A 41719-nucleotide genomic window follows, 5' to 3' on the forward strand; every position below is an offset into this window, starting at 1 on the left:
AAATAACAAAGGAGAATATAGTAAAAAATATAATGCGTCTGCCCTGTGCACTGGAGTGAACGGTTCTATCTACTCTAGTGAACAGACCTTTCCACTCTAGTGGAACGATTCAGATACCGGTAGGAAAACATGAGAATATCTACTCCATACACTTTCATAAACGCTTTATAATATATTATTAATCAATACATAACTGAATATGTAGCATTGAATCTATTACAATTAATTAGCCTCTTTGCCCTACGAAAGATTATGAGAAATGCCTTGAAAAGCTATGAGAAATACTTTGTTTTGTGGACAAAATGCTGGTAACACTATGAGAAATACCCTTTTGTGTTTTATTTCTCATAGTATTATATAACTGATTTGAAGATTGTTATCACATATATTATGAGAACATGAGAAATGAAAATGAAAAATCATTTGCAGGAGCTTTGATATAAATACAGGAAACTATCCACACCTATGTTTTTCGAGAAAATGATAAATCGGTTCAGTTCATATCATAGATTTATTTCGTACCTTTGCCATTCTATTTATATAAAAAGAAAAAATGAGTAAAGAATACACACTCGCAGATTTCACAGATATTTTTGATTACTCCACAGGATGGTTCAGCGACAGTAGCATTTGTAGTCTATTCTATCAGATATTCAAACGATTCCCTTCCATGAAAATGGTAAAATATAAAGTAAACCAGGATTTTCTGAAAGAAATCAAGGAACTTTATCAGCAAGATGACGCGTTCGATATATTCGAGCATGTGTACTGCAATCATTTTGAAAATGAAAAAGAAGAAGAGGAGGAAGAAGAAGATAATACATCTACAAAAGAGTTATACGACTGTATCGTTATCTGCAAAAAGAATTTGATGATCGGCTATTTTGATAATTGCGTAAAGATTGTCTATTCCAATATCGACAAGGAGGAAATCAATCAGATCAATCAGATTTGCGAAAACCACAAGAAGGAAAATGAGAAACTTAACAATCTATTTATAGTAACATACTCTCATAACTACTTCAGCCTGAAACAATCGCAAGTTAATGAACCTGCTATTCAGATTGATCGTCACTATAACGATGATTTTGTTCCCGTAGCTGCCGAGATCGAAAACTTTCTGCTGGAGGACAACAAAAGCGGATTAATCATTTTGCATGGAAAACAGGGTACAGGAAAAACGACTTATATCCGCCACCTTATCAATCTTGGAAAAAAGAGAATGATCTATATGAGTGGAGACCTGGTAGATAAACTTTCGGATCCGAGCTTTATCACTTTCATCCGCCAACAAAAGAATTCTATCTTCATCGTAGAGGATTGCGAAGAACTATTGTCAAGCCGCAACGGAGGCAACCGTATGAATGCCGGCTTAGTCAACATACTGAATATTAGCGACGGGCTATTGAGCGATGAATTGTGTATCAAATTTATCTGCACCTTTAATGCTCCATTAAAAGATATCGACGAAGCATTGCTTAGAAAAGGACGTCTGGCTGCCCGATACGAGTTTAAAGACCTGACTACTGATAAGGTTAATCAACTAATCAAGGAAGAAAGCCTGGATATTCCCGAACAGACACACCCCATGACACTGGCTGAAATCTATAATTACGAAGGAATGGATTTCTCCCAGGGAAGAAAACGGGTAGGATTCTAAAGATATTCTCCGGAATAGAATTGCCAGAGAAAAAACAGGCAATTATTATTGTGGAATACAAGTATATAAATTTTATCTACATCCGGACACGATTCGACATTTTTATACGTTTATTATACGTTAAAAGAGTTGCCCTATTATTGAGCAACTCTTTTAAATATAAAACTTCTTAAGTTCAAACTTAACTTGTGATACCTTATACGGACATATTCTTACTTATAAGTTAACGGAACTTCAAAGATATTCACTCACAAAACCTGCTATTATCCAAAGCTGAAGGGAAAAGCGCTTTCATCAGATAAAGCAATTAATCCATTTTTCCGTTGGATACAAATTTTGTTCTCTCGTGCCAACCAACCGGCGGCCAATGCTGTACTTTCTACGCTTAGGTTTAATCTTCTCGCCAATTCAGGTATTGAAATTTCACCAATTTCTTTCAGGGCATACCAGACCTTTCCGGCATTGTTCCCTACAATTGTTTTATCCATGGCTATTTTTATTAATAATTCGGTTACAATATAATCATTTTAATAATAGTTTATAACAAAACCGGCCTTTTTATTTTAGTTTTTGACATTATTTAAAACAAGAAAATCAATTTCGCAATTAACGGTTAAAAATTTGGTCATGGTTCACACCATAACACCACTGTAAGGTACATTATATATCAAAATAAATTCTCAAAACAGGTATAGGGCAACCATAGAAAGAAAATAGAAAGTTGACATTTCCGCAATATCGGACAAGTCATTTCGCTTTTTTACCAATACCTTTGCGAAGTGAAATACCAAAATTAGTTATGCAACAGAAAAAAACAACGAAAGAGGAATATCAAAAGTGCGTAAATGTTGTAGTGGAATACATCATCCAACATTTAGGAGAAGATATTGATTTAAAATCTCTGGCCAGAATTTCAAACTTTTCTCCTTTTTACTTTCACCGGATCATGAAAGCTTTTCTCGGTGAACCGATTGGTACGTTTATTGTCCGGACGCGGACAGAAGCTGCCGCACGCCTACTCCGCTACTCGGATATTCCGATTGCTGACATCGCCTACCGGATTGGTTACGCATCCCCTTCTTCATTATCGAAAGTGTTCAAGCAATTTTATGGCATTTCACCTTTAGAATATAGAAACAATAAAAACTTTGTAATTATGAAACCAGCGATTATCAGGCCAGACCTGGAACTAAAAAAAGAGATCAGAAATGTCTCCGAACGGAATGTGATTTATATCCGCCTTACAGGCGACTACAAACTGAATGATTACGGTGGCACTTGGGGCCGTTTATTCCAATTCATCAAAGAACAAAAACTGCCGATGGGAGATTTCAGCCCGCTTTGCATCTACCACGATGATCCGAAAGTGACGCCAACCGAGAAACTGCGTACAGACGTATGCATGGTAATGCCTGTAAAGGTTGCCCCCAAAAGTGATGTGGGATTCAAGGTTATCCCAGCCGGACGTTATGCTATTTTCCTTTATAAAGGCCCGTATGACAATCTGCAAGCTGTGTACGATACGATTTACGGAAAGTATCTGCCCGAAATGGAATGTACGATACGTGATGAAGCCAGTGCTGAACGCTATCTGAACAATCCATGTGACACTCCCCCCGAAGAGTTGTTGACGGAGATCTATATTCCGGTAGAATAATCCGGATAAGGGGACGAAGGAACAGCAGTCACTTCCAGACAGGCTGTTCCCTCTTCCCTACCTGTTATTTTTCAGCATAGACGCCAATCCTGTTTCCTTCACTATCCGTGAATACGGCAAACCATCCTTTATCGTCTGCCTCAATCTTTGTTTTGGGAATGACAACTTTCCCTCCTTTCAGAAGCACTTTTTCCAGCGTTTGTTCAATATCCTCACAGTTGAAATGGATAAGTACGCCATGCGTTGAAGGAAGAAAGTCGAAATTTGAAGCATAAGAAATAGCACCGACGGTTTCACCTTCTTCCGTGAAACAAGCCATTTTCTCTGTTTCACATTCAAAAGTCGGAAGTTGCACACCCAACACAGTTTCGTAAAAATCGACAGCCCGACGGAAATCGGTAGCAGGAATCTCAAAAAATGCAATTAATTTTTTCATCTCGTTTCTTTTTTATGGTTACTACTAAGCCTTTGCAAAGACATTGCAAAAGTAGGGTAACACGAGGAAGCCCGATAGAAAAAAAGAGACATCTTTAGAGTTCAGAGAAATAATCGGAATAAGGGGCGCATACAGAAAGATACTCCGCAGGGGTATAACCGGAAAAGAGTTTGAATTCCTTTATCATGTGAGACTGATCGGAAAAGCCACATTCATAAGCCACTTGTACAAAAGGAATCGTAGCATCCTGTTGCAGCATGGATAACGCCCGTTGCATACGGATAATACGAATAAATTCCTTGGGAGTAGTGCCGACATAATCGGCGAAGATACGCCCAAACTGCTTACTGCTCAAACAGGCTGTTTCCGACAAATGAGAAATATTGATTTGCGGCCGGAGGTTTATTTCATGAAAGACAGCAGACATCCGCTTGAGATTATACTCGGGAAGAGTGTATAAACGACGAAGAAAAAACTGCTCTATCAACCGAATACAAACTGCATTATCAGAAGTATCCGTGACCTGTTTCACTAAATCCGACAGTTCTACATCTTCCATCGCATCGGTATCTACAGTCTGCCCACGGAACAAATGACTGGGTATATGAAACAATGCTTTTACCGCATAAGGTTGAAAAACAACAGTAATCATCTCTATCCTGCCTGTAGACATCACATCCGAGAAACCGACCGATTGTCCGGAAATAAAGGATTGGGGTTGCAGCTCCGACTCGCCCAACAAAAGAAGTTGTTTCCCTTTATGGAATACCAGTTGCATGCAGCCAATAGGCAGAATCCGTTCGGAGACAGGAGCTATTGAGTCGTCTTGCAATATCCAGTAATGCCGTATATAGGGAGCCAGTGCAAAACAGGGTTTTATCAGTTGAAATGATTGCATATAACAAAGATATTATTTCTTAATCCAAATGCAAAAGTAAAACTCCTGTTTAAAAGGGGATAGTAAAAAAAGGACTTCTTTACTTAATTAAAAAAGCATCCCCTGCTTGAAGAAACATGATTGCAACTCATTCAAACAGAGGAAGAATTCTTTAGATAACGGAAAGTCCATATTCGTAGGCTTCCGACATCGCATTGTAATCTGCATCGGAATATGCGCCTTTATCTCTTGCTTTCTGCATATCTTTCATAAACGATTCCACAGAAGACAGGAAGCTATAATAATTCTTTTGCTCTTCATCATAGCCTGTGACAGCAGGAAGTTTCTTTGCAGCTTCGAGTTCTTTCTTCAATTCTGCCATCTTCACATCAATGCGAGCACCCTCCAGTACATGTTTGCGGGAATAAAGATTCATTATGCTTTGCACAGTGCCGGACATCTTACGCATAGCCATGATTTGATCTTTCAACGGTTCGTCGGCAAGAAGTTCTTTTTCAGCCTGTTCCGTGAGAGGGCTTAGAATATCAAAAATCACTTGTTTATATTCGGACATTTCTACACTTAGCCGATAGTTTTCATCCAAGAGCTTGCCAGCCTTGGCTGTCTCTTTGGCCTGCTTGTAAGAGAGAAACTTATTAAAATTATCATAGAATTGCGCCCGTGCACTGAAAAGTCCTCTATAACTCTGCTTCAGATTCTGACGGACTTGTATATTAAAGTAATCTCCCGGATCCATCAATTCCGCAGTGTCTCTGGCAGATACTTCAGGCGGTGCTATCGGAGATACTTCAGGAACTTTTCCTGTCTGTTCCATATATCCCAAGACCGCATTTACGTCTTTTGCATTAGCTACATGCCTCAACACGATGAGCGATGTATGATAATAGTTTATCACTTTACTGACATTATCCAATTCCTCTGGAGTGACGGAGGACGCAGCCTGTTTCTTGTTTCCTCCCGAACAGGAAACCAATAAGAAAGCACCTATCAGTGCTCCAAACAATAAGATATTCTTCTTCATAATAATGGTTAGTTTATTGAGTCTTTCGTACTATAACAATAAAAATCGTTTTTTGTTATAGACAAACAATGCATATTCGAAAAGTGTTCTCTATATGATATTAACTTAAAAATAAAACAAATATGGAACAATCATTTCAAAAAGGAGTTGTGCTCCATTTGGCTTCTCTCATTGAATATACTGAAGGAGGCGTTATCAGCAAACAGTTAATCAAAAGTCCGGCAGGAAATATCACTTTATTTTCTTTTGATAAAGGAGAAGGGTTAAGCGAACATCGTGCCCCGTTTGATGCGCTCGTGCAGGTATTGGAAGGGGTAGTGAATATTACTGTAAACGGAACTCTGTTCACCGTAAAAGCAGGAGAAAGTATCGTATTTCCGGCGAATGCGCCGCATGCCCTTACAGCAGTGGAGAGATCTAAGATGCTGTTGACTATGATTAAGGAATAAACAATCATAGTGTATAAAAACAAAAAATGGCTACTCATCACGAGCAACCAATCTTTTGTTAACCTTAAATCTAATACTTATGAAAAAAACACTGTACAAAGGTACCATATTTCAGGTAAATAGCAAATTTTAGAGCCTAAACAGCCCATATTATAACAGGGTTTAATACTCTGGGAAGCGCATTAACATTTCAGACTTCACACGTTAACATTTAACATATTCATTCACACAAGCTACTTCTTGGGTAAGTAAGAATACAAAAAAGAGGGAATCATTGAAACAACATCGTCTTTTTTTTGTAACTTTGAACTATGATAATCAGTGCCAGCCGCCGGACAGATATTCCGGCATTCTATTCCCAGTGGTTTTTCAACCGGATTAAAGAAGGATATGTATTAGTGCCCAATCCATATCATCCGAAAATGATTAGCAAGATCTCTCTATCTCCTGCTGTAGTAGATTGCTTTGTTTTCTGGACCAAGAACCCGGCACCTATGCTCAACCAACTGGAGAAATTGCAGGATTACAACTATTACTTCCAATTTACACTTAACCCCTACGGAGAAAAGCTGGAAAATCATTTGCCCTCCATCGATAAACGAATGGATACCTTTAAAAAGCTGGCTGATAAAATCGGCAGGGAAAGGGTGATCTGGAGATATGATCCGATACTGACGAACGAGGAATACAATGTTTCTTTCCACCAGGAAGCATTTGCCCGGATTGCCGACGAACTCAAAGACCACACTGCCAAATGTATGCTGGGATTCATAGATCATTACCAGCATATCCGGAACTCTGTACGGTTATTCAACATCCATCCGCTGACTCAAGAGGAAATAGAAGAAATGGCTGTCTCCTTTAAAAAAACAATCGACGTTTATCCCGACATACAGCTGGATACTTGTACTGTAAAAGTGGATTTAAGACATTTAGGTATTCCGAGCGGCCTGTGTATTGATAAGGATCTGATAGAAAAGATCATCGGTTATCCTATCCTCGCCCAAAAGGATAAAAACCAGCGTAACATCTGCAACTGCATTGAAAGCATTGATATCGGAACTTATGAAAGTTGCCTGAACGGATGTATTTATTGTTATGCCATCAAAGGCAATTATAACACGGCAGTATATAATAGGAGGAAACATGATAAAAACTCACCGCTACTCATCGGCCATTTATCCGAAGATGATATCGTAAAGGAACGGGAGATGAAAAGCCTGCGGGATAACCAATATTCGTTGTTTTAATCTCTTCGGTCTGCAGTTGACTTACAGGCATAAAAAAAGGCTATCTATCCCAGACAGCCAATCTTTTGTTAACCTTAAATCTAATACTATGAAAAACACAGTACAAAGATACGGACTTTTCGGTTATCTCCAAATTTTGAGGCCAAAGCAGCGTATCTTATAACATGGTTTAATAGAATCAGAGCTGTATTAACAAATGAGTGGCCATGCATTAACATTTAACAGTTTTCTTAAATAATCAGAGCGTAAAACTGGAATAGATGCAAAAGTTTTCGAATCGAACACCTTATCTTATTAAAGAGAGTTTATGAGGGCTAACAAATTCCTCTGCCAGCTGTTTCTAATAGAAGGTAACCATCAAATTCCCATTATATGAACAGATTCGAAAATAAAGTAGTTGTCATCACCGGTGCCGCCGGTGGTATCGGCGAAGCAACCACACGCCGCATTGTCTCCGAAGGAGGCAAAGTAGTCATCGCTGACCATTCCGAGAAAAGAGCGGAGCAGCTTGCCAACGAACTCACGCACGCAGGGGCTGACGTGCGTCATGTCTATTTCTCCGCCACCGAACTCCAGAGTTGCAAAGAGTTGATTGATTTTTCCATGAATGAATATCAAAGAATAGACGTACTGATTAATAATGTAGGAGGAACTGATCCCAAACGTGACCTTAGCATCGAAAAGCTGGACATCAACTACTTTGACGAAGCATTCCATCTGAATCTCTGCTGCACGATGTATCTTTCCCAACAGGTCATTCCTATCATGACTGCCAATGGTGGCGGGAACATTGTCAACGTAGCTTCCATAAGCGGACTTACGGCTGATGCCAACGGTACTTTATACGGCGCCAGCAAAGCGGGTGTCATCAACCTGACGAAATATATCGCTACTCAAATGGGAAAGAAAAACATCCGTTGCAACGCCGTAGCTCCGGGACTGGTACTTACTCCCGCTGCATTGGACAACCTGAATGAGGATGTACGTAATATCTTCCTCGGTCAATGTGCCACTCCTTATCTGGGAGAACCGGAGGATGTTGCAGCTACCATCGCTTTTCTGGCTTCGAACGATGCCAGATACATCACCGGACAAACGATTGTGGTGGATGGCGGACTGACCGTTCATAATCCGACAGTGGCGTTATCATAAAACGACCGGATAACGTATTATCGGTAAAGATGATAGGTTATTAACCGGCAACCATTACAAAAAATAATCTCTTTTTCCTTGATGTTACCGATAGGAAACATATCTTTGTGACCAGTCAGTAACAAAAGTATCAAAGTATGGAAAAAGAGATTACTAAAAACAGACAGGCTACGGAAATGACCCTGATTACAGCCGTCAACGACATCATTGAAGAAAGCGGTTTCGAGGGGTTGGGGATCAATGCGGTAGCAGCCAAGGCCAAAGTTTCAAAAATGCTTATCTACCGTTATTTCAATTCGCTGGATGGACTGATAGCAGCCTACATTCAGCAGAACGACTATTGGATTAATTTCGATGAAGAGTTACCGGATCAGGCTCATTTAGCCGCATTTATCAAGCAGATATTCAAAAGACAAATCATGCGGTTACGGGAGAATTATACATTGAAACGCCTGTATCGCTGGGAACTGACAACGGACAATAAGTTTGTGAAAGAGTTGCGCAACAAACGGGAAGAGAAAGGAATCTGGCTGGTAGAGGCAGTCAGCAAACTATCAAAACATCCGAAAAAAGAGATTGCTGCTATGGCTTCCATCATCACCGCAGCCATCAGTTATCTGGCATTGCTCGAAGAAAACTGCCCGGTCTACAACGGCCTCAAGATTCAGCAGGAAAGCGGCTGGGAGGAATTGGAAGAAGGCATCAATCTATTAGTAGACCTCTGGTTACAAAAACAACTCTAATCAAATGAATAAAATGACAATAATGGGAATATGGTTTCTTTCTCTATTGATAAATAGTGGATGCAACCGGGATTTAGTAGAATACGACAGTAACGATCTTAAAATATCTATTGAAAAAGGGGAAGAGTGGTTGCATAATTTTCCTTTGTTTCTAGGCATCAACATCAAAAATCCGCCCCAGATTGCAATCTGGACTGAAGACATGGAAGGGAATTATCTGTCCACCGTGTATGTGACACACAAAATAGCCACTCAATCCTGGCAAGCCTCCGGCGGTAACCGCCGAAAGGAAGCGCTGCCGCATTGGTGTTATCAACGGGGAATCCAATATGAAGACGGGTTATATCTCCCTAGCAAAAAGGAACCGTTGACGGACGGTATCAGCGGAGCTACTCCGAAAGGTAGTTTTAATGTGAAGATGTCGCCAACCGGGAAGTTGAAGAAGTTTATAGTCAAAATTGAAATCAATCATTCTACAGATTTCAATGATGCATATCCGAAATCGGCCAAAGAAGGAGACGCCAATTACTCCGGTGGAAAAGAAGGGAGCGGACAGCCTGCCCTTGTCTACGCAGCAGAAGTGGATTTGACTTCCGGCAAGAAAGAATTTACAGCCAAACTGATCGGACACAGTAGCCCGGATGGAAGTAATGGAGATCTTACCAAAGATACTTCTTCACTCACAACTGCATTGCATATCGTTAAAAGTATAACCGTGTATGTGCAATAGCAGTAGCTAACCATAATATTATCAAACTCTATCCTTGCATCATTATGAGGAAATTTATATTCATCTTTGCGCTGCTATCTTTCATCACTGTATGTGCCGACGGACAAACAGACAGCAGACGTCTCTCTTACACTACATATATCGGGACAGGTTTTTCTATGAATCAGCCTTCTTACACGCCTTTCAACTGGCAAATCGTCAGTCACTACCACATCAGTCAACGGTTTGCCATCGGTGCAGGCAGCGGACTTTCTGTTTATGAAAAACTACTCATTCCGCTTTATGCCAGTGCGCAATTTTATATAACGAAGCCCAGGAGACTGACTCCTTATCTGGAATGTCATATCGGTGGGTCTTTTGCCACAGACAGAGAAGCAAACGGAGGCTTTTACCTCTCTCCTTCCATCGGTGCACAATTTAAGGTCAACCGGAAATTTAAACTGAATTTGATGGCAGGTTATGAACTCCAGAAACTGGAACGGACAAAGAAACAGGAAGATCCGTATTTCCATACGACGTTTAAGGAAGAATTGTCACACCATTCCATTACGTTGAAAATCGGCTTGACTTATTGAGGTAACTATAATAAGAGATAAGGAATTTGCCATTGCAAACAGAATATATATTCAGATCCTGGCTTTATTCCCCTCGAATAAAAAAAGGCATAATTATTAATGATTAAGTCGTTATATTATTCAACAAATACTAACTTTACGACGTTATAAAATATAAAGAGCGAACGAAATGATTGTTAAGACATTACTAGATACCGATCTTTATAAGTTTACCACATCGTATGCTTATATCAAACTGTTTCCCTATGCAATGGGCACGTTTAGTTTCAACGACCGGAATGAAACTCAATATACCGAAGATTTCCTGAAGGCACTCAAGGCAGAGATCAAGAATCTTAGTCAGTTGAGGTTCACGGAAGAGGAATTGGAATACATGACGAAAAACTGCAGATTCCTTCCGAGAGTCTACTGGGAGTGGTTGTCTTCTTTTCGTTTCGATCCGAATAAGATTGATATTCATCTGGATGAAGCTTGTCATCTCCACATCGAAGTGACTGACTTGCTTTATAAAGTGACTTTATACGAAGTGCCTTTGCTCGCTATTGTCTCCGAAATCAAAAACCGTTTCTTTGGCAATGTAGCAGACATGAACGAGATTCTTTGCAAGCTGTCGGAGAAAATAGAATTGTCGAATCAACATCAGCTTCGCTTTTCAGAGTTCGGCACACGGAGAAGATTCTCCATTGATGTGCAGGAAACGGTTATCAAGAAGCTGAACGAAACAGCGCAATATTGCACCGGAACTTCCAACTGTAACTTTGCAATGAAATATGGAATGAAAATGATGGGAACTCATCCACATGAATGGTTTATGTTTCATGGAGCACAGTTCGGATATAAACATGCCAACTATATGGCACTCGAAAACTGGGTGAATGTTTATGATGGTGATTTAGGTATCGCACTTTCCGATACATATACTTCCGGCATCTTCCTTAGCAACCTTAGCCGTAAACAAGCCAAACTTTTCGATGGAGTGCGGTGTGATTCCGGCAATGAATTTGAGTTTATCGATAAGCTGGTTGCCCGCTACAAAGAGTTGGGAATCGACGCGACAACCAAAACCATCGTATTCAGCAATGCCCTAGACTTTACAAAAGCATTGGATATTCAAGAATACTGCAAAAACAAAATCCGCTGCTCTTTCGGGATCGGTACCAATCTCACCAACGATACCGGGTTCGAACCTTCGAACATCGTGATGAAACTGACACAATGTAAGATGAATGTCAATCAGGAATGGAGGGAATGTATCAAACTGTCTGATGATGAAGGAAAACATACCGGCAGCCTTGAAGAGGTACAGGCTTGCCTGTATGAGTTACGACTCAACAGAAAGCAATAAAAATAAAGAAAAGCAGGAAGTACCTCACCGGAGAATACTTTCTGCTTTTCTTTATGCATATTAGAAGTATGCCAGACAAAGACATACCAGCATAGAATCAGCTACGCATATCATTGTAACAAACTATGCAATAATCGTCAGGATTTGAATCCTTTCACTGCTCTTTCCAATCTTTCCAAAGGTAATTCGCCGGATTGTCTCCAGAGCTGTTGTCCTTTTCTAAAAAGAATAAAGGTAGGAGTCGACTCAACTGTATAGAAATCTGTAAGGGCAGGTTCCTGATCGATGTCTACCAATACCACTTCCAATGTTCCTTCCATCAGTTTCTTAAATTCTTCAACAACCGGTTTCATACGTTGGCAATGAGGACACCACGTTGCATAAAACTCTGCCATTACCCAATCACCGTTAGCCAGTTTCTCCTGATTTCTTTCTTCACGAGCTATTTTCTTTTCTTTCATACGAATATCTCCTTTTAATTAATTACTATCAACCTAACAATATCAGGAGAAATATAGTTTAGAAAAGTAGCAAGGTTATACACTAATTAAAGAATCCTTATTTAAAGACAAGCATTGCACAAAAATGAAACTTTCGTGCAAAAAAGGAACATCTTATTTAATATTTATTTATCTTTGCCCCCCGAAATGGTTCAGAATCCGTATCCAACGGACGACGATTAATAGGGAATCGGGTGTAAGTCCCGAACAGTCCCGCTGCTGTGAAGCTCTGTTCAATGTCTTATAATTGAACTAATTTAACGCCACTGATGTTAATCGGGAAGGCAAATAAGACAAGAGTCAGTCAGAAGACCTGCCATTTTGTGTAAGACGCTCCCCTCCTCGTGGGTTAGGAGAAAGAGCATCACTTGTTAAGCCCCAAATCAAAAAAATACTGTTTTTCGTCGGGTGGAGTATGTCCATTAGATGGGAAGACATTAATAAGTATGTACTTAATTGAAAAAAGTATGATAAAAAAAATCTTAGTAGCCAATCGCGGTGAAATTGCCGTAAGGGTGATGCGCTCCTGCCGGGAGATGGAGATAACGAGTATCGCTATCTTCTCCGAAGCAGATCGGACCGCGAAGCATGTGCTTTATGCAGACGAAGCTTATTGCGTAGGGCCGGCAGCATCCAAAGAGAGTTATCTGAATATAGAAAAAATCATCGAAGTGGCGAAAGCAGCTCATGCGGACGCCATCCATCCGGGTTACGGCTTCTTGTCCGAAAATGCTACCTTCGCCCGTCGATGCCAGGAAGAAGGAATCATCTTTATCGGACCTAATCCGGAAACAATGGAAGCCATGGGGGATAAAATTGCTGCCCGTATCAAAATGATCGAGGCGGGAGTACCCGTTGTTCCCGGCACACAAGACAATTTGAAAAGTGTGGAAGAAGCCATAGAACTTTGCAATAAGATCGGATACCCGGTGATGCTGAAAGCTTCTATGGGCGGTGGTGGAAAGGGTATGCGCCTCATCCACAGTGCCGAAGAAGTGGAAGAAGCTTATACTACTGCCAAGAGCGAATCGTTGTCTTCCTTTGGCGACGACACGGTTTATCTGGAGAAGTTCGTTGAAGAGCCTCATCATATCGAGTTCCAGATTCTTGGTGACAAGCATGGAAACGTCATTCATCTATGTGAACGCGAATGTTCCGTGCAACGCCGTAACCAGAAAATCGTAGAAGAGACTCCTTCGGTTTTCGTCACTCCCGAACTACGGAAAGACATGGGTGAAAAAGCGGTAGCCGCGGCTAAAGCAGTAAACTACATTGGTGCGGGTACTATCGAATTTCTTGTTGACAAACACCGCAACTATTATTTCCTTGAGATGAACACCCGTTTACAGGTGGAGCATCCGATTACGGAAGAAGTGATTGGGGTAGATTTGGTGAAAGAGCAGATTAAAGTTGCCGACGGACAGGTGCTTCAACTGAAACAAGAAAATATCCAGCAACGCGGACACGCTATTGAGTGTCGTATTTGTGCCGAAGATACAGAAATGAATTTCATGCCGAGCCCGGGTATCATCAAACAGATTACAGAGCCGAACAGTATCGGTGTACGTATCGACAGTTATGTGTACGAGGGATATGAAATTCCAATCTACTACGACCCGATGATCGGTAAACTGATTGTATGGGCTACCAACCGCGAATACGCTATCGAGCGGATGCGCCGCGTACTCCACGAATATAAGTTGACCGGTGTGAAAAACAACATCAGCTATCTGCGTGCCATCATGGACACTCCCGATTTCGTGGAAGGTCACTATGATACAGGATTCATCACCAAGAACGGCGAATATCTGCAACAACGTATCATGCGCACTAGCGAACATTCCGAAAATATTGCTTTGATTGCCGCCTATATGGACTACTTGATGAACCTCGAAGAGAACAACAGCGGTATGGCTACCGACAACCGTCCTATCAGCAAATGGAAAGAGTTCGGACTGCACAAGGGAGTGTTGAGAATCTAATTTTAACAAAGAGAATTCAATTATGGAAATTCATATAGGAAACCGTGTGGCCGAAGTAGAGTTGGTCAGCAAGGAAGATAACAAGGTGGTGCTTACCATTGATGGAAAACCGTTTGAAGCAGATGTAGTGATGGCGGAAAACGGCACTTGCAACATCTTGATGGACGGACGCAGTTCGAATGCACAGCTGATTCGCCGTGATAACGGGAAAAGCTATAAAGTGAATACGCATTATAGCAGTTTCAATGTAGAAATTGTGGACAGCCAGGCAAAATATCTACGGATGCGCAAGAAAGGGGAAGAGGAACAGAACGACTGCATCATTTCTCCGATGCCGGGCAAGGTAGTGAAAATACCTGTTGTAGTCGGTCAGGAAATGAAAGCGGGAGATACTGCCATCGTTATCGAAGCAATGAAAATGCAGAGCAACTACAAAGTGACTTCGGATTGCCGCATTAAAGAAATTCTGGTTCAAGAAGGTGATAGCATAACCGGCGAACAGACATTAATAACATTAGAACCGATTGCATAATAATAAGAACGGATTGCATTATGGAAGAAATAAATAAAGCATACGCCACGTTCGAGGAACGTGACCGCATCGCTTCTCTTGGTGGAGGCGTTGATAAAATAGAGAAGCAACATGAAAGCGGTAAAATGACTGCTCGCGAACGTATCGAGATGTTACTCGATAAGGGTACTTTCGTTGAACTGGATAAGTTGATGGTTCACCGTTGTACGAACTACGGTATGGATAAGAACAAAATTCCGGGAGATGGTATCGTATCCGGTTACGGAAAGGTGGACGGTCGCCAGGTGTTTGTTTACGCTTATGACTTTACGGTATATGGCGGCTCACTGTCAGCTTCCAATGCTAAAAAGATTGTGAAAGTACAACAACTTGCATTGAAGAACGGTGCCCCGATTATCGCTTTGAATGATTCGGGCGGTGCACGTATCCAGGAAGGGATCGAGAGCCTTTCCGGTTATGCTGATATTTTCTATCAGAATACAATGGCCAGCGGTGTGATTCCACAGATTTCGGCAATCCTGGGTCCTTGCGCCGGAGGTGCCTGCTACTCTCCTGCCCTGACCGATTTCATCTTTATGGTGAAAGAAAAAAGTCACATGTTTGTGACTGGTCCGGATGTAGTAAAAGCTGTGATTCATGAGGAAGTAAGTAAAGAAGAGCTGGGTGGCGCAATGACACATAGTAGCAAGAGCGGTGTGACTCACTTTATGTGCAATACCGAAGAAGAATTGCTGATGAGCATCCGTGAACTGCTTTCTTTCTTACCGCAGAATAATATGGATGAAGCTAAGAAAAAACCTTGCACTGACGAAACAAACCGCGAAGATACTTCTCTGGATACAATCGTTCCGGTAGACCCGAACGTACCGTATGACATGAAAGACATTATCGAACGTGTTATAGACAACGGCTATTTCTTCGAAGTGATGCCGAACTTTGCTAAGAATATTATCATTGGCTTTGCCCGTATGGCAGGTCGTTCGGTAGGTATCGTAGCGAATCAGCCAGCTTATCTTGCCGGTGTTCTCGATATTGATGCCAGCGACAAAGCAAGCCGTTTTATCCGTTTCTGCGATTGCTTCAATATTCCATTGATTACATTCGAAGATGTTCCGGGATTCCTTCCGGGATATACACAGGAAAACAATGGTATCATCCGTCACGGTGCAAAAATAGTTTATGCATTTGCAGAAGCCACTGTTCCCAAACTGACAGTGATTACCCGCAAAGCTTACGGTGGTGCTTATATCGTAATGAACTCCAAGCAGACCGGAGCTGACGTGAACTTCGCTTACCCAAGTGCAGAAATTGCTGTGATGGGTGCGGACGGCGCCATCAATATCCTGTTCCGCAAAGCTGACGAAGCAACAAAGGCCAAGGAACTGGAAGCCTACAAAGAAAAGTTTGCCACTCCGTATCAGGCTGCCGAGCTGGGATATATTGACGAAATCATTTATCCGAGACAGACTCGCAAACGTCTGATTCAGGCACTGGAAATGACGGAAAACAAGATGCAGACAAACCCGCCCAAGAAGCATGGTAATATGCCTTTATAACAACTAGATAAGGTGCGCAAAAGCACCACTCATAAAACGAGCTTGCAGAGATTCTATGATATACTTTAGGAGATTTGTAAGCTCGTTTCTTATTTGTAAGCCTGCCGTTTCTTTATATGTGACAAAAAAAACGGCACCTCGATTCACATCGCAGCACCGTCACAACACAAACACAAAATAAAACACGACAAAACTACTATGCAATCTTCCTGTCATGCCGGGGAGGCATACCTTGCTTGACTTATCTATATTCGCATACACACAAGAAGCTTTATCAGGCGATTTGCACAATAAATAACATAGATTTCCGGATTTTGTTCACAGGATTGATAAGATTTTATTCAATAATATGATAAGAAAATGAAATAACACGCCCTTTAAGGAATTCAAGAGAAACGAAAAAACGGTACCCCGATTCACATCGCAGCACCGTCACAACACAAACACAAAATAAAACACGACAAAACTACTATGCAATCTTCCTGTTATGCCGGGGAGGCATATTCACTAGCCTATATATATTCGCATACCTACAAGTAGCCATCAGGCGATTTGCATATATAAAACATTCAGATTTTTATTTTGTTCACGAAAGGAGAAGTAAAAATGTTATTTCTTCTCCTTATAGTCTTTCAGGAAGCCTTCCATCAGCCATTTGGCGAGTGCCTGACGATTGGAATTCATCACCAACCGACGCTGATCGAACGTATTCTGGATATTACCCAACTCCACAAAGACGGAAGCGGGAGTGGTATGGGAAAGTACGTATAAGTTACGCCCGCTTACTGTGCCGGAAAAGCCCCGGTTGGGTTGATGCTTATCATATTTTGACTCAAACGTATCTTTCATATTATTTGCCAATCGTTTGCTTTCTCCCTTTTTATTCGAATAATAGAAAAAGACATCTGTTTGTTTTCCCTTACTACGGCTATCAATATGAATAAAAATCGCCCTGCAATAAGAGTAGTTCTTACGGTCTTTCCGGTAAAGAGCGTTTATTTTATCACAGCGTTGCTGTAAGCGTTGCACCTGATTCAAAGGAATTGGATCACCCATACAAGTCTCCCGTTTACTGTTTGACAGGTACGAATCATCACGGATACCATCTTTAGCATCTTGAATGATAATACGGACTTCGGCCCCTTCCTGCATCAGGTTACGTGCCAGACGGAGAGCAATATCATAAGCGTATTCATCTTCGTGCAGTTCGTATTTACCAACTTTCCCGATAGCACCCGGATCAGGACCTCCATGTCCGCTGACCACATAGAAGCAAGCACCGGCAAGACGGTTGGAAGTGACTTTCACATCAGCCAGTTGTTTTCCAAACAGAGGCTGATTGAGGGTAGTTCCTATTTTTGTTGATTTAGCTTTCGGAGATTGTTGCTTTGTCCCGGTATTTCCGGAAGGTGATTTCTTGATGGGAGGAATAACATACGTCACGCCCACTTTAAGCACATTGTTCTTTCCCAGTTTCTGTTTATTCAGCTCAATAAAGTCGTCGTAATACTTCTTCGGAGAGCGGTTGTGCCTTAATAGAAAAGAAGAGATACCTTCACCCGCCTTCGGGGTTGCCTTCTGCTGTGCCCAAAGAGTTGTGCCCGAAAAAAGAAAAGCTAAGAATAAAAGAATATAGAGTTTATTTTTCATAACTACATTAACTATCTCCTTCGCAAGAGTATCATTTCACTCATAAACAGGGCAAAAATACAATTATTTTCCCTACTTTTGCAGCATTAAAACATTTTTTGAAATAAAACATTAAAACCCGATAACATTATGGCAAAACAATTCAAACCGGAAACCCTGTGTGTACAGGCAGGATGGACGCCTAAAAAAGGCGAACCACGCGTATTGCCCATCTATCAAAGTACAACTTTCAAATACGATACCAGCGAGCAGATGGCCCGCCTGTTCGACCTGGAAGACAGTGGTTACTTTTATACCCGCCTGCAAAATCCAACGAATGACGCTGTTGCCGCCAAAATCGCTACCCTTGAAGGTGGTGTAGCCGCTATGCTGACTTCCAGCGGCCAGGCTGCCAACTTCTATGCCATTTTTAATATCTGTCAGGCAGGAGATCACTTTGTTTGCTCTTCCGCTATTTACGGAGGTACGTTCAATCTGTTTGGCGTGACCATGAAGAAGCTAGGCATCGATGTGACTTTCGTTAATCCGGATGCCAGCGAAGAAGAAATTTCTGCAGCTTTCAAACCGAATACAAAAGCTTTATTCGGTGAAACGATTTCCAACCCTTCTCTTGAAGTACTGGATATTGAGAAATTTGCACGCATTGCACACAGTCACGGGGTTCCCTTGATTGTTGACAACACTTTCCCGACCCCGATCAACTGCCGCCCATTTGAATGGGGAGCTGACATCGTGGTTCATTCTACTACCAAATACATGGACGGACACGCTACAAGCGTAGGTGGCTGTATCGTAGACAGCGGTAATTTTGACTGGGATGCTCATGCTGAAAAATTCCCGGGACTTTGTACTCCGGACGAGTCATACCACGGACTGACTTATACCAAAGCATTCGGCAAAGGTGCTTATATCACCAAAGCAACTGCCCAACTGATGCGTGACCTCGGCAGCATCCAAAGCCCGCAAAATTCTTTCTTATTGAATCTGGGACTTGAAACGTTGCACCTGCGTATGCCTCAACACTGCCGCAACGCGCAGAAAGTAGCCGAATATCTTTCTAAAAATGAGAAAGTTGCCTGGGTAAACTATTGCGGACTGCCGGACAATAAATATTATAGCCTTGCACAGAAATATATGCCGAATGGTTCCTGCGGAGTCATCTCCTTCGGACTGAAAGGCGGACGTGACGTATCTATCAAGTTTATGGATTCACTGGAATTCATTGCGATCGTTACTCACGTGGCGGATGCACGTAGTTGCGTGCTCCATCCGGCGAGCCATACTCACCGCCAGTTGACGGATGAGCAACTGATGGAAGCAGGTGTACGCCCGGACTTGATCCGTCTATCGGTAGGTATCGAAAATGCGGATGATATTATTGCTGATATCGAACAGGCATTGAACGCATAAGAATACCGTAAAGGTATAAAATAATAAGAGAAGGCACGGGAATGAAATATTTCCCGTGACTTCTTATTTTCCACAAAAAGAAAGTTAATTTCGCAAAGAATCATTTCAAATATGAACCGATAAATCTTCTCGGATGTTTATCTTTGCAGGGAACCAAATTCTGTACAGATATGAAAAAGAATCTATTATTAGCATTCGTATTATGCTTTTCTTACGGATTTTCTTATTCCCATTCATTTAACAACCCAACTAACCTGACTACAAAGATGCAAAACTTTGAAATGGATTCATTTACCACCCAAAATGGGAAAAGCCTGAAGATCACTTTCTTCAGACATGCGAGCTTATTGCTGGAATATGCAGGACAAAAAATATTCGTTGATCCAGTATCCGATTACGCCGACTATACACAACAGCCGAAGGCGGATTTCATCCTGATTACGCATGAACATGGAGACCATTTCGATACCAAAGCAATAGCAGCTATCGAAACAAGCGGGACTAGAATTATTGCTAATCCTAATTGCCGGAAAATGCTGAACAGAGGACAGGAAATGAAGAACGGTGATGTGCTTCAACTGGCAGATGATATGAAACTGGAAGCCGTACCGGCCTATAATACGACTCCCGGCAGAGATAAGTTCCATCCCAAAGGACGTGACAACGGCTATATTCTTACTCTGGGAGGGACCCGCATCTATATCGCCGGAGATACAGAAGATATTCCAGAACTAAACCAAGTGAAAGATATTGATATCGCTTTCCTGCCAGTCAACCAACCCTACACCATGACACCGGAACAAGCGATACGTGCAACTCAAATTATCAAGCCGCACATTTTGTATCCTTATCATTACGGAGATACGGATATCAATAAAGTAAAAGAAGGATTGAAAAATGAGAAAACAACCGAAGTACGTATACGGGCTTTACAATAAAGCCCGTACAAATGATTACAAATCCTCCGCAGATAAACTGAAGATCATTGTATCCACCCAATATACAACCGTTCTATCTGCAGGTAAAACATCTTCGAGATAAGGTGAATCAGATACATCTTCCAACCATGCCGTAGTAATCGGACCTCTTTCTCTTGTAAGACTTTGAGTTCCTAAATACGGGCTAAAATTAAAGAAGGTGTGTTGTTTCTCTACATCATTTTCACCTTTATATGTAAAGACAAAAGCTTTTTTCTGTTTTCCAGCCAGTGAAGCCCATTCTATCCGATATGTCCCTTCAACAAGCACCTGTTCATCCTTTGTTTTATAGGTGAATTTCCCTCCTTCTCCTTCTTCAGATAAACGATACACATCATCCGGTCGTAACACACAGATATCTCCCTTATTAATAAAAGAATAAAAAGCCATTGCCGCATTCACCTTCTTCTGCAAGTCCTCTTCTGCGTCCAATAACAACATATCTTCACTAGGTCTGGACACTTGGAATTCAGGCTGGTCGAGACATGTAAATGTCAGTACACCATAAGAAACCGTAACAGGCAGCGTGACATAATTACCATCCTTATCACTAACAGTAACCGTTACTTTCCCTTTTTTACCGTGTGAGCTAAGCCATAACCTATTATCGTTGACTGTCGCCGTCACAATCGTTTCATCGGAGCTTTGCGCCGAGTAGCCACCTTTTCCATTAGCTATCCCGATATTCTCCGCTTCCCATCCATTAAGATACAGGACTGTAGAAGAAATCGTGTTCGTACAGGTTCCCGTTTCGTCGATTAATTCGGAACCGCTAAATAAAATAATCTCTGCATCATCTTGACAGGCTGATATACAAAAAGTCATGAGAGAGAGGAGAAAGAAGCCTAATAAAGTTTTTGTTTTCATATTTTCAGTGGTATGGTTAAATCGCGATTTATGTCATTGTTTTACAAAGATATAAAGTATTTGTATAGTATCATCATACAAATATGATGAATTATGTTTTCTTTATATACACCCGATGTGTTCCTCTACCATCAATCCCGATACCGGAACCGGGTGTATACGCCCATTGACGCAATTCATTGGTAGCCGTTGTGCGCAGCAGACCTGTCAGTCTCCGGTATTCGTAGACCGTCAGAAAAGAATGTTCCTCCAGATATCTAACAGCCAATGCTAGTCGTTGCTCCGGTGTATACTTCTGTGAAGAGCGTTGCGACTTCCACGGAGCTCTTTCCAGCAGACATCTTCCGTTGATACGCCTCACCATCTTCCTGTCTACACGAAAGTTCACGCTCCCCACCACAATGCTTCGTGCGTTACGATGGGTTTCACCCTCTCCGGTCTTTTCGCGTTCTTTATCTTTGCATAACGCCAACGAAGGAGAGAATGTTCCGATACCATCCAGCTTCACAGACTTGCCTTCTGCCATCTGATGTGCCATTTCAATACCGATCTGTGTAATTACGCCTTCCACATCTCCGACATTAAAACCACTGCTGGATGCTATCTGACGTATTAAATCCTCGGTAGATACCTGATCTATCATTGCAAACCGAGGATAAAGTACCTGTTCGCCCGTTCCATGAATATCGGGCATTTCTTCCATTACGTACATTGCCATAATACTAAAGTTTATTTGAAATATGGATTATTAATAGAAAACTTACTCGCTATAGGTAGAAAACTTGTTCTCCCCTACAGGAAAAGTTGTTTTTCCTATAGGACAAACTAAAACCGCAAGTTCTGGTTTTATAACTGAAACTTCTGATTACATAATCAAAAGTTCCGGTTTTATAATCAGAACTTGCGGTTATAGTTTTCTTACCAACAAAGATACGTTTTCCTGCCGGGATAAGCAAGTTTAATCCCTATGAAAAAGAAGTTTGATTACAATTCAGTTACTTATTACCGCTTCTTTACTTTATATCCTTTCAGGGTAAAACCAACTTCAAACAGGTTCAAAAGGGCTATCCGGATGTTATCTTCTATATAGGTCTCCATATTATCATATTTTGCAAAGTTGACGGGAAGGAGTCTGTTATTCCTCCTAAAGCTTTCATCCGGTATTTTACCCGTAAAACGTCCTTTCTTCTTCACTCCCCAACGAATGGTTTTACTACAAGGAAGAGGTATACCTATCGTCAGCACTTTTTCTTTAGTTACCGTATCGGTGATTCCATGTTTCCAGATACTGATATGGTTGGCTCCCAAATAAGTGCCGATATAAAGGACAACGGTCAGCGTCCAATCGTCCAAAGCCTCATCGGTTTGAATACCATTCACCAAATCAGAGAAATAGCCTTCAACCATTTCTCTGTCAAAACAGTTTAGTTCAGGCCATTCACATTTCTCAAACAGTTGATGCACATTGACAGGAACCAGTAAGGTGGTTATTTCTAACTGATATTTCATTCATTTCGTTTTTATATCATTGCATCTAAAATCGTCTCAAGTATCTTATCGACTATAAATATACAATTTTACCAGATCAAATACTAAAGAATAGAGCTTTTTTAAACCTATTTCTGAAAAAGAAAGGACTGTTTGATACACCCCCTCCTATGTAAACAGGGTTTATCAGACAGTCCTTTCCGTGCGGAGTATGATTCGTCCGTTATTCAGTGGACGATCCTTGCTTTTCGTCCTTACGGCATTTCAGTTTCTATCTGGAATTTACGGCTTACTTTCATCAAATTGATGGTATAAGTGACTACGTTCTGTGCTTCCTGAACCATCGTGAGATACACCATGCTCACCCGGATGCTTCCTGATTGGCTTTGGATGCGTTGCAGTTCCTTACGTTTCAATAGTGAAAGCTGTCCGTTGAGGTCGTTGGCACGACGGATTTCTTCTTCGAAGTCGTTGTACTCGTTGTTTTCCATTTTCTTACGACACTGCTGAATCAGATAGGTGATATCTTCGGATACATCGCTGAATTCACCTTTCTGGATGGCGTCCAATGGGTTGAAGTTGTTGTCGATATGTTCGAGGCAAGGTTCGCAGAGGCGGGAAATACTGTAGACCAATTCGCTAGCGAAATCGTTGCCTTGATAGTAATAAAGTCCTTTTTCGAGTACGGTGTTATTGTCGAGACGACACATGGCAACGGTGCCCGAACGTTTCATCTGTTTGATGAGCTGTTTCTCAAATTTAGTGGACCCCATGGCGCGACGCAATCCTCGCAGATTTTCATGAAGGAATGAAGTGACAGTCAGTTCGAAATTTGTTTCTGCATATTCCAATACTTTGGAAAGTTCTTCGCGGGTGTGCTTACGCATCAGTTGCAGGGCTTCTGCGCTGTCTGTGGTTTGCATCAGTTGCTTCAGCGTTTCGTTACCTTGTTCTTTCGCTTTGCGTTTCTTGTACATCACCTGGCTACGGATCAAGATGAATACAGCTATACCGATGAGGGCGATGATAGAGATGTTTCCGCCATAATGGAGTACGAGAGCTACGAAGAAACAGATGGTGAAGGCGGCTCCGGCGGTGATGAACCAACCTCCGATGACGCTTAATACGCCGGTGATACGGTAAACGGCTGAATCACGTCCCCAGGCGCGGTCGGCCAAAGAGGTACCCATAGCTACCATGAAGGTTACGTAGGTGGTGGAAAGGGGAAGTTTCAGGGAGGTTCCCAAGGCGATGAGCAGCCCGGCCAATACCAGGTTGACAGAAGCGCGGACAAGGTCGAAAGCAGCTCCGTCGGCTATGATTGCTTCGTCTTTGCGGAAGCGGGAGTCAAGCCATTTTTTGCTACCTTCCGGCATTATCCGGGAGATTCCGTTGGCAAGTGTCATGCTGATGCGGACCACTGTACGGGCGATCGGAGTACTTCCGAATGCTTCTTCTCCTTCATCTTGGCGGGAAAGGTCGACAGATGTTTTAATTACGGCGTGTGCTTTTTTAGAGGTGCAGAGGGCATAGACCATGACGGCTCCGGCTCCGATAAGAAAATACCACGGTGTTTTGGCAGGTCCCAGTAAAGAGGTCATCAGGAAGCCGTTGGGATTTCCTTCTCCGTTGGCGGTATAGTCCATGAAAGAGGAGAAACCTGCGAGGGGAACACCGATAAAGTTGACAAGGTCGTTACCGGCAAAAGCGAGTGCCAGGGCGAAGGTCCCCATCATTACGACGACTTTGAAAACATTGATTTTCATCCAGTGAAGGATCTGCATCAGTACGGTGAAGAACACAAAGAAAACGGTGATTAGCATCAGTGTGTTGTCTTGTATCCAGTGTTTGTTTTCAGGGGTCATGAAGGAGCTGTCTTTCAGTCCTTTGATAAGCATGAAATAGATGATGGCAGTAGCGGCTATACCTCCAAAGAGGGCGATGCTGTATTTCATCTTCTTCGTATAGTTGAAGGTGAAGATCACACGGGCAAGCCATTGTACAAGCATTCCGAAGAAGAAGGCGATAGCGACGGAGACGAAGATCGCCATAATGACGGAGAGGGCTTTGTCGGTGTTGATGAGGTCTCCCAAAGCAAGAGTGTCACTATTGTGCACTTTGATAAGTGCGAGGGCGAATGTTCCTCCGAGTAGTTCAAAGACTAATGATACAGTGGTCGAGGTGGGCATCCCCATAGAGTTAAAGACGTCCAGCAGTACTACGTCGGTCAACATGACAGCTAGCAGAATGCACATGATTTCGGCAAAGTAGAAGTGCTCGGGTTGGTAGATGCCGTGCCGGGCAATGTCCATCATACCGTTGGACAGGGAAGCGCCAATGAATATACCAATACCAGCTATGAAAAGAATGGTTTTAAACGAAGCGGCCTTGGCGCCTACCGCAGAGTTCAAAAAGTTAACTGCATCATTACTGACTCCGACTATCAGATCGAAAACAGCTAGTACAAAGAGGAAGATGATAATGCATAAATAAATAGTCTCCATAATAAATATATGTGTATGTTGTTTCCGGCTGCAAAGGACGGAATTTGACGTTGCAGGGAGGTGTCATACATGTTACATTTATATTACAATCGTCTTTCTTTTGTTTCGTAATCGTCTTTCTTTTGTCTTGAAACAAAAGAAAGAAGCAAAGAAAAATTCAAGGCTGACTTTTTTCTCCTACTCGCTCCCTGCACTGCGCTAAAGGGCAGAAACTCGCTACGCTCAAACAGTCTGCCCTTTTTGACGCTCCGTTACGGGGGCTCGCTTGACAGAGAAAAAAGTAGGCCGGAGGAGCGTGCGGGGTGGGCGTTGTGGGGGAGGTTGCATGAGAGGTCGGTGTGGTTGTTGCGAGGGAAGCCATGTAGTAAGGGCGTATAACGGGGATGTGCAGCGGGAACGTTGCGGGAAGGCCGTGTGGGGCGTTGTAAGTTGCAGGACACGGGTATGGGATTCTTATGTTAGTTAATTAGTTGGTTGTTTTTTAGTTATTTGTTTTGTTTAGCCAGTCATAGAAGGTGTATTGGGCCCGTACAGCGGGGGTGCCGGGCGTTCTTTTTTTGAATATATTTCGCAGGTTGTCGTCTACCCAGCAGGCTTTTTGGTTGTCGGCGAGCTGGATATTAAGCATTTCGATGAGGCTGTCACGCAGGTCGGGGGCGAGAATGGGGGTGATGGCTTCGATGCGGCGGTAGAGGTTACGACGCATCCAGTCGGGGGAGCCCATGAAGACTTTGGGTTTGCCGTCGTTGCCGAAGTACCAGATGCGGGCGTGTTCGAGGAAACTGTCTACAATACGGGTGACACGAATGTTACGACTGTATGACTGTCCGGGGATAAGACAACAGATTCCACGGACGATGAGGTCTATTTGTACGCCGTGTTCGGAGGCTTCGTAGAGACGGTCAATCATGGCGGGGTCTTGGAGGGCGTTCATTTTTAGGATGATACGGCCTTGTTTGCCTTCGTCGGCGAGGGCGATTTCCCGATCAATCAGGCGGTTCAATTCGGGGATGAGGTTGAAACGGGCGACAAGAAGGGTGGTGAACTTCGGGTCTTCTTTGCCTTGCAGGGTGCGGAAGAGGTTATAGAGGTCGGCCACTATCTTCGGACGGCAGGTGAAAAGGCCACAGTCGGCGTAGAGGGTGGCGGTCTTTTCATTAAAGTTACCGGTGCTGATATAGGCGTAGCTGGGTATTTTTTCACCGTTCAGTCCGCGGCGGCGGATAAGGGCTACTTTGGCGTGTACTTTCAGACCGGGTATGCTGTATATTATTTTAATGCCGGCGGCTTGCATCATTTCGGCCGTGGCAAGGTTGTTTTCTTCGTCGAAACGGGCTTTCAGTTCCACGAATACGGTGACTTTCTTGCCGTTTTGGGCGGCGGCTATCAGGGTGTTGATGACGGCGGAGTTTTCAGCTACGCGGTATTGGGTTACCATGATTTCACGGGTTTCCGGGTTGTGCACGGCTTCATACAGGAAGTGGATGAAGTGCTCGAAAGAGTGATAAGGGTAATATAATAACAGGTCCTTCTTGGCAACGTAGTTGAAGATAGATTCTTTTTCGTCAAGGATGGTCAGCTTCATTGGCTTCGGCTTTTCGAGGCTGTGAAGAGATTTGTTCGGGTTGGGAAGATGACGCAGGTCTTCAAGATTCAGGTGCTTGTCGCCGGGGACAAGTTCATCACGCTGAATATGGAAGGCGTCTACCAGAAAGTCCAGAAAGTCATGAGGCATACCACGGTCGTAGACGAAACGGCAGACGTCACCGATCTTACGTTTCTTCACTTTCTTCTTGAGTTGAGCGACAAGGTCGGCACTGCTGGCGGTGTCGTCAATCAATATGTCAGCGTCACGGGAGATTTTGATGCAGTAGCTGGAATCAACATCGTAGCCGGGGAAAATAAGGTTGAGGTTTGCCTTGATTATATCTTCGGTAAACATCAGGTAATGGTTTTTCTCGCGGGATGGAAGTTCGATGAAGCGGGGCACTTTGGCGTAGGGTTGCTTCATCACGAAGTAAAGAGGTTGCCGGGATTCTGTTAGACTGGTAGTTCCTTCATTTCCTTCTTTCTTCGGATAGACTCGTATGGCCAGGTAAAGGCGGTTATCCCGCAGGAAGGAGACTATTTTATCTTTGGATACAGGCACAGGCTGCAGGTAGGGAAAAATTTCTTCCCGGAAAAAGTCTTTAATAAACTGCTGGTGGAACGGTTCTACATGTCTGTCCTGATAAAAGATGATGTGATTCTTGCGCAGGGCAGGTAGTAGTTTCTCTTCATAAATGCGTACACGGTCATCCAGCTGGCGGGTGACTTCTTTATTTATTTCTTCTACCAGTTCGCGGGCGGATTGTACGGTTTCTTCATCACTTTCCGTAGCGCCGGAGGCAACAGCTTTATGGTCGGCTACACGGATTTTGTAAAACTCTTCGAGGTTGGAAGAGTAGATAGAGATGAAGTTGATACGTTCGTAGAGCGGTAGACGCTCGTCCAGAGCCTCCAACAATACGCGATAATTAAATGAGAGCCAACTAATATCTCGCTTGAAATAATTATATTTGCTTTCCATGTGCTTTAAGATTTTTCCAAATATAGTATCTTTGTGGGATTAAACAAAGAAATTTATGACAAGAATTGGATTATTATCTGATACTCACGCTTACTGGGACGAGAAATATCTGGAATATTTTGAACCATGTGACGAAATCTGGCATGCCGGAGACATCGGTTCGCTGGAAGTAGCGGAAAGGTTAGCCGCCTTCCGTCCATTCCGGGCGGTATATGGAAATATTGACGGACAGGAAATCAGAAAGCTGTATCCGCAAATAAACCGTTTCACGGTAGATGGTGCAGAAGTGCTGATTAAACATATCGGCGGTTATCCGGGGAAATACGATCCTTCCATCATCGGCAGTCTGATGACACGTCCGCCCAAACTTTTTATCAGCGGACATTCTCATATATTAAAGGTGAAATATGATAAAACGCTGGATATGTTGCATATTAATCCGGGAGCTGCCGGCATGTCCGGTTTCCACAAAGTACGGACTTTGGTACGTTTTGTTATCAACCAGGGGGCCTTTCAGGACTTGGAAGTCATCGAATTGGCGGACAAATAAAATAAATGTTCCTGCCAGATTGAAAAATTATTTTAAAATTTTGCCACGTCGGAATTCTTTCCGACCTTTGCACGCAGTTAATGAATAACTCAGACGAACATGAAAGGAATTATTCTAGCCGGTGGTAGTGCCACCCGACTTTATCCGCTCTCTAAAGCGATTTCCAAACAAATCATGCCTGTGTATGACAAGCCGATGATTTATTATCCGTTGTCAACACTTATGTTGGCAGGAATACGCGAAGTGTTGATTATTTCGACTCCACGCGATTTGCCGATGTTCCGCGACTTGTTGGGAACGGGTGAGGAACTGGGTATGTCTTTCTCCTATAAAATTCAGGAACAACCTAACGGACTGGCACAAGCTTTCGTATTGGGAGCCGATTTCCTGAACGGCGAACCGGGCTGTCTGATTCTTGGGGATAATATGTTTTACGGACAGGGCTTTTCCGCCATGCTCCGCCGGGCTGCCAATATAGAAAAGGGCGCCTGCATCTTCGGTTACTACGTGAAAGACCCGCGCGCTTATGGTGTAGTGGAATTTGACGAACAGGGAAAAGTGATTTCACTGGAAGAAAAGCCGGAAGTGCCGAAAAGTAATTATGCCGTTCCGGGACTTTATTTCTACGATGCCAGTGTGACGGAAAAAGCAGCGGCTCTTCGTCCTTCAGCACGTGGAGAGTATGAGATAACAGACTTGAACCGTCTGTATCTGGAAGAAGGTACATTGAAAGTGGAACTCTTCGGACGCGGATTTGCATGGCTCGATACGGGTAACTGCGACAGTCTGCTGGAAGCTTCCAACTTCGTGGCCACTATTCAGAACCGCCAAGGTTTTTACGTCAGCTGTATTGAAGAAATCGCCTGGCGTCAGGGATGGATTCCGACGGAGCAGTTGCTTCTACTGGGTCAACAGCTCGAAAAAACCGAGTATGGAAAGTACCTTATCGAATTGGCTAAACAATCCTAAAATCAACATAAAGAATAAAATATGAAAACTTATCTAGTGACCGGTGCCGCAGGATTTATCGGGGCAAATTACATCAAGTACATCTTAGCCAAACATAACGACATCAAAGTCGTGATATTGGACGCTTTGACGTATGCAGGTAACTTAGGAACGATTGCCAAAGACATCGACAACGAACGCTGTGTCTTTATCAAAGGAGACATTTGTAGCCGCGATGTGGTAGACGGTCTTTTTGCTGAGTATCGTTTTGACTATGTGGTGAATTTCGCTGCCGAGAGCCATGTGGACCGCAGCATTGAAAATCCGCAACTGTTTCTGATTACCAACATTCTCGGAACACAGAACTTACTGGATTGTGCACGCCGTGCATGGGTAATGGGGAAAGACGAACAAGGATATCCGACCTGGAGAAAAGGTGTACGCTATCATCAGGTATCTACCGATGAGGTGTATGGTTCATTGGGAGCCGAAGGGTATTTCACTGAAGCAACTCCGCTTTGTCCTCACAGCCCATACAGTGCTTCTAAGACAAGTGCAGACATGGTGGTAATGGCTTACCACGACACTTATAAAATGCCGGTAACGATTACCCGTTGCTCCAACAACTACGGTCCGTACCACTTCCCGGAAAAATTGATTCCGTTGATTATCAAGAATATCCTCGAAGGAAAGCATCTCCCCGTCTACGGTGACGGTAGCAATGTGCGCGACTGGCTTTATGTGGAAGACCACTGCAAAGCAATCGACCTCGTTGTGCGTGAAGGTCAAGACGGAGAAGTGTACAACGTTGGTGGACACAACGAGAAAACAAACCTCGAAATCGTGAAACTGACAATTTCGACTATCCACCGTCTGATGGCAGAAAATCCCGAATATCGTCAGGTTCTCAAAAAGAAAGTGAAAGACGAAAACGGAGATATTTCGATCGACTGGATCAACGAAGATCTGATTACTTTCGTTAAGGACCGTCTGGGACACGACCAACGTTATGCTATCGACCCCACCAAGATAACAAATGCCTTAGGATGGTATCCCGAAACTAAATTCGAGGTCGGTATCGTAAAGACAATCGAATGGTATTTAGCCAACCAAGCTTGGGTGGAAGAAGTTACCAGCGGAGATTATCAGGGTTACTACGAAAAGATGTACGGGAAATGATTCTCAATTTATCAACATTCCTATTGCAATAAGAATACCCATAAGCAGCATATTACGCGAAGTCTCGCCTAATATGCTGTTTAATTTTTTACCGCTGTATATTTTCACCATCCGTTTCCAGGTAAGGAAATGAGGGATCAGATAAAGTTGCGGAAGAAAAGCGGCGTAGAAATGACCTTCACGAAGGAAACACAAGCAGAGAAGAGAAGCGGTAATCCCCAGCATCAAATAAAAATAGCGACCGAATTTCTCGCCGAAACGAACGATCACTGTCCTTTTTCCACTGCGTGCATCCGCTTCGCGGTCACGATAATTATTGACTACCAACAATGTATCGATAAGCAGTCCGCAGATTAAAGAGGCGATAGTGACATCCGGTGTCCAGGTTAGCGCCTGTACGTAATATGTTCCGCCTACGGGTACAAAGCCGAAAAAGACAATCACCAATACATCGCCCCAACCGTTGTAAGAAAGAGGATAAGGACCGGTGGTATAAAGAAAGGCAAATAACACACAAAGCACTCCTACGATAATCAATTCCCACCCGGCAAAGAAGAGTAACGTACAGCCGATAAGGCAGGCAAGAGCAACCGTAATAATAATCCCGGTTTTCATCGCTTGCGGAGAAATCCATCCTTGCGCACAAGCACGTTCGGGGCCTAACCGGTCTTCCCGGTCTGTTCCTTTGAGGAAGTCGAAAAGGTCATTGATGAAATTAGCGGCAATTTGCATCAGACTTGCAAACAGACAACAGATCAGTGCAGGCAACCAGTGAAAACGTCCGTCCATTGCAGCAAGAGCAGTACCTATCATAACCGGAGTTATGGCCCCTGTCAGCGTTTTGGGACGTGCAGCTAATATCCATGCTTGTAGCGAGTTACGCTTTACTTCTTCCATACTTTAATATATTATAAATAGTTTTGACGGACAAAGATACATGATTTTTCGTATCTTTGCACCCCGAAAAACTTCAAACTAAGAGAAGATGAAGAAAATAAAAACAATCTACCCTGTTATCCTGTTGACATTGCTTTTGCTGGTTTCCTGTAAGTCGAAAAAGAATATGGTGGCTACCTTGCCACGCCCTGTTTTAAATTCAGATTCTATTTATCCGGATACGGCTAATGCCATAGCCGGGTTATTCTCCCCCGACCACTCGCAACTCAAAGAGCTGAATGTTTCCAAAAACAAAAAGCAGAATACAAAGAAAAAGACTTCTACCGATACACACGAATCGTCGGATCTGGTACTGCGGGCAACAAAAATCACTTCTTCCAGCGTAGATGTATCTTCTGTCTATACCGGAGTGGACCGTGTAGTAAAATATGACTTTACACACCGCGATGTTCCCGAAGCCTTTGAAGGTTTCCGTATCGCTTTCATTTCCGACTTACACTACAAAAGTCTGCTGAAAGAGAAAGGTCTGAACGACCTTGTCCGCCTGCTGATTGCTCAAAAGGCTGATGTGCTTCTGATGGGTGGTGACTATCAGGAAGGTTGTGAATATGTAGAACCTTTGTTTTCCGCACTGGCACGCGTAAAAACACCGATGGGCACTTATGGGGTAATGGGCAATAACGACTACGAACGTTGCCACGACGATATTGTGAATACAATGAAACATTACGGCATGCGTCCGTTAGAACATGAAGTAGATACGCTTCGTAAAGACGGGCAGCAGATCATTATCGCTGGAGTGCGCAATCCTTTTGATCTGGGGCGCAACGGAGTATCGCCTACTCTGGCACTCTCTCCCAAAGATTTTGTCATCTTACTGGTTCATACTCCGGATTACATCGAAGATGTTTCAGTAGCTAACACCGACCTTGCCCTGGCAGGACACACCCACGGCGGACAAGTCCGTGTATTCGGAGTTGCCCCGGCACTTAACTCACACTATGGCAATCGTTTCATCACCGGACTGGCATATAATTCTGCAAAAATACCTTTGATTATAACAAACGGAATAGGAACCTCCAAATTACCAATCCGTGTCGGCGCTCCGGCGGAAATCATCGTTATTACTCTTCATCGATTAACGGAGTAAACTGGATAGCCTCCCAAGCCTTTGGATGCATAAAGTATCGAACATCTTTCCTTGCATCCAGTGCTTCTCGAATAAAAGTAGAACTGATTTCAAATACAGGAGAATGAACAAGACGCACCGTTTCCGGCAATTCCTCCTCTTTGACGGGAAAGCCGGGACGGGGGTAAATAAGAATCTGATTCTCTTTAATGATACGTTCGGACTGATACCAATATCCAAAACGTTCCCAATTATCGGAACCGATAATGAAATAAAACTCGCGATCGGGAAATGCCTCACGCAGTTTCTCCAACGTATATACGCTATATGAGGGGCGAGGCAAATGAAACTCAAAATCTGAAGCCTGAAAACGAGGATAGTCACTGATGCTCAACTTTACCAGTTCGAGACGTAATTCATCATTCCATAACTTCTCCTGTGCTTTCAAAGGATTCTGCGGACTCACCATAAACCAGATTTCATCCAATCCTTCATACTCACAAAGGTAGTTGGCTAGAGCAAGATGTCCGATGTGAATCGGATTGAATGATCCGCTGAAGATTCCGGTTTTCTGCTTATTCATTGTTCCAAAAACTCTTTGATAACTTTCAAAGCTTCCGCTTTAGCAGTTTCCAAATTGTCATTGACAATCACACAATCGAATTGCGGAGCAAAACCCAATTCATATTCCGCCTTAGCGATGCGACTTTCAATCACTTCCGGCGCATCCGTTCCACGTCCTTCCAACCGGCAGCGTAATTCTTCCACCGAAGGCGGCTGGATAAACACCGACAACGCACGATCGCCATAAAACTTCTTGATATTGCATCCGCCAACCACATCTACGTCAAACACCACATTCTGACCCGCTTCCAATTGCTTTTCTACCTGCGCTTTCAGCGTTCCGTAATAACGGTCCTTATACACCTCCTCATACTCCAGAAATTCGTTGTTCTCAATGCGTTGGCGAAATTCTTCCGGCGTAAGGAAGAAATATTCAACCCCATGCTGCTCCGTTCCACGCGGAGGACGGCTGGTAGCAGAAATTGAAAACGCTAAATTCAAATTCTGCGTCAGCAGATAATTGATTATAGTAGATTTGCCCGAACCCGACGGAGCAGAGAAAATAATTAGCTTACCGGTCATAAGTTTAATGAAGAATTAAGAATTAAAAATGATAGATACTGTTTTACATCACGTTCAGTACCTGTTCCTTAATCTGTTCCAGTTCATCCTTCATCTGAACTACGATCTTCTGCATTTCAGCATGATTGGACTTGCTGCCTAACGTATTGATCTCCCGACCCATTTCCTGGGCGATAAAACCAAGCTTCTTACCCTGTCCGCTACCACTTTCCATCGTGCTGATGAAATATTTCAGATGGTTGCTAAGACGTTGTTTTTCCTCGTTGACATCCAGTTTTTCGATGTAGTAAATCAGTTCCTGTTCCAGACGATTCTTGTCGTAGTCTACGCTTAACGTCTTTTCGAGAGCATCAGTGATGCGTTCCTTCACTTTCTCTACACGTTCTTTCTCGTAAGGAGTAATCTGTTCGAGCAAACTGTTGATGTTGGCAATCTTCTCACGGAATTTCTTTTCCAATGCAGCCCCCTCCTGTTTGCGGAAATCGACCAAATGACTGATGGCTTCAAGTATGGTAGCATGCACCATGCTCCATTCCTCTTCCGTCAGTTCCTGGATTTCCGTTTTCGTCATCACGTCCGGCATGCGGAGTAATAGTTGGAGCCAGTCTTCCGGTGCGGGACAAGGAATCCCCAGTTCGCGGCTTATCGAATCCAACTGGCTATAATAACTTTTCAGTACATCCTTATTGATGGGAGCAGCATCCGCACCCTCCTTCTTCTCTATCCACAGGCTGAAGTCAGCTTTTCCACGTTCCAGAACTTTAGAAATCTCATTACGGATTTCAATCTCTTTTTCACGATACGCCGGAGCGATGCGAGTGGACAAATCCATTGCCTTGCTGTTGAGCGACTTGATTTCTACATTTATTTTTTTATCAGGAAGTTCGGCCGTAGCTTTACCGTATCCTGTCATAGACTGTATCATAACCTTAAAGTTTTGTGCAAAAGTACACGAATATTTTAAGAATTGGAAATAATCATGTAAATTTGCGACAATTTAATAAGCTGATTTTTATGTCGTGTATACTGAATATTGAAACCTCTACCTCTGTTTGCTCGGTAGCGGCCAGTCAAGACGGACAGACGATTTTTGTGAAAGAAGACTTGAAAGGCCCTTCACACGCCGTGTCTTTAGGAGTTTTTGTAGATGAAGCATTGTCGTTCATAGACAGTCATGCCATCCCTTTGGATGCCGTTGCAGTGAGTTGCGGACCGGGTTCGTACACCGGACTCCGAATCGGGGTTTCTATGGCGAAAGGAATTTGTTACGGGCGCAATATCCCCTTGATCGGTATCCCGACGCTGGAAGTATTGAGTGTTCCGGTGCTGTTGTATCACGACTTGCCCGAAAACGCTTTGCTTTGTCCGATGATCGACGCCCGCCGCATGGAAGTATATGCAGCCGTCTATGACCGTCGTCTACAAGTGAAACGTACAGTTGCCGCCGACATCGTAGATGAGAACTCTTACCTGGAGTTCCTGAACGAACAACCGGTTTATTTCTTTGGAAACGGAGCCGACAAATGCCGCGAACAGATCACGCATCCGAACGCACATTTTATCGACAATATCCATCCGTTGGCTAAAATGATGTTCCCACTGGCAGAAAAAGCAGTGGCCGATGAAGACTATAAAGACGTGGCTTACTTCGAACCTTTCTACCTGAAAGAATTCGTTGCCTCCATGCCGAAAAAGCTTCTTTAATTTTTTAATTTTTAATTCTCAATTTTAATTTAACAAATGCAATACAATACTCAACAGAAAAGAATGCCGCTTCCCGAATACGGACGTAGCATCCAGAACATGGTAGATTATGCGTTGACCATTCAGGATCGTGCAGAACGTCAGCGTTGTGCCAACACCATCATCAACATTATGGGAAATATGTTCCCCCATTTGCGTGATGTACCCGATTTCAAGCACAAGCTTTGGGACCACCTGGCTATCATGTCCGGTTTTGAGCTGGATATTGACTATCCGTATGAAATCATCCGCAAGGACAATCTGGTGACCCGCCCGGACCATATCCCCTACTCCACTGCCCGTATGCGTTACCGTCACTACGGACATACGCTGGAAGTACTGATAAAAAAAGCGATCGAATTCCCTGAAGGAAACGAAAAGAGAAACCTGATTGCCCTTATCTGCAACCACATGAAAAAGGATTACTTGGCATGGAACAAAGATACAGTGGACGACAAAAAGATTGCCGAAGACCTATACGAACTGTCTAACGGGGAACTCCAAATGACCGACGATATCGTCCGGCTGATGGCAGAACGCCTGAATCAGAACTACCGTCCGAAGACGAACTATACCAACAATCGTCAAAACAATAAAAGAAGATACTAAAACACTTTATACTTAATACTAAAAAAATTAATGGCTTCATTTGTAATCGAAGGAGGACATCGGCTTAGCGGAGAAATCCACCCGCAAGGAGCTAAAAACGAAGTTTTGCAGATAATCTGTGCCACGTTGCTGACCGCAGAGGAAGTGACGGTGAACAATATACCTGACATTCTTGATGTCAACAACCTGATTCAGCTCTTGCGGGAGATGGGAGTGACGGTTGCAAAGAAAGGCATTGATTCTTATAGTTTTAAAGCAGAAAATGTAGACCTGGCTTATTTGGAAAGCGATGAATTCCTAAAGAAATGTTCCAGTCTGCGAGGCTCTGTGATGCTTATAGGTCCCATGGTGGCACGTTTCGGCAAGGCATTGATTTCCAAGCCGGGAGGAGATAAAATCGGTCGCCGCCGTCTGGACACTCACTTTGTAGGTATTCAGAATTTAGGGGCCGACTTCCGCTACGACGAAGAGCGGGGTATCTACGAAATAACGGCCGACAGACTTCAGGGAAGCTATATGCTACTGGACGAAGCATCTGTCACCGGAACAGCCAACATCGTCATGGCAGCCGTACTTGCCAAAGGTACGACCACCATTTACAATGCCGCCTGCGAACCCTACGTGCAACAACTCTGCCGGTTACTCAACCGGATGGGAGCCAAAATCAGCGGTATCGCATCCAACCTGCTCACCATCGAAGGCGTGGAAGAACTGCACGGCACGCAACACACCGTACTGCCCGACATGATTGAAGTGGGCAGCTTCATCGGCATGGCGGCAATGACGAAAAGCGAAATTACCATCAAGAATGTTTCTTACGAAAATCTTGGAATCATCCCCGAGAGCTTCCGCCGTCTGGGCATCAAGCTCGAACAAAGAGGAGACGATATTTACGTTCCCGCACAGGAAACATACCAGATAGAATCATTTATCGACGGCTCCATCATGACGATAGCCGACGCCACTTGGCCGGGACTGACTCCCGACTTGCTAAGTGTGATGCTCGTTGTAGCCACACAAGCCAAAGGCAGCGTACTGATCCATCAGAAAATGTTCGAAAGCCGCCTGTTCTTTGTGGACAAGCTGATCGACATGGGTGCACAGATCATTCTCTGCGACCCTCACCGCGCCGTAGTCATCGGACACAACCACGGCTTCAAGCTGCGCGGCGCCCGCCTGACTTCACCGGATATACGTGCCGGTATCGCCCTTCTGATTGCCGCCATGAGCGCCGAAGGCACCAGTACCATTAGTAACATCGAACAGATAGACCGTGGTTATCAGAACATCGAAGGACGTCTGAACGCTATCGGAGCCAGAATCACCCGGATATGATAAAGAAAGAAGAAGTATACAAGATAGGATTATTCAATAAACCGCACGGCATCCACGGCGAATTGCAGTTTACCTTCACGGACGATATTTTCGACCGTGTGGACTGCGATTATCTGATATGCCTGCTCGATGGCATCTTCGTGCCTTTCTTCATCGAAGAATACCGCTTCCGTTCAGACTCCACCGCCTTGGTGAAACTGGAAGGAGTCGACAGTGCCGAACGTGCCCGAATGTTCACCAACATTGAAGTCTACTTCCCCGTGAAACACGCCGAAGAAGCGGAAGATGGCGAATTATCCTGGAACTTCTTTATCGGTTTCCAGATGGAAGACATCCATCACGGACTTCTGGGAGAAGTCATAGATGTAGATACCACTACGGTAAACACCCTTTTCGTGGTTGAAGGAGCGGAAGAAGAGGAACTGCTCGTTCCCGCCCAGGAGGAATTTATCGTAGGAATAGACCAGAAACAGAAACTCATCACGGTGGAACTTCCCGAAGGGTTGCTCAATCTGGAGGAATTGGAAGATGACCGGTGAGAACGAATAAAACGATGAGCCGCTCATCCACTGAAAATAGTAAATAGTAAATAGTAAAAACAGTAAATACCCGAGATGCCAAAGAGAAGACGAAGTAAAGCTTTCTGGAAAAATTTCAAGTTCAAGTATAAACTAACGATCGTTAATGAAAATACACTTGAAGAAATTGTCGGACTTCGCGTATCCAAGCTCAATGGACTTTCCGTATTACTTTGCGTGCTGGCGGTACTTTTCCTGATCGCTTCCTGCATCATCACCTTCACCCCGCTGCGCAACTACCTTCCCGGATACATGAACAGTGAAGTCCGTACACAAATCGTGGACAATGCCCTGCGTGTAGACTCTTTACAACAAGTGCTCAACAAGCAGAATCTTTACATCATGAACATTCAGGATATCTTCAGTGGAAAAGTATCCATCGACAGCGTGCAGACACTCGATTCACTGACCACTGCCCGCGAAGACACACTGATGGAACGTACCAAACGGGAAGAAGAATTCCGCCGTCAGTATGAAGAGAATGAAAAATATAACCTGACCTCCATCACTTCCCAACCGGACGTGACCGGACTCATTTTATACCGTCCGACACGAGGTATGGTGTCCGACCACTTCAATGCCGAGAAGAAACATTACGGCACCGACATCGCCGCCAATCCCAACGAAAGTGTATTGGCAACCATGGACGGGACCGTCATCCTAAGTACATACACCGCCGAGACAGGTTATCTGATTGGCGTACAACATAACCAGGATTTAATTTCAATCTATAAACACTGCGGCTCCCTCCTGAAAAAGGAAGGTGAACGCGTGAAAGGAGGGGAAGCCATCGCTCTGGTAGGAAACAGCGGCACACTTAGTACAGGGCCGCACCTCCATTTCGAACTTTGGTATAAAGGTCATCCGGTGAATCCCGAAAAATACATCGTATTTTAAGTGATAATAGAAAAATGAATATAGAGACTAACAAAAAGAAAAAACAAATAGCTATCCTAGGCTCAACAGGCTCCATCGGGACGCAGGCTCTGCAAGTCATCGAAGAACATCCCGACCTGTACGAAGCCTATGCGCTGACAGCCAACAACCGCGTGGAACTACTGATTGCCCAGGCACGGAAGTTCCAGCCGGAAGTGGTAGTGATAGCCAACGAAGAAAAGTATTCCGAACTGAAAGAAGCATTGAGCGACCTGCCTATCAAAGTGTACGCAGGCACAGACGCTATCTGTCAGATTGTAGAAGCAGGCCCCATCGACATGGTGTTGACAGCCATGGTCGGTTATGCCGGACTAAAACCAACCATCAACGCCATCCGCGCCAAGAAAGCGATTGCGTTGGCCAATAAAGAAACATTGGTAGTAGCGGGCGAACTGATTAATCAGTTGGCACAACAATATCGCACTCCGATTCTGCCGGTAGACTCTGAACACTCTGCTGTTTTTCAGTGTTTAGCGGGAGAAGTGGGTAACCCGATCGAGAAAGTGATATTGACAGCCTCCGGAGGTCCGTTCCGCACTTGCACCCTGGAACAGCTGAAATCCGTCACAAAGACGCAAGCCTTGAAACATCCCAACTGGGAAATGGGAGCAAAAATCACAATCGACTCCGCTTCCATGATGAATAAAGGTTTTGAGGTGATCGAAGCCAAATGGTTGTTTGGTGTTCAGCCCAGCCAGATCGAAGTGGTGGTGCATCCGCAATCAGTCATTCACTCGATGGTGCAGTTTGAAGACGGAGCTGTCAAGGCACAACTTGGGATGCCGGATATGCGCCTGCCCATCCAGTACGCATTCTCCTACCCCGACCGTATCAGCTCTTCTTTCGACAGACTCGATTTCTCCCAATGCACGAATCTGACGTTTGAGCAACCCGATACGAAACGGTTCCGCAACCTGGCACTCGCCTACGAAGCGATGTACCGCGGAGGGAATATGCCCTGTATCGTCAATGCTGCCAATGAAGTAGTGGTAGCCTCTTTCCTAAAAGACGACATCAGCTTCCTCGGCATGAGCGACGTAATAGAGAAAACAATGGAACGGGTTGCCTTCATCGCCAATCCGACATACGACGATTATGTAGCTACGGATGCGGAAGCAAGGAAAATAGCAGCCAGTCTGATATGATCCGCTTCATCCCATTGATGAACAAAGAAAATAAAGAAATTGATTAGTATTAATATAAATTGAAAATAGCCTTTATATCCTCTCTTCGGTAGAGAATTAGTTGAAGGCTTTAAACTGTAAATAGACTATATGGAAACATTTTTGATTCGTGCCCTGCAATTGATTATGAGCTTATCCTTGCTCGTTATCGTTCATGAAGGCGGGCATTTTCTTTTTGCCCGTTTGTTTAAGGTGCGTGTAGAAAAATTCTGCTTATTTTTTGACCCTTGGTTCACCCTTTTTAAGTTCAAACCCAAGAAAAGTGACACAGAGTATGCAGTAGGCTGGTTGCCATTGGGCGGTTATGTCAAAATAGCCGGCATGATTGATGAGTCGATGGATACCGAACAGATGAAACAACCCGAACAACCGTGGGAGTTCCGTTCCAAGCCGGCGTGGCAACGTCTGCTGATAATGGTGGGTGGCGTACTGTTCAACTTCCTGTTGGCACTGTTCATCTACTCCATGATTCTTTTTGCATGGGGCGATCAATATATAAAGGTACAGGAAGCCCCTCTTGGTATGGAATTCAACGAGACTGCCAAAGCGGTAGGTTTCCAGGACGGTGATATCCTCCTTTCTGCCGACGGTGTTCCTTTCGAACGTTATGACGGCGACATGTTGAGCCAGATTGCCGATGCACGCGAAGTAAGCGTCATCCGTAACGGGGCAAAAGCCTCCGTCTATATCCCGGAAGACCTGATGCAACGTCTCTTGGCAGACAGCGTCCGCTTCGCCTCCTACCGTTTCCCGTATGTTATAGACAGCGTAATGGTGAACTCTCCTGCCGCACAAGCAGGAATCCAGGCAGGTGACAGCATCATCGCCCTGAACGGAACCCCGATCTCTTTCTCCGACTTCAAAGAAGCGATGGCAGAACGTAAGAAAAACGAAGCAACCCTGCTCAAAGACAGCATAGATCCGCGTCTAATCACGCTGACTTATGTGCGTAACGGTACAACAGACACGCTAAGTATGCGTGTAGACTCCGCCTACCTGATGGGTGTAACCGCCTGTCTCGTCACAGACCGTCTGCTCCCTATGGTAAAAAAAGAATATGCTTTCTTTGAATCCTTCCCCGCAGGTGTCTCCCTCGGTGTGAAAACCCTGAAAGGCTATGTAGGAAACATGAAATACCTCTTCTCAAAAGAAGGAGCCAAACAGCTGGGCGGCTTCGGAACGATCGGCAGCATCTTCCCCGCTACCTGGGACTGGCACCAGTTCTGGTATATGACAGCCTTCCTTTCCATCATCCTGGCTTTCATGAACATCCTCCCTATCCCCGCATTAGACGGTGGCCACGTGCTCTTCCTCTTCTACGAGATGATAGCCCGCCGCAAACCGAGCGACAAGTTTATGGAATACGCCCAGATGACCGGCATGATTCTGCTCTTCGGTCTGTTGATATGGGCTAACTTCAATGATATTTTGCGATTCTTCTTCTAGCGAATATAACAATAGAAAGATAGAGAAAACATATAAAAAGAGGCACTTAGACGATACTGACACCGTATAACAAAAAGTTATAGCTCGG

The 41719-nt window shown here is 43.7% G+C and carries 40 protein-coding genes and 1 riboswitch; of the genes, 25 read left to right on the plus strand and 15 right to left on the minus strand.

Annotated features, from left to right (window positions below; all coding sequences use genetic code 11):
• The first annotated feature begins 553 nt into the window (after window positions 1-553).
• Complete coding sequence (locus tag DXA54_RS23180; RefSeq protein ID WP_004306902.1) at window positions 554-1660, plus strand: AAA family ATPase; 1107 nt, start codon at window positions 554-556, stop codon at window positions 1658-1660.
• Between the two features lie 263 nt (window positions 1661-1923).
• Here the strand turns inward: DXA54_RS23180 and DXA54_RS23185 are convergent, their stop codons facing one another.
• Window positions 1924-2148, minus strand: a complete 225-nt coding sequence (locus DXA54_RS23185; RefSeq protein ID WP_004296847.1) for a winged helix-turn-helix domain-containing protein — start codon at window positions 2146-2148, stop codon at window positions 1924-1926.
• 311 nt (window positions 2149-2459) lie between these two features.
• On the opposite strand from DXA54_RS23185, the gene DXA54_RS23190 reads away from it, so the two are divergent.
• The gene (locus tag DXA54_RS23190; protein WP_120080808.1) at window positions 2460-3317 is read left to right on the plus strand and encodes a GyrI-like domain-containing protein; all 858 of its coding nucleotides are present in this window, start codon (window positions 2460-2462) and stop codon (window positions 3315-3317) included.
• 64 nt (window positions 3318-3381) lie between these two features.
• Here DXA54_RS23190 and DXA54_RS23195 read toward each other — a convergent pair whose 3' ends face one another.
• The 3 genes from DXA54_RS23195 to DXA54_RS23205 all read right to left on the minus strand — a co-directional run bounded on the left by DXA54_RS23195 (window position 3382) and on the right by DXA54_RS23205 (window position 5672).
• Entirely contained in the window at window positions 3382-3753 is a 372-nt protein-coding gene (locus DXA54_RS23195) for a VOC family protein (RefSeq protein ID WP_004296844.1), read from the minus strand.
• Between the two features lie 94 nt (window positions 3754-3847).
• The gene (locus DXA54_RS23200) at window positions 3848-4651 is read right to left on the minus strand and encodes a helix-turn-helix domain-containing protein (protein ID WP_008650408.1); all 804 of its coding nucleotides are present in this window, start codon (window positions 4649-4651) and stop codon (window positions 3848-3850) included.
• A gap of 151 nt (window positions 4652-4802) precedes the next feature.
• A complete protein-coding gene (locus DXA54_RS23205) occupies window positions 4803-5672 on the minus strand; it encodes a DUF6845 domain-containing protein (protein WP_008650407.1) in 870 nt (289 codons plus the stop codon).
• 122 nt (window positions 5673-5794) lie between these two features.
• On the opposite strand from DXA54_RS23205, the gene DXA54_RS23210 reads away from it, so the two are divergent.
• The 7 genes from DXA54_RS23210 to pncB all read left to right on the plus strand — a co-directional run bounded on the left by DXA54_RS23210 (window position 5795) and on the right by pncB (window position 11916).
• Window positions 5795-6121: a cupin domain-containing protein gene (locus DXA54_RS23210; RefSeq protein WP_008650406.1), complete on the plus strand. Its 327-nt coding sequence runs from the start codon at window positions 5795-5797 to the stop codon at window positions 6119-6121.
• 311 nt (window positions 6122-6432) lie between these two features.
• A complete protein-coding gene (locus DXA54_RS23215) occupies window positions 6433-7371 on the plus strand; it encodes a DUF1848 domain-containing protein (protein ID WP_004306900.1) in 939 nt (312 codons plus the stop codon).
• 372 nt (window positions 7372-7743) lie between these two features.
• The gene (locus DXA54_RS23220; RefSeq protein WP_004296838.1) at window positions 7744-8523 is read left to right on the plus strand and encodes an SDR family NAD(P)-dependent oxidoreductase; all 780 of its coding nucleotides are present in this window, start codon (window positions 7744-7746) and stop codon (window positions 8521-8523) included.
• A gap of 137 nt (window positions 8524-8660) precedes the next feature.
• Complete coding sequence (locus tag DXA54_RS23225; RefSeq protein ID WP_008776365.1) at window positions 8661-9266, plus strand: TetR/AcrR family transcriptional regulator; 606 nt, start codon at window positions 8661-8663, stop codon at window positions 9264-9266.
• 4 nt (window positions 9267-9270) lie between these two features.
• On the plus strand, window positions 9271-9996 hold the full coding sequence (locus tag DXA54_RS23230; RefSeq protein ID WP_008650404.1) for a hypothetical protein: 726 nt from the start codon (window positions 9271-9273) through the stop codon (window positions 9994-9996).
• 44 nt (window positions 9997-10040) lie between these two features.
• Complete coding sequence (locus DXA54_RS23235) at window positions 10041-10571, plus strand: hypothetical protein (RefSeq protein WP_008650403.1); 531 nt, start codon at window positions 10041-10043, stop codon at window positions 10569-10571.
• A gap of 169 nt (window positions 10572-10740) precedes the next feature.
• Entirely contained in the window at window positions 10741-11916 is a 1176-nt protein-coding gene (gene pncB / locus DXA54_RS23240) for a nicotinate phosphoribosyltransferase (RefSeq protein ID WP_008650402.1), read from the plus strand.
• A gap of 137 nt (window positions 11917-12053) precedes the next feature.
• Here the strand turns inward: pncB and DXA54_RS23245 are convergent, their stop codons facing one another.
• On the minus strand, window positions 12054-12377 hold the full coding sequence (locus tag DXA54_RS23245) for a thioredoxin family protein (protein WP_004296832.1): 324 nt from the start codon (window positions 12375-12377) through the stop codon (window positions 12054-12056).
• 170 nt (window positions 12378-12547) lie between these two features.
• Window positions 12548-12752: riboswitch (cobalamin riboswitch) on the plus strand.
• A gap of 131 nt (window positions 12753-12883) precedes the next feature.
• Between DXA54_RS23245 and accC the strand changes: the two genes are divergently transcribed.
• The 3 genes from accC to DXA54_RS23260 are packed head-to-tail and all read left to right on the plus strand — an operon-like array spanning window position 12884 to window position 16486.
• Complete coding sequence (gene accC, locus DXA54_RS23250; protein ID WP_022199080.1) at window positions 12884-14398, plus strand: acetyl-CoA carboxylase biotin carboxylase subunit; 1515 nt, start codon at window positions 12884-12886, stop codon at window positions 14396-14398.
• A 22-nt stretch (window positions 14399-14420) separates the two neighbouring features.
• The gene (locus DXA54_RS23255) at window positions 14421-14930 is read left to right on the plus strand and encodes an acetyl-CoA carboxylase biotin carboxyl carrier protein subunit (protein ID WP_004306894.1); all 510 of its coding nucleotides are present in this window, start codon (window positions 14421-14423) and stop codon (window positions 14928-14930) included.
• Between the two features lie 20 nt (window positions 14931-14950).
• On the plus strand, window positions 14951-16486 hold the full coding sequence (locus tag DXA54_RS23260; protein ID WP_004308982.1) for an acyl-CoA carboxylase subunit beta: 1536 nt from the start codon (window positions 14951-14953) through the stop codon (window positions 16484-16486).
• Window positions 16487-17095: 609 nt separating this feature from the next.
• On the opposite strand, the gene DXA54_RS23265 is transcribed toward DXA54_RS23260, so the two are convergent.
• Window positions 17096-18136, minus strand: coding sequence for an N-acetylmuramoyl-L-alanine amidase (locus tag DXA54_RS23265; RefSeq protein ID WP_008776359.1), 1041 nt, complete (start codon window positions 18134-18136; stop codon window positions 17096-17098).
• A 129-nt stretch (window positions 18137-18265) separates the two neighbouring features.
• Between DXA54_RS23265 and DXA54_RS23270 the strand changes: the two genes are divergently transcribed.
• Window positions 18266-19546 carry an O-acetylhomoserine aminocarboxypropyltransferase/cysteine synthase family protein gene (locus DXA54_RS23270; RefSeq protein WP_008650398.1) on the plus strand — a complete coding sequence of 427 codons (1281 nt, stop codon included), beginning with the start codon at window positions 18266-18268 and terminating at the stop codon, window positions 19544-19546.
• A 170-nt stretch (window positions 19547-19716) separates the two neighbouring features.
• Window positions 19717-20484 (plus strand): MBL fold metallo-hydrolase, encoded by a 768-nt coding sequence (locus DXA54_RS23275; RefSeq protein WP_085939314.1) that lies wholly within the window; start codon window positions 19717-19719, stop codon window positions 20482-20484.
• Window positions 20485-20499: 15 nt separating this feature from the next.
• On the opposite strand, the gene DXA54_RS23280 is transcribed toward DXA54_RS23275, so the two are convergent.
• The 5 genes from DXA54_RS23280 to DXA54_RS23310 all read right to left on the minus strand — a co-directional run bounded on the left by DXA54_RS23280 (window position 20500) and on the right by DXA54_RS23310 (window position 27951).
• The gene (locus DXA54_RS23280) at window positions 20500-21390 is read right to left on the minus strand and encodes a hypothetical protein (RefSeq protein ID WP_008650396.1); all 891 of its coding nucleotides are present in this window, start codon (window positions 21388-21390) and stop codon (window positions 20500-20502) included.
• A gap of 91 nt (window positions 21391-21481) precedes the next feature.
• A complete protein-coding gene (locus tag DXA54_RS23285) occupies window positions 21482-22108 on the minus strand; it encodes an HU family DNA-binding protein (protein WP_004306889.1) in 627 nt (208 codons plus the stop codon).
• Between the two features lie 284 nt (window positions 22109-22392).
• The gene (gene imm9 / locus DXA54_RS23295) at window positions 22393-22899 is read right to left on the minus strand and encodes an Imm9 family immunity protein (protein WP_004296812.1); all 507 of its coding nucleotides are present in this window, start codon (window positions 22897-22899) and stop codon (window positions 22393-22395) included.
• 233 nt (window positions 22900-23132) lie between these two features.
• Window positions 23133-25382: an inorganic phosphate transporter gene (locus DXA54_RS23300; RefSeq protein WP_120080810.1), complete on the minus strand. Its 2250-nt coding sequence runs from the start codon at window positions 25380-25382 to the stop codon at window positions 23133-23135.
• A 481-nt stretch (window positions 25383-25863) separates the two neighbouring features.
• Window positions 25864-27951 (minus strand): RNA degradosome polyphosphate kinase, encoded by a 2088-nt coding sequence (locus DXA54_RS23310; RefSeq protein WP_120080812.1) that lies wholly within the window; start codon window positions 27949-27951, stop codon window positions 25864-25866.
• Between the two features lie 55 nt (window positions 27952-28006).
• On the opposite strand from DXA54_RS23310, the gene DXA54_RS23315 reads away from it, so the two are divergent.
• From DXA54_RS23315 to rfbB, 3 genes are all read left to right on the plus strand, one after another.
• Window positions 28007-28501, plus strand: a complete 495-nt coding sequence (locus tag DXA54_RS23315) for a metallophosphoesterase family protein (RefSeq protein ID WP_008650393.1) — start codon at window positions 28007-28009, stop codon at window positions 28499-28501.
• A gap of 99 nt (window positions 28502-28600) precedes the next feature.
• Window positions 28601-29470: a glucose-1-phosphate thymidylyltransferase RfbA gene (gene rfbA / locus DXA54_RS23320; protein ID WP_004296806.1), complete on the plus strand. Its 870-nt coding sequence runs from the start codon at window positions 28601-28603 to the stop codon at window positions 29468-29470.
• A gap of 21 nt (window positions 29471-29491) precedes the next feature.
• Complete coding sequence (rfbB, locus tag DXA54_RS23325; protein ID WP_004308968.1) at window positions 29492-30628, plus strand: dTDP-glucose 4,6-dehydratase; 1137 nt, start codon at window positions 29492-29494, stop codon at window positions 30626-30628.
• Window positions 30629-30631: 3 nt separating this feature from the next.
• Here the strand turns inward: rfbB and DXA54_RS23330 are convergent, their stop codons facing one another.
• The gene (locus DXA54_RS23330) at window positions 30632-31525 is read right to left on the minus strand and encodes a 1,4-dihydroxy-2-naphthoate polyprenyltransferase (RefSeq protein ID WP_004296804.1); all 894 of its coding nucleotides are present in this window, start codon (window positions 31523-31525) and stop codon (window positions 30632-30634) included.
• A gap of 88 nt (window positions 31526-31613) precedes the next feature.
• Here DXA54_RS23330 and DXA54_RS23335 point away from each other — a divergent pair, with 88 nt between their 5' ends.
• Window positions 31614-32675: a metallophosphoesterase gene (locus DXA54_RS23335; protein ID WP_120080814.1), complete on the plus strand. Its 1062-nt coding sequence runs from the start codon at window positions 31614-31616 to the stop codon at window positions 32673-32675.
• Here DXA54_RS23335 and nadD read toward each other — a convergent pair.
• Genes nadD through DXA54_RS23350 form a run of 3 tightly spaced genes read right to left on the minus strand, consistent with a single transcriptional unit; the run spans window position 32650 to window position 34725 of the window.
• Entirely contained in the window at window positions 32650-33237 is a 588-nt protein-coding gene (nadD, locus tag DXA54_RS23340) for a nicotinate (nicotinamide) nucleotide adenylyltransferase (RefSeq protein WP_004306885.1), read from the minus strand. The genes DXA54_RS23335 and nadD overlap by 26 nt on opposite strands.
• The gene (gmk, locus tag DXA54_RS23345; protein ID WP_004306884.1) at window positions 33234-33800 is read right to left on the minus strand and encodes a guanylate kinase; all 567 of its coding nucleotides are present in this window, start codon (window positions 33798-33800) and stop codon (window positions 33234-33236) included. The genes nadD and gmk overlap by 4 nt, the downstream gene beginning before the upstream one ends.
• A 43-nt stretch (window positions 33801-33843) precedes the next feature.
• Window positions 33844-34725 carry a YicC/YloC family endoribonuclease gene (locus DXA54_RS23350; protein ID WP_004296799.1) on the minus strand — a complete coding sequence of 294 codons (882 nt, stop codon included), beginning with the start codon at window positions 34723-34725 and terminating at the stop codon, window positions 33844-33846.
• Between the two features lie 89 nt (window positions 34726-34814).
• Between DXA54_RS23350 and tsaB the strand changes: the two genes are divergently transcribed.
• The 7 genes from tsaB (at window position 34815) to rseP (ending at window position 41631) form a co-directional block, all read left to right on the plus strand.
• Entirely contained in the window at window positions 34815-35504 is a 690-nt protein-coding gene (gene tsaB, locus DXA54_RS23355; protein ID WP_004306883.1) for a tRNA (adenosine(37)-N6)-threonylcarbamoyltransferase complex dimerization subunit type 1 TsaB, read from the plus strand.
• Window positions 35505-35540: 36 nt separating this feature from the next.
• Window positions 35541-36152, plus strand: a complete 612-nt coding sequence (locus DXA54_RS23360) for a DUF4290 domain-containing protein (RefSeq protein WP_004296797.1) — start codon at window positions 35541-35543, stop codon at window positions 36150-36152.
• A 30-nt stretch (window positions 36153-36182) separates the two neighbouring features.
• Window positions 36183-37487 (plus strand): UDP-N-acetylglucosamine 1-carboxyvinyltransferase, encoded by a 1305-nt coding sequence (gene murA, locus DXA54_RS23365; RefSeq protein WP_004296796.1) that lies wholly within the window; start codon window positions 36183-36185, stop codon window positions 37485-37487.
• Window positions 37484-38026, plus strand: a complete 543-nt coding sequence (gene rimM, locus DXA54_RS23370) for a ribosome maturation factor RimM (protein ID WP_004296795.1) — start codon at window positions 37484-37486, stop codon at window positions 38024-38026. Before murA ends, rimM begins: the two co-directional genes overlap by 4 nt.
• Window positions 38027-38101: 75 nt before the next feature.
• Window positions 38102-38962: a M23 family metallopeptidase gene (locus DXA54_RS23375; protein ID WP_004296794.1), complete on the plus strand. Its 861-nt coding sequence runs from the start codon at window positions 38102-38104 to the stop codon at window positions 38960-38962.
• Window positions 38963-38976: 14 nt separating this feature from the next.
• A complete protein-coding gene (locus DXA54_RS23380; protein WP_004308958.1) occupies window positions 38977-40146 on the plus strand; it encodes a 1-deoxy-D-xylulose-5-phosphate reductoisomerase in 1170 nt (389 codons plus the stop codon).
• Window positions 40147-40275: 129 nt separating this feature from the next.
• Complete coding sequence (rseP, locus tag DXA54_RS23385; RefSeq protein ID WP_008776346.1) at window positions 40276-41631, plus strand: RIP metalloprotease RseP; 1356 nt, start codon at window positions 40276-40278, stop codon at window positions 41629-41631.
• Window positions 41632-41719 lie beyond the last annotated feature (88 nt).

The organism is Bacteroides sp. OF03-11BH (assembly GCF_003604005.1).
GTDB lineage: Bacteria > Bacteroidota > Bacteroidia > Bacteroidales > Bacteroidaceae > Bacteroides > Bacteroides ovatus.

Excerpts from the sequence above, each read along its gene's own strand:
- DXA54_RS23180 (WP_004306902.1), top strand. The coding sequence starts at position 554 with ATGAGTAAAGAATACACACTCGCAGATTTCACAGATATTTTTGATTAC.
- DXA54_RS23185 (WP_004296847.1), bottom strand. The coding sequence starts at position 2,148 with ATGGATAAAACAATTGTAGGGAACAATGCCGGAAAGGTCTGGTATGCC.
- DXA54_RS23190 (WP_120080808.1), top strand. The coding sequence starts at position 2,460 with ATGCAACAGAAAAAAACAACGAAAGAGGAATATCAAAAGTGCGTAAAT.
- DXA54_RS23195 (WP_004296844.1), bottom strand. The coding sequence starts at position 3,753 with ATGAAAAAATTAATTGCATTTTTTGAGATTCCTGCTACCGATTTCCGT.
- DXA54_RS23200 (WP_008650408.1), bottom strand. The coding sequence starts at position 4,651 with ATGCAATCATTTCAACTGATAAAACCCTGTTTTGCACTGGCTCCCTAT.
- DXA54_RS23205 (WP_008650407.1), bottom strand. The coding sequence starts at position 5,672 with ATGAAGAAGAATATCTTATTGTTTGGAGCACTGATAGGTGCTTTCTTA.
- DXA54_RS23210 (WP_008650406.1), top strand. The coding sequence starts at position 5,795 with ATGGAACAATCATTTCAAAAAGGAGTTGTGCTCCATTTGGCTTCTCTC.
- DXA54_RS23215 (WP_004306900.1), top strand. The coding sequence starts at position 6,433 with ATGATAATCAGTGCCAGCCGCCGGACAGATATTCCGGCATTCTATTCC.
- DXA54_RS23220 (WP_004296838.1), top strand. The coding sequence starts at position 7,744 with ATGAACAGATTCGAAAATAAAGTAGTTGTCATCACCGGTGCCGCCGGT.
- DXA54_RS23225 (WP_008776365.1), top strand. The coding sequence starts at position 8,661 with ATGGAAAAAGAGATTACTAAAAACAGACAGGCTACGGAAATGACCCTG.
- DXA54_RS23230 (WP_008650404.1), top strand. The coding sequence starts at position 9,271 with ATGAATAAAATGACAATAATGGGAATATGGTTTCTTTCTCTATTGATA.
- DXA54_RS23235 (WP_008650403.1), top strand. The coding sequence starts at position 10,041 with ATGAGGAAATTTATATTCATCTTTGCGCTGCTATCTTTCATCACTGTA.
- pncB (WP_008650402.1), top strand. The coding sequence starts at position 10,741 with ATGATTGTTAAGACATTACTAGATACCGATCTTTATAAGTTTACCACA.
- DXA54_RS23245 (WP_004296832.1), bottom strand. The coding sequence starts at position 12,377 with ATGAAAGAAAAGAAAATAGCTCGTGAAGAAAGAAATCAGGAGAAACTG.
- accC (WP_022199080.1), top strand. The coding sequence starts at position 12,884 with ATGATAAAAAAAATCTTAGTAGCCAATCGCGGTGAAATTGCCGTAAGG.
- DXA54_RS23255 (WP_004306894.1), top strand. The coding sequence starts at position 14,421 with ATGGAAATTCATATAGGAAACCGTGTGGCCGAAGTAGAGTTGGTCAGC.
- DXA54_RS23260 (WP_004308982.1), top strand. The coding sequence starts at position 14,951 with ATGGAAGAAATAAATAAAGCATACGCCACGTTCGAGGAACGTGACCGC.
- DXA54_RS23265 (WP_008776359.1), bottom strand. The coding sequence starts at position 18,136 with ATGAAAAATAAACTCTATATTCTTTTATTCTTAGCTTTTCTTTTTTCG.
- DXA54_RS23270 (WP_008650398.1), top strand. The coding sequence starts at position 18,266 with ATGGCAAAACAATTCAAACCGGAAACCCTGTGTGTACAGGCAGGATGG.
- DXA54_RS23275 (WP_085939314.1), top strand. The coding sequence starts at position 19,717 with ATGAAAAAGAATCTATTATTAGCATTCGTATTATGCTTTTCTTACGGA.
- DXA54_RS23280 (WP_008650396.1), bottom strand. The coding sequence starts at position 21,390 with ATGAAAACAAAAACTTTATTAGGCTTCTTTCTCCTCTCTCTCATGACT.
- DXA54_RS23285 (WP_004306889.1), bottom strand. The coding sequence starts at position 22,108 with ATGGCAATGTACGTAATGGAAGAAATGCCCGATATTCATGGAACGGGC.
- imm9 (WP_004296812.1), bottom strand. The coding sequence starts at position 22,899 with ATGAAATATCAGTTAGAAATAACCACCTTACTGGTTCCTGTCAATGTG.
- DXA54_RS23300 (WP_120080810.1), bottom strand. The coding sequence starts at position 25,382 with ATGGAGACTATTTATTTATGCATTATCATCTTCCTCTTTGTACTAGCT.
- DXA54_RS23310 (WP_120080812.1), bottom strand. The coding sequence starts at position 27,951 with ATGGAAAGCAAATATAATTATTTCAAGCGAGATATTAGTTGGCTCTCA.
- DXA54_RS23315 (WP_008650393.1), top strand. The coding sequence starts at position 28,007 with ATGACAAGAATTGGATTATTATCTGATACTCACGCTTACTGGGACGAG.
- rfbA (WP_004296806.1), top strand. The coding sequence starts at position 28,601 with ATGAAAGGAATTATTCTAGCCGGTGGTAGTGCCACCCGACTTTATCCG.
- rfbB (WP_004308968.1), top strand. The coding sequence starts at position 29,492 with ATGAAAACTTATCTAGTGACCGGTGCCGCAGGATTTATCGGGGCAAAT.
- DXA54_RS23330 (WP_004296804.1), bottom strand. The coding sequence starts at position 31,525 with ATGGAAGAAGTAAAGCGTAACTCGCTACAAGCATGGATATTAGCTGCA.
- DXA54_RS23335 (WP_120080814.1), top strand. The coding sequence starts at position 31,614 with ATGAAGAAAATAAAAACAATCTACCCTGTTATCCTGTTGACATTGCTT.
- nadD (WP_004306885.1), bottom strand. The coding sequence starts at position 33,237 with ATGAATAAGCAGAAAACCGGAATCTTCAGCGGATCATTCAATCCGATT.
- gmk (WP_004306884.1), bottom strand. The coding sequence starts at position 33,800 with ATGACCGGTAAGCTAATTATTTTCTCTGCTCCGTCGGGTTCGGGCAAA.
- DXA54_RS23350 (WP_004296799.1), bottom strand. The coding sequence starts at position 34,725 with ATGATACAGTCTATGACAGGATACGGTAAAGCTACGGCCGAACTTCCT.
- tsaB (WP_004306883.1), top strand. The coding sequence starts at position 34,815 with ATGTCGTGTATACTGAATATTGAAACCTCTACCTCTGTTTGCTCGGTA.
- DXA54_RS23360 (WP_004296797.1), top strand. The coding sequence starts at position 35,541 with ATGCAATACAATACTCAACAGAAAAGAATGCCGCTTCCCGAATACGGA.
- murA (WP_004296796.1), top strand. The coding sequence starts at position 36,183 with ATGGCTTCATTTGTAATCGAAGGAGGACATCGGCTTAGCGGAGAAATC.
- rimM (WP_004296795.1), top strand. The coding sequence starts at position 37,484 with ATGATAAAGAAAGAAGAAGTATACAAGATAGGATTATTCAATAAACCG.
- DXA54_RS23375 (WP_004296794.1), top strand. The coding sequence starts at position 38,102 with ATGCCAAAGAGAAGACGAAGTAAAGCTTTCTGGAAAAATTTCAAGTTC.
- DXA54_RS23380 (WP_004308958.1), top strand. The coding sequence starts at position 38,977 with ATGAATATAGAGACTAACAAAAAGAAAAAACAAATAGCTATCCTAGGC.
- rseP (WP_008776346.1), top strand. The coding sequence starts at position 40,276 with ATGGAAACATTTTTGATTCGTGCCCTGCAATTGATTATGAGCTTATCC.